Genomic DNA, 55,570 nt, shown 5'->3' with positions numbered 1-55,570 from the left:
GACGGTGGTGACGGTGACCCGGGCGTGGCCCTCGGCGGACCCGGGGGCGACCTGCCAGGTGGTGACCATGCTGGAGTTGCGGTCCGTCTCCACCAGCCGCCGGTCGCCGGGCTCGGTCACGTCCAGCAGGCAGTCGCGCACCCGCTTGCTGGTGGCCTGGAGCTTCCAGTGCACGACGGTGCCGGCGCCCTTGCCACCCTCGCGCACCTCGTACTCGCTGAACTGCTCGGGGAGCAGCTTCTGCCGGGTGGAGTGGTAGTCGGCGAGCGCCTGGAACACCGCGTCCGGGCTGGCGGCGACCTCTCGTTCGCTGACCGACTCGACCTGTGCCATGGCGTCCTCCTGTTGAACCGCTGCTGTTCCGCGATGAGTTGGGGCCGCCAGCCAACCACCCCGATCCACCGCGCCCAAATCGGCTTGACGCCCGGAGGGGAACAGGTGTTCTATTCTGGGTACGAGAGCGAGAGGAGGGCCCATGCGCTGGGACAACTTGAACGGTGAGGCGCCCACCAACGACCAGGCCCTCTTCGACGGCGCGGCCGTCAGCCGGACCTTCGACACCCCCGAGTTCCGGGGGATCACCTTTCACGAGGTGCGGGCACGTTCGATAGTGAACCGCGTGCCGGGCGCCTCCCGGATGCCGTTCGAGTGGACCGTCAACCCCTATCGCGGCTGCTCGCACGCCTGTGTGTACTGCTTCGCGAGGAACACCCACCGCTATCTCGACCTGGACACCGGGGTCGACTTCGACTCGCAGATCGTGGTGAAGGTCAACGCGCCCCAACTGCTGCGCAAGGAGCTGGGATCACCCCGCTGGTGCGGCGACCACATCGCCATGGGCACCAACGTCGACTGCTACCAGCGGGCGGAGGGGCGGTACGCCCTGATGCCCGGCATCCTGACCGCGCTGCGGGACTACGCGAACCCGTTCTCCATCCTCACCAAGGGCACCCTCATCCTCCGCGACCTGGCGCTGCTGCGGTCGGCGGCGGCCATCTGCGAGGTGGGCGTCTCGGTGTCCGTCGGGTTCGTGGACACCGACCTGTGGCGCACCGTGGAGCCGGGCACCCCCGCCCCCGAGCGACGGCTGGACGTGGTGCGCGCGTTGACCGACGAGGGCGTCCCCTGCGGGGTGCTGATGGCGCCGGTGATCCCCTTCCTCGGGGACTCCCCCGCGCAGCTGCGCACCACGGTGCGGGCCATCGCCGCCGCCGGGGCGGTGTCGGTCACGCCCCTCACCCTGCACCTGCGGCCGGGGGCCCGGGAGTGGTTCATGCGCTGGCTGGGGCAGCACCATCCGGGCCTGGTGCGGCACTACGAGGCGCTGTACGCGGAGGGGGCCTACGCCCCGACCTGGTACCAACGGCGGATCACCCGGCAGGTGCACGAGCTGGCCGCGGAGTACGGGATAGGCCCCAGCTCCCCCGGCCACCACCGCCGGGTCCCCACCCGGTGCGCGGAGGAGACCCCCGAGCAGGGCACCCAACTCACCCTGCTGTGAGGGGCGTTCACGCCTCCCGACGCCCCCTGGCTCAGGGGTCCTCGCGTACGGGTGTGTCGTCGTTGCCCCGCCGTAGGGTGCGCAGCCCCGCCTCGGGGCGCCAGGTGCGGATCACCATGTCGGGCACCTCGATGGTCACCCTCACCACCTCGGTGACGTCGGCCTTGAACAGCGCGAAGACCTCCGGGACCTCCTCGCCGGCCTGGCGGGCGTACCAACGGAACTCACTGTCGGTGGCCGGCACCGCCCGGCCCGAGACGCGGACGTCCCCACCGTCCATGTCGGAGCTGGCACCCGGGTTGGCGTGCAGGGCGAAGCGGGGGTCCCGCAGCAGGTCGGCCGCCTTGCGGGAGCCGGGCATCATGCCCAGCCAGAGGTCCCCCTCCCGGAAGTCCACCTCAAGGCCGCTGAGCCGGGGCGCGCCGTCGGCCCGCAGGGTGCCCAGCACATGGTGGTTGAACCGACCGAAACGCTGCTCCACGAGCTGGGCCAGGGTGGGTTCGGCGGCGACGAAGTCCGCCCAGGAGGTGGTCATGACGCCATGCTGACAGCCGCCTCCCCGCGACGGGGGGCGATGCCTCTCTCACGTCATCCCCTTGGCGCTTCCCCGCCACCGGGGTTTTCCCGGCGCGTGGCCTGTGTGGGCCGATGGTTGGGGCGCGCGAGCACGACAGGGCGACGAGCAGTCGGGGCGAGGTGGCACCGAACCGGTCCCGTGCGGCCGGGCGGCTCCTGCCGAGGGCCAGCTCTCCCCCCGAGAGCCGGTTCCGCCCTCCCGAGGCGCCGACGCGGGCGCCCGCTGGGCGGTGACCAGCGGTTCAGGCCGAGTTGGAGGTGGGCGGGGTCAGGCTTCCGGGAGCCGGCCGGGACGAGGAACGCGACTGGATACGGGCCCGGGCCTCCGCCGCCGCGTCCGCCAGCCGCTCCAGTCGGCCGGCCTCCTCCAGCACCGGCAAGGCCTGGCGGTCCCCCAGTTCGGCCAGCCCCTCCACACAGGTCAGCGCGACCCGGTGGTGGGGGTGCGGCCCGGACACCAGTCGCCGCAGCACCCGGACGAGAGTGGGCACCGACTCGGGGGCGCGCAGGGCGACCAGCAGCCTGAGGGGGTGGGTGGCGTAGGCGGTGCGCAGTTCGTTGGTGGCCAGGGCGACGGCGGCCTTGGCGGTGCGTGGGTCCCGCAGCCGTAACAGGGCCTCTGCGGCGGTGGCCCCCCGGGCCGGGTCGCGGTAGTTCAGCAGGAACACCAGCGTCTCGAACGCACGGCGGTCTCCGGCGCTGCCCAGGGCGAAGGCGGCGATCTCGCGCTCCCACAGGGGCAGATGGAGCTGCACCAGGGTCTTGGCCAGCAGGTCCCGGGAGGCCTCGTCGTCCTCCCGCACCCAGTGGAGCAGACGCTGGTACTCGCCCGTGGACGCTCCGGTCCGGGCGATCTCGGCACGTACGCGAGCGGTGAGCGCAATGAACTCCGCGTCCTGGTCCAGTCGGTGCATCGTCCTCCCCTCGCAGTTACCGAAGTCGCTGTGATCCATTCAATCCCACAACCCCTCCACCCGTCACGGCTGGTAGCCGGACAAACACAGGCACGGACCGCGCATCGGCGCACCCTCGGGGCACACACGTTCGCCCCGCCGGAGGGTGTCCGGCCCGCTGTCCACGGGAACCCCGACCGGGCCCGCCCACCCGAAGCGGGCACCGAACTCCGGGCGCCCGGGCCGCCACCCCGGGGCCGGCCGGTTCCGGGCGGAGGGCGAGGTGGAGCGACGTACTCCCAGGGCGCGAGCCAGGTAACGTTCACCACATGAGCGAGTCCGTCAAGACCACCCGCACCAGCGCCGCGTCCGTCCAACGGCTGAAGTTGCGGCGGGAGTTGGCGGCAGCCGCCATGGAACTGTTCGCGACCAAGGGCTACGAGGCGACCACCGTCGACGAGATCGCGGCCCGCGCCGGCGTGGCCCGACGTACGTTCTTCCGCCACTTCCGGTCCAAGGAAGAGGCGATCTTCCCCGACCACGACGACACCCTGGTGCGGGCCAAGGCGGTGCTGGACGCGGCTCCCGCTCACGAACACCCGCTGGACACCGTGTGCCGGGGCATCAAGGAGGTCATGCGGATGTACGCGGCCTCCCCCGCCGGCAGTGTGGAGCGGTACAAGCTCACCCGCGAGGTGCCGGCGCTCCGGGAACGGGAGATCGCCTCGGTGGCCCGCTACGAGCGCCTCTTCACCCGCTACCTGCTGGGCCACTTCGACGAGACCGCCCACCACGACGGGACCAGCGACTTCGACGAGCCCCTGATGGCCGAGGTGGCCGCCTCCGCCGTGGTGACCGCCCACAACCACGTGCTGCGGCGGTGGCTGAGAGCGGGCGCCAAGGGCGATGTGGAGGCCCAGTTGGATCACGCCTTCGCGATCGTACGGCGCACCTTCGGCACCGGCTTCGCGGCCGGCCACCCCTCGGGGCTGGGCGTGGCCCGCCCCGTCGAGTCCACCGACCGTGGCGAGGTCCTGGTCACGGTCGCCCGTACGGACGCCCCGCTGGGGGAGATCATGCGCTCCATCCAGGAGACCCTGAACCGACGCGGGGAGCACGCGGAGCGCTGAGAGGCCGCGCGCGGACCCCGGTCGGGGCTGCCGGACACCGGTGGGCAGGGCGCGTCAGGACGGGGCGAACCGGGCGGTGTACTCGTCGAACGGTTCGATACCGACCTCCGCACGCAGCGCGTCCACACGCTCGGACTCCTGGCAGGGCCAGGGAACCGGCGCCCCGTCCCGGACCCCGGCGATCTGGGTGCCGTAGATCTGCTCCCGACCCTCGTTGACCCGCGTACGGTCCCGCAGGAAGGCCAGCTCGCGGGCCGGGGCCGAGCCCTCTGACACCGCCTGTTCCATCAACCGCACGGCCTGCCGTTGTACGTCGAGTTGCCGGTCGGCGTGCTGGGCGATCAGCCATGCCGCACGGGCCGCCTCCGGGCCGACCAGGTCCCGGGTGGGCCAGCCGTACTCCGCCATGATCTCGCCCAGTCGGTCACCGTGCCGTGCGGTCAGCCTCCGCCACGCCAGCCGCTCGGCGGGGTCGTCGCTGTTCGCCTGGGCGGCGGACCGGTGGTCCGCCCGCGCCATGTCCGTGAGTTCCACGGCCAGCCTGGAGAGGTCGTACGTCACTTCAACTCCCTGGTCACGTCGGTGGGTTGCGCTCGTCAGGGGAACCCTAGAGGGCATACCGGCCATAAGGATCATTCCGCGGAACGGTGACGGGGACCCCCGCGCCCGGCGACAATGGAGGAGTCCCAAGGCGCCGTTCCCGGAAGTGCACTGGAACCGACGGCCCTCAGGTCCCCGACCTCGACCGCGCACCGGGCCCCTCTCCGTACGCGAGCCACCACGCGCCCCACGGGCTGGATCGAGCGGAGGGCCACCCCGACGGAGCGGAGATCATCGGCCGCTATCGTCGCCGTATCGTCAACGAGGCCCCGGTCCACCCGCGTCCATCCGGCAGTTCGCCCCTGGAGGTTCCCCCATGTCCGCGTTCACGGACGGCCCCGCCCGGCTCCGTCCCCGCCGCTCGTGCCTGGCCGTCCCCGGTAGCAACCCCCGCTTCCTGGAGAAGGCCCAGGGGCTCCCGGCGGACCAGGTGTTCCTCGACCTGGAGGACGCCTGCGCGCCGCTGGCGAAGGAGGGCGCCCGGCACAACATCGTGGACGCGCTCAACACCGGGGACTGGTCCGGCAAGACCCGCGTGGTCCGGGTCAACGACTGGACCACGCACTGGACCTACCGCGACGTGATCACCGTGGTGGAGGGCGCCGGGGCCAACCTGGACTGCGTGATGCTGCCCAAGGTGCAGGACGCCGGGCAGATCCACACCCTGGACACCCTGCTCACCCAGATCGAGAAGTCCATGGGCTACGAGGTCGGACGCATCGGTATCGAGGCCCAGATCGAGAACGCCCGTGGCCTGGTCAACGTGGACGCCATCGCCGGCGCCTCACCCCGGATGGAGACCGTCGTCTTCGGTCCCGCCGACTTCATGGCCTCCCTCAACATGAGGTCGCTGGTGGTCGGCGAACAGCCGCCGGGCTACCCGGCCGACGCCTACCACTACATCCTGATGCGGATCCTGATGGCCGCCCGCACCCACGACATCCAGGCCGTCGACGGCCCGTACCTCCAGGTCAGGAACGTGGAGGGGTTCCGCGAGGTGGCCCGACGTGCCGCCGCCCTGGGCTTCGACGGCAAGTGGGTGCTGCACCCGGACCAGGTGGAGGCGTCCAACGAGATCTTCTCGCCCTTCCAGGAGGACTACGACCACGCCGAGTTGATCCTCGACGCCTACGCCTACTTCACCTCCGAGCAGGGCGGAGGCAAGGGTTCGGCCATGCTGGGTGACGAGATGATCGACGAGGCCAGCCGGAAGATGGCCCTGGTCATCGCGGGCAAGGGGCGGGCCGCCGGGATGCGGCGCACCAGCGCGTTCGAGCCACCGCAGACCTGAGGGCCGGCCGTTGCCGGGGCGGGTGCTCCCCACCCCGGCACGTACACCTGGTGACAACGGGCCCACGACTCGACCCCACGGGGACGGCGCGGCCCGGGGCCGACCGGACGCTCAGCCCTTGGTGTCGTTCTTGTCGCCCAGCTTCTCCACGTACTCCTGGGCCTTGTCGACACCGGTCTCGATCTTGTCGCTGTACTTGTGTCCGGTCTTGTCGTCGACGAGGTCTCCGACCTTCTCCAGCCCGTCGGAGATCTTGTCACCGTGGGTCTCGGCGAGGTCCTCGGCCTTGTCCTTGAGGTTCTTCAGGCTGTCGAACACGGGGCTTCTTCTCCTTCACTGAACCACCTGGTGGAGAGCATGATCCCACGACAGAAGCGGCGACCGGGACAACCCGGCACCGGTGGAGGTGGGGCACCAGACGGTGTGCCACCGGGCATGGGCACCCCGACGGTGGGTACCACCCGTCCCGTACGGCGGACGCCGTGCGAGGCCGAAAAGTGAGAGGCGTCGGAAGTGATTCGAAGGTTGCAGGCGATCGCGCTGGACTGTGCCGATCCCGTACTCCTCGCCCGGTTCTACGCGGACCTGCTCGGAGGCCACGTGGTGCCGGACCCCGAGGACCCCGACTGGGTCGAGGTGCACGGGTTCGAGGGGACCCCGCTGGCCTGCCAACGGGTGGACGGCTACCGGCCTCCCGAGTGGCCCGGCCAGGAGAACCCCCAGCAGCTGCACCTCGACTTCGACGTGGACGACCTCGAAGGAGAGGAACGGCGGGCCCTGGACCTCGGCGCGACCCTGCTGGAGCGGACGGACCAGGTCCACGCGGAGGCCAACTGGCGCGTCTACGCGGACCCGGCCGGTCACCCGTTCTGCCTCTGCCTGCACTGAGCCCGCCTGAGGGGCCCGTTCCGGGGTGCTCTGGCGGGCACCCCGGCCGGCAGCCGTACGACCAGTCCTGGGGCGTTACAGGCGCCGAACCGCCCCCGCCGGGGCGGAAGTTGGGTGCCCCACCCCGCCCGACGCCCTCCTGCGCACCTCCCCGAGGTGAGGGAACGGCCCCTGGCGGACGGAAGATTCGATGGGCGGGTGAGCTGGCGAAACAGCCGGCCCGTGGCGTGAGGCGCGGTTTCCCGTCCCGCACGGTTCCTCCATCTCCGCCGTGGGAACGGTACGGTTTCCTCAGGAGCACGGGTACGCGCCTCACCACCAGGGGGTCGGCGACCGCTGTTCGGTGCGAAACACCGCCGAGATCCGGCGAAGGTCGGTCGCCGACTGTGGGAACAGTGCCACTCCCAGGCATGATGGACGGGACTCGGGAAGGTTTCCCGGTGTGCGGGATCACACCCCGCCCCCGACGTCGACTGGGATTTCGGCCATTGACTCGCGCTCTGGCTTGCCCAGTTGCCCCCAGTAACCGATAGCATCCCCGGAAGCCGCGATCCCCGCCCCTGGCGCGGCAATCCTCCGCGACGAAGGTCCTACATGCCCGACAGTTCACCGTCCGAACCCAGCGACTCACCCTTCGCGAGCTGCCGAATCGCGCGCGGGGCCTCCCCGTGGCTCTGGCCGACCGTGGCGACCGCCGCCGTCAGCCTGGTCAGAGCGCGCCGTTCGCGCCGTGCCGCCGCCGTCGCGGTTCCCAGCGTCGCCCTGGCGGCGGGGATGCTCTGGTTCTTCCGTGACCCGGAGCGGGAGATCACCCCGGGGCGGTTGATCTCGCCCGCTGACGGCGTGGTGCAGAGCATCATGCCGTGGCGGGACGGACGGACGCGGGTCGCGATCTTCATGAGTCCGCTCAACGTTCATGTGAACCGGGCGCCCACAGCGGGAACAGTAACTTCCGTGGAGCATGTGCCGGGTGGCTTCGTACCGGCGTTCAACAAGGAGAGCGAGCACAACGAGCGGGTGGTGTGGCACTTCGACACCGAGCTCGGCGACCTGGAGATGGTGCAGATCGCCGGGACCGTGGCCCGCCGTATCGTTCCCTACGTGACGGAGCAGACGAAGGTGGAGCAGGGCGAGCGCATCGGCCTGATCCGCTTCGGCTCTCGGGTCGACCTCTACCTCCCGCCTGGCGTGGAGCCCGCAGTAGAGGTCGGCCAGTCCACTACCGCGGGGGTGACTCGCCTTGACCGTGATTGACCGTGATACGCAGACCGCCTGGGTGCCCGAGGCCGAGGAGGCCGAGGACGACATGCCGCTGTCCACGCGGCTGTCCATCGCGGACACCCTGACCCTGGGCAACGCGACCTGTGGGTTCATGGCGGTCTACTTCACCACCACCGGGGTCCTGATCCCCCACCTCACCGGCAGTGAGGACGGCGGGATGGCCCGCCACAGCGCGGCCACCGCCGTGATGCTGATGCTGCTGGCCTCGATCTTCGACCTGTTCGACGGACTGGTCGCCCGGAAGTTGCGCAGCTCGGCCATGGGCGCCGAGTTGGACAACCTCTCCGACCTGATCAGCTTCGGGCTGGCCCCGGCGTACTTCGTGGTCACCTGGGGCATGGTCGCCAACGACGCGCACCAGAGGGTCTCGGTGGTCGCCGCCGTGGTGGTGCTGTTGGCGGTGGTGCTGCGGCTTGCCCGGTTCTCCTGCGTCACCCTGAGGGACGGCATCTTCCAGGGGATGCCCTCGCCCTTCGGCGCCCTGACGGTGATCTCCATCGTGCTGCTGGAACTGCCGTTCCTGCCGACCCTGTTGGCGATCGTGGGTGTCGCCTGGCTGATGGTGAGCCGGGTGGAGTACCCCAAGCCGCGCGGCCGGTTGGCCATCGCCATGCTGGCCTGGATCGTCGCCAGCATGGGCCTGTTGGCCTCCTGGGCGTTCGCGGCGCCCGGCGGCGAACTGCTGCTGCAGACCGGCTGTGCGCTCCAGGTCGTACTGGGCGCGGTGATCCCGCTGTTCGCCACCGCCCGTCGCGTCAACACCTTCCGTGACCACCGTCGTGAGGTACGCGCCGCACAGCGCTGAGACAGGCGTCGCGAGCGCGAGCCACGAGAAGGTTCACGACTGAGGGCCCCGCCTCCTGGCGGGGCCCTCAGTCGTCTGCCGTGCCGCCCTCGAAGGGCGGACGCTCACAGCTGTTCGCGGGCCAGCTTCTCGGCCGCCTGCTCCAGCAGCGCCCCGGCCTTGCTGACGCAGCGCTCGGGGTCGGACTCGAAGTCGGTGAGCGGATACACCTGGGTGATGCCCGCGCGCTTCAACGCCCCCTTGCCCAGCTTGAGTCGGCCGCAGACGGCCACCACCGGCTTCTCGCTCCGCCGGGCCGCCGCGGCCACCCCGGCCGGCGCCTTGCCGCGCAGCGTCTGCTCGTCCAGGGAGCCCTCCCCGGTGACGACCAGGTCGGCCCGGGCCAGCGCCTCCTCGAAGCCCAGCACCTCCAGCAGCACCTCGATGCCGGGGCGGAAGGTGGCGCCCAGTCCCATGAGGGCGCCGTATCCCGCGCCGCCGGCGGCGCCCGCCCCAGGGGCCCTGGCGTTCTCGGCGGCCCGCTCCCCCTCGCTGGCGCCGAGCACCTCCACCAGGTGGGTCAGCGAGGCGTCGAGCACCGCGACGTCCTCCGCAGCCGCGCCCTTCTGGGGGCCGTAGACCGCCGGTGCGCCCTGCTCGCCCAGCAGCGGGTTGTCCACGTCTCCGGCGAGGACGATCTCCACGTCCTTGAGTCGGGGGTCGAGCCCGGACAGGTCGGCGGTGGCGGTCTCCCGCAGGGGCGCGCCCCCGTGGGGTACCGGGTCGCCGTCCTCGTCGAGGAAGTGGGCGCCCAACGCCTGGAGCATTCCGACGCCGCCGTCGACGGTGGCACTGCCTCCGACACCCAGGACGATGGTGGAGGCTCCGGCGTCCAGGGCCGCGACCAGCAGTTCGCCGGTGCCGTGGGTGGTGGCGGTCAGGGGGGCGTACACCCCCTCGGGCAGGTGTCTCAGCCCGGACGCCTCGGCCATCTCGACGATGGCGGTCTTCTCGCGCAGGGCGAAGGCCGCGGCGACCGGAGCGCCCAGCGGGCCGGTCACGGTCAGCTCGTGGCGGGTGAAGCCGGCGGCCACGGCGGCGGCGACGGTGCCGTCCCCTCCGTCGGCCACTGGCAGGGTCTCCACCCGCGCCTCCGGGTGGACTCGCCGGATACCGGCGGCCACGTGTTCGGCGACCTCAACCGCCGTCAGTGATCCCTTGAACTTGTCGGCGGCCACCAGCACATGACCTGTGTGCGCCATGGAGTTTCCCTTGCAGTCGGTCGGGCCCTCACGCCGCCCAGACCCTATCGGCCGTGACCCGTGGTGACCACCGGTTGTGGTGGGACCAGATACCCCGAGGAAGACGGCTCAATCTGTCAATTGACGTTGACGGCCTTCCCGCGTCAACCTAGGTTTACGTCATGGCAGAGGCACAGGACGCCCTTCAGGCCGCCGAGGCCGCCGCCGACCGGGACCCACGGGTGGGGCTGCGCGCGGTCGCCGCACTGCGACGGCTGGTCGAGAGACTGGAAGCCCTCCAGGTGGACAACGCCCGCGCGGCCGGCTGGTCCTGGGAGGAGATCGGTACCGCCCTCGGGGTCAGCAGGCAGGCCGTACACAAGAAGCACGCACAGAGGTAGCCGCCCATGTTCGAACGCTTCACCGCACCGGCCCGGACGGTGGTCACCGCCGCCCAGGAGGAGGCGCGCGCCCTGGGACACCCGACCATCGGCACCGAGCACCTGCTGCTGGCCGTACTGCGCGAACCCGGTCAGCCGGGAGCCGCCGCCCTGGTGCGGCTGGGCGTGACCGCGAAGGCCTGTGAGGAGGCCGTACGCGGGCTGGCCCTGGGCCCGGGGGAACAACTGGGCCCACAGGACGCCGAGGCGCTCAGTGCCCTGGGCATCGACCTGGAGGAGGTCCGCCGGCGCACCGACGCCGCCTTCGGGCCCGGCGCCCTGGACGCACCCCCGCCCCGGCCGAGACGGCGCCGGTTCCTACGGGGCCACCTGCCCTTCGCGCCCCGCGCCAAGCAGGCGCTGGAGCGCACCCTGCGCGAGGCCGTCCGGCTGGGCGACCGTCAACTGGGCGTGCCGCACCTGGTGTTGGCGTTGCTGGGGTGCGAGGACCGCACCACCCGGGACCTGCTCGCCCGGCTGGGGCTGGACCCGGCTCGCGCGCGGGAGGCCGTGCTGGCCGAGGGTCGCCGGGCGGCCTGAGCGCTCACCCCTCGGCGCGCAGCCTCCGCCAGACCGCACGTGCCGCGTTGTGGCCGGACATCCCGTGGACGCCGGGGCCGGGCGGGCTGGCCGAGGAGCAGAGGTAGACGGCCGGGTGGGCGGTGGCGTACGGCACCCGGGCCAACTTGGGTCGGATCAGCAACTGGAGTCCGGTCACCGCGCCGGAGGCGATGTCGCCGTCCACGTAGTTGGGGTTGTAGGCGGCCAGCTGGGGTGGGCCGGACACCGCGCGGGCCAGCACCAGGTCGCGGAACCCCGGTGCGAACCGCTCCAGTTGGGCCTCCACCACCCTGGTGGCGTCGCCCTCCCACCCACCAGGCACGTGCCCGTACGCCCAGAACACCTGCTTGCCCTCCGGGGCGCGGGCAGGGTCGACCACCCCGGGCTGGGTGGTGATCAGGAAGGGCACGGTCGGTGCCTGGCCGCGCACGGCCCGGGTCACCGCGTCGTTGATCACCCGGTAGGTGGGGCCCAGGTGGACCGTGGTGGCCCGCCGCGCCTCGGGGGCGGTCCAGGGCACCGGACCGTCCAGGGCGTAGTCGATCTTGAAGACGCTGGTGCCGGCGCGGAAACCGTCGTAAGCCCGGCCCAGGCCGGCGATCCGGGCCAGCGCCCACGGCGAGGTGTCGAAGACGTACGCCCGCGCCGGGGGCAGCTCGTCCAGCCGGCGCACCTCCACCCCGGTGTGCACCACCCCGCCCAGTTCGCGGAGGTAACCGGCCAGGGCGTCCGAGATGGCCTGGGAGCCGCCCTGGGCCACCGGCCACCCCTCGGCGTGCGCCATCAGCGCGAACATCAGCGCCACTCCCCCGGTGGCGACCCCGCCCAACGGGGCGCCCACGTGGGCGGCCAGTCCGGCGAACACCCCCCGGGCCCGCTCGTCCCGGAACCGGCGGGCGATCCAGCTGGCCGGCTGCCCCCCGGTGAGGCCGAAGCGCGCGAGACGGAGCGGCGCCTTGGGCAGCCGTCCGTCCAGGGCGAGGCCCAGGCTGAGGAAGTCCTCGCACAGCGCCTCCCAGCCGGCGCCGAGGAACGGTTCGACCAGCCGACGGTAGGCGCCGGCGTCGCGTGGGCCCAGGGACATCGCGGACTGGCCGACGGAACGGGTGAGCACCGCGGCGGTACCGTCCGAGAAGGGATGCGCCAGCGCGTTGGGGGCGTGCAGCCACTCCAGCCCGTGCCGCTCCAGGGGCATCCGCCGGAAGGCGGGCGAGTTCGCGCCCATGGGGTGCGCGGCCGAGCAGGGGTCGTGGTGGAAACCGGGCAGGGTCATCTCACGGGTGCGCGCCCCGCCCCCGACGGTGTCGGCGGCCTCGAACAGCTCCACCGAGAACCCCCGGCGCGCCAGCTCCACGGCGGCGGTGAGCCCGTTGGGCCCCGCCCCCACCACGATCACGTCCCGCAAGGCCGGCACTCCCGCTCCCCTCACCGTCGAAGGTCAGTCAGCTACGACGCTCACCGCTGGCCACCCAGCAGGTCGAGAATACGCCGCACCACGGTCGCGTCCCGTCCCGCGGTGAACGGCAGGGCGTTGCCCCCGGTGACCCGGAAGGGGGTGCCGTCCAGGGTGGCGTGGGCGCCCCCGGCCTCGGCGACCAGCAGCAGCCCGGCCGCGTGGTCCCAGGCGTGTTCCCAGGAGAAGGCCACCCCTTCCAGGTCGCCCCGGGCGATGTTCAGGTACTCCAGTCCGGCCGAACCGCAGGGGCGGGGGTCGACCCCGTCGGCCCGCAGCCCCAGCAGGGCCCGCTTCTGGGCGTCGGTGGTGAAGTCCGGGTGCGAGAGGGCCACCCGCCAGGGGCGCTCCCCCTCGGGCGAACCGGCCACCAGCGGCTCGCCGTTCAGCAGCGCGCCGCCCCGTAGCCGGGCGGTCGCCATGGCGTCGGCGGTCGGCTGGTAGGTCCAGGAGGCCAGCAGTTCCCCGCGCTGGGCCAGGGCGACCAGGGTGCAGAAGCCCTCCTCGCCGCGTACGAACTGCCGGGTGCCGTCGACCGGGTCCACGATCCACACCGGCCGCTCGCCCTGGAGGGCGCGGTAGGAGTCGGGGTCGGCGTGCACCGCCTCCTCCCCCACCACCACGGATCCGGGGAGCAGTCTGCTCAGGGAGGCGGTCAGCGCCTTCTCGGCCAGCCGGTCGGCGACGGTGACCAGGTCGTGGTCCCCGCTCTTGCTCTCGACCTCGTGCTCCGCGAGCTGCCGCCAGCGGGGCATCACCTCGGTGGCCGTGGCCTGGCGTATCTCGGCCTCGACGGCTACCGCCAGCTCATCGTCGATCATGCGCCCATCCAAGCACGCCCGCCGACGGCTCCGGTGGCCAGGGCATGGCCGCTCGGTTGCCGCTGGCCGGCCGGAGGTCGTACGCGGGGAGCAGCCGGGCGGTGGGGCGAGGCACGCGGCACTCCGCACCGGACCGCCCGGGGTTGTGCCGCTCGGATCGCCGCGAGGCCCGCGTGTGGTGTCACCACGCGCCGCGCGGTCGCTGTGGGGCGCCGTGGTCGCTGGAGGCCGCTGTCGCCGATGCGCCGCATCGACTCCTCCTCCGGTGCGCTGTGACTCACCGCTCACCGCTCACGGCTCACGGCACCGGAACGAACGCATCGATTTCCCACGCCCCCGACGACCCGCCCTAGCCTGGGGGCATGACGGACGCGAGGGAGCGGGCCGGGCGACCGCCGCTGGTGGCGCTGCTCAGTGGTGCGGGCATCTCGACCGACTCCGGGATCCCCGACTACCGGGGGCCGCAGGGGATGTGGCGGCGGGACCCGGAGGCGGAGAAGCTGGTCACCTACGAGTACTACATGGCGGATCCCGAGATCCGCCGCCGTTCCTGGCTGATGCGCCGGGACAGCCCCACCTGGCGCGCGGAGCCCAACGCCGCACACCGTGCGGTGGTGGAGCTGGAGCGGTCCGGGGTGCCGGTGCGGGTGATCACCCAGAACGTCGACGGGCTGCACCAGCGAGCCGGCCTGGACGAGCGCAAGGTGCTGGAACTGCACGGCACTTCCCGTCGGGTGGAGTGCACCGACTGCCGGGCGAGCGGGGACATGGCCGAGGCGTTGGCCCGGGTGGAGGCCGGTGAGGCCGACCCGCCCTGCCGCGAGTGTGGTGGCGTCCTGAAGTCCGCGACGGTGATGTTCGGCCAGTCCCTGGACCGGCGGGTGCTGGGCACGGCCATGGAGATCGCCCAGGCCTGCGAGGTGTTCGTCGCGGTGGGCACCAGTCTCCAGGTGCAGCCGGCGGCCTCCCTGGCCGGGATCGCCGCCGAGTCGGGGGCGCGTCTGGTGATCGTCAACGCCGAGCCCACGCCGTACGACGAGTTGGCCGAGTCGGTGATCCGGGAACCCATCGGGCGGGCGCTGCCCGCGCTGCTGGCCGAGTTGGCACGGGACCGGGCGGGCTGAGGCCGTAGCTCGGGCTCCCGTACCCGCCGCCGGGTACGCAAGGCCGCCCCCGGGTCGGGCCGGGGAGGTGGCGTGACGTCCGAGGGCCCCCGGAGGGTCGGGAGTGTCCCGGCTCCGGGGGCCGTCGGTACCCGGTCAGGCCGGGGAACCGCTCGGTCAGCAGCGCTTGGAGCTGGCCGCCTCCGGGGTGACCGGGTCACCGAGCTGCCGCAGGCCCCCCACGCCGGCGGTGCAGTGGCTGGCGGTGTTGGTGGCGCCGCTCCAGAACTCCTGCTGCCGGGTGCTCTTCCAGGACTTGCTGCCGTAGAAGGCGTCCTTGGTGTAGCTGTAGACCGAGGTCCTGAGGTCGTAGTGCGCGCCGGTGTCGTGGTACGACTTCCAGACCCACACGTAACTCCAGTTCTGCTTGCACTCCGGCGAGTAGAACTGTTTCACCGAGGCGACCTGCTGGCCGGAGCGGTAGATGTATCCGGTGTCACCGATCTGGTAAGCGTCCGAACAAACGCCCGCGGCCTGCGCCCGAACGCTGTTCGGATTCCCCTTGGCGGAAGGGGCGGTTGATCTGCTCTGCTTTTCTCCGGGGTTGGGGTTGGGCCCACTACCGGCAACCGCCGCACCCGCCGGAAGAAGCGCGAAAGCGCAGGCCATACCGATGACAGCACGCTTGGCATAACGCATGACCGACTATCTCCTCTCACATGACCGGCGATTACCGGGGCCTGATCGGAAAGACCGTCCAAGACCGTTTTCCTCACCGCGAGGAACGTCCGAGTTCGCCGTCACAGAAGAAGACAGGGAAGGAGGGGGGATGGTTGTGCGGAATTCTGGAATTCTCTTTTTCGCGGCCGGAGCGACCTCTTTCCGCAGGTTAAGGGCCATTCGAACACGAAGGCGGGGCGGTACCGGACCCGGTGGGTCCCGCACCGCCCCGCCGGGCCGGATGCCGACCGGCTAGGAGGCCTCGCCCCGGAAGGCCGGGATCACCTCGGAGCCGTAGGCGTCGATCACCTGCTCCCTCGCGTCGTGCATGGCGTACACCGCGAACTGGTCGACCCCCAGGTCACGCAACTCCCGCAGCCGGCGCAGCTGTTCGGCCGGCGGGCCCAGCAGGCAGAAGCGGTCCACCACCTCGTCCGGCACGAACTCGGTGTCCGGGTTGCCGGCCCGGCCGTGGTGGGCGTAGTCGTAGCCCTGACGCTGCTTGATGTAGGCGGTGAGCGCCTCGGGGACCATGTCGGAGTGCTCCCCGTACCGGCTCACCAGGTCGGCGACGTGGTTGCCGACCATCCCGCCGAACCACCGGCACTGTTCGCGGGCGTGGTCCAGGTCCTCACTCACGTAGGCGGGCGCGGCCACGCAGATGGTCACCTCGGACGGGTCGCGTCCGGCCTCCTCGGCCGAGGCGCGTACCGCCTTGACCATCCACTCGGTGAGGTAGGGGTCGGCGAGCTGGAGGATGAAGCCGTCGGCCTTGGCGCCGGCCATGGCCAGCGCCTTGGGCCCGTACGCGGCCATCCACACCGGCAGCCTGCCGTCGCGTACCCAGGGCAGCCGCAGGGTGGTGCCGTCCACCTCCGCCTCGCGTCCCTCGGCCAGCTCCCGGATGGTGTGGATGGCCTGCTCCAGCCGGCCCAGGGTGTTGGGCTTGCGGCCTGCGACCCGCATCGCCGAGTCACCCCGGCCGATGCCGCAGACGGTGCGGTTGCCGTACATCTCGTTGAGGGTGGCGAAGGTGGAGGCGGTCACCTCCCAGGTGCGGGTACCGGGGTTGGTGACCATCGGTCCGACGACCAGCCGCTCGGTGTTGGCCAGGATGCGGCTGTGGATGACGTAGGGCTCCTGCCAGAGCACCGCGGAGTCGAAGGTCCAGCCGTAGTCGAAGCCCTGGGCCTCGGCACGGCGCATCAGCTCCACGGTGGTGGCGCCCGGCGGGTCGGTCTGGAGGACGAGTCCGAAATCCATGTGTGTGCTCCTCAGTCCAGCAACTGACAGGTACCGCGCGGGACGTACTGGCCGTGCCCGGCCCGCCCCACGTACTGCCGCCCGTCCAGGACGAGTTCGCCCCGGGAGAGCACGGTGTCCACCCGGCCGGTGATCCGCTTGCCCTCGTACGCCGAGTAGTCGACGTTCATGTGGTGGGTGTCCACCGACAGGGTCTGCTCGGCCTTGGGGTCGTAGAGCACCACGTCCGCGTCCGCGCCGGGGGCCAGGGTGCCCTTCTTGGGGTAGAGGCCGAACATCCGGGCCGGGGTGGCACAGGCGATCTCGATCCAGCGGCGGCGGGTGATGTGCCCCTCCACCACGGCCTGGTGGAGCAGGTCCATCCGGTGCTCCACGCCCGGCATTCCGTTGGGGATCTTGGAGAAGTCGCCGCGTCCCAGTTCCTTCTGGCCGTTGAAGCAGAACGGGCAGTGGTCGGTGGAGACCACCTGGAGGTCGTTGGTACGCAGCCCCCGCCAGAGGCTCTCCTGGTGCTCCTTGGGCCGCAGCGGGGTGCTGCACACGTACTTGGCGCCCTCGAAGTCCGGCTCGGCGAGGTTGTCGGTGGACAGGAAGAGGTACTGCGGGCAGGTCTCCCCGAACACCGGCAGCCCCTTGTCACGGGCGCCGGCGAGTTCGGCGACCGCCTCCTCGGCGGAGACGTGCACCACGTACAACGGGGCACCGGCCACCCGGGCCAGCTGGATGGCGCGGTGCGTGGCCTCCGCCTCCAGCAGGGTGCGGCGGACCTCGCCGTGGTAGCGCGGGTCGCTGCGCCCCGCCTCCAGGGCCTGTTCGACCAGTACGTCGATGGCGATGCCGTTCTCCGCGTGCATCATCACCAGGCCGCCGTTGCCGGCCGACCGCTGCATGGCGCGCAGGATGCGGCCGTCGTCGCTGTAGAAGACGCCGGGGTAGGCCATGAACAGCTTGAAGGAGCTGACCCCCTCCTCCACCAGCAGGTCCATCTCCTTGAGGGTGCCGTCGTTGACGTCGGAGAGGATCATGTGGAAGCCGTAGTCGATGGCGCACCGGGCGTCGGCCTTGGCGTGCCAGGCGTCCAGGCCCTCGCGCAGCGCGTGGCCCCGGCTCTGCACCGCGAAGTCCACGATGGTGGTGGTCCCGCCCCAGGCGGCGGCGCGGGTGCCGGTCTCGAAGTCGTCGGAGGAGAAGGTCCCCCCGAAGGGGAAGTCCATGTGCGTGTGGGCGTCGACTCCGCCCGGCAGTACGTACTTGTCGGTGGCGTCCAGTTCCCGTTCGGCGCTCCAGCCGGCGGCGACGTCGCTGCCGTGGGCCGCCAGGGCGACGATCTTGCCCTGTTCGATCAGCAGGTCGGCGTGCATCTCGTCGCTGGCCGTGATCACCAGGCCACCTCGGATCACGGTACGGCCGGGGCTGCGTGGTTGTGCGGGAGGCGTACTCATGGGGTGCTCTCTCCTAGCGCGAACTGTGCGGTGTGCGGAGCGTGTTCGAGGGTGTCGGCCGGCTCCCCCGCCCGGGCGAAGGCCACCGGCCCCGGCGCTCCCCGAGCCGCCGGCCCCTCGTCGTTCGGGCGCCCGCCCGGTGAGCTGACGGAACGGGGCGGCCACGGTGGGCGGGAGGGCGCCGAAGGACGGGCGCCCCACCCGTGGGTGGGGCTGCGGGCGACGTCGGGGGTCGGGCCCGTGGGACGTCACCGTGCGACGGCGGTCCCCCGGCCCGGGGCGGCGGCCCCGGGCGAGCGGGCGGTCAGGGCTTGACCAGGCCCTGGTAGGCGTCGGGGCGGCGGTCCCGGTAGAAGGCCCACTGCTGGCGGACCTCGTCGACCAGGCCGAAGTCCAGGTCGCGGACGAGGAGTTCCTCCTCCTTGTCGCTGGCGACGTCGCCGACGAACTGCCCCCGGGGGTCGACGAAGTAGCTGGAGCCGTAGAAGTCGTTGTCGCCGTACTCCTCGCTGCCGACCCGGTTGATGGCGGCGATGAAGTACTCGTTGGCGACGGCGGCGGCCGGCTGCTCCAGCTTCCACAGGTGGGAGGACAGGCCCCGGGAGGTGGCCGAGGGGTTGTAGACCAGTTGGGCGCCGGCCAGGCCCAACTCCCGCCAGCCCTCGGGGAAGTGGCGGTCGTAGCAGATGTAGACGCCCACCTTGCCGACGGCGGTGTCGAAGACCGGCCAGCCGAGGTTGCCGGGCTTGAAGTAGAACTTCTCCCAGAAGCCCTTGAGTTGGGGGATGTGGTGCTTGCGGTAGGTGCCCAGCAGGGTGCCGTCGGCGTCGATCACGGCGGCGGTGTTGTAGTAGAACCCGGACTGCTCCACCTCGAACACCGGGGAGACGATCACCATCCCGGTCTCCCGGGCGAGCTGGCACATCCGCTGGGTGGTGGGGCCGTCGGGCACGGGTTCGGCCCAGCGGAAGTGTTCGGAGTCCTGCACCTGGCAGAAGTACGGGGCGTTGAACACCTCCTGGAAGCCGATCACCTGGGCGCCCTGTCGGGCGGCCTCCCGGGCGTGGGCCTCGTGCTTGGCGATCATCGACTCGGTGTCCCCGGTCCATGTGGCCTGTACCAGGGCGGCACGCACTACCTCGGGCATAAGACAGCTCCTTCAACGCGCGTAGAGTGAGCTAGAGACGGTAGAACCGACCACCCGGCGTCGCAAGACGTCGGACCCGGTCAAAGTCAGCCGTCACCGGAGGGAAATCCCCCGCGAACACGGCCAAAACACTACCGGTGAGCCACCCCCCGCGCACGGTGTCGGGGGATGACTCACCGGTCTTTTCCGCTCTGCTCAGCTCACCTCAGCGCACCGAGGGGAACCGGGGGTCACCTGCCTCGGGGCGGGTCCCCCTGCGGCCTGACGACCAGGGCGGAGCCGCCACCCCGTCGCTCGGTCTCGGCCGCCGCCAACCACTTGCCGTTCCTCAGTCGCTGGACACCGGTCGCGGCACCGATCTCCTCGACCTCGGTGAACTTGTGGCCCAGCTTCTCCAGCTTCTTCTTCAGTCCGGCCGGCGCCGAGGGCTCCAGCTCGGTCTCCTCCGCGTTGCGCTGGCTCGCCCGGGGGGCGGCGATGGCCTTCTCCAGCGGCATCCCACGGTCCACGTGGTTCACCAGGGTCTGCAGCACCGTGGTGATGATGGTCGCGCCACCGGGCGAACCGAGGGCCAGCTTGGGCTGACCGTGCTCCAGCACGATGGTCGGCGACATCGAGGAGCGCGGACGCTTGCCGGGGCCGGGGAGGTTGGGGTCGGGCACGTCCGGGTCGGCCGGCTCGAAGGAGAAGTCGGTCAGCTCGTTGTTCAGCAGGAACCCGCGCCCGGGGACGGTGATGCCGCTGCCACCGGTCTGCTCGATGGTGAGGGTGTACGACACCACGTTGCCCCAGCGGTCCGAGGTGGTCAGGTGCGTGGTGCTCTGCCCCTCGTAGGTGGTCTTGACGCCCTTGCCGGAGCTGTCGCAGGACTTCGATCCACGAGAGTCGCGGGGGTCGCCCGGGGCCACCGGGCTGGTCAGCACCTTGTCGTGCTTGATCAGGCAGCCACGGGAGTCGGCGAACCGCTGGGACAGCAGGCCCTTGGTGGGCACGTCCTCCTGGGTGGGGTCGCCCACCCAGCGTCCACGGTCGGCGAACGAGATACGGCTGGCCTCGATGTACTTGTGCCAGAACTCCTTCTCGGTGAGCTTCCCGACCTGGTAGTTCTCCAGGATGTTCAGGGCCTCACCCACGGTGGTGCCACCGGAGGAGGAGGGCGCCATGCTGAACACGTCCAGGCCCCGGTAGTTCACCCGGCTCGGCTTCTGCTCCCTGACCTGGTACGACTTCAGGTCGCCCAGGGTCAGGTCACCGGGCCGCACGGTGCGCTTGGCGTCCGGGTCCACCGGAGGCTTGCGCACGGTGTTCACCACGTCCTTGGCCAACCGGCCCTTGGAGAAGACCTTGGCGCCGTGCCGGCCCAACTCCCCGTAGGTCTTGGCGAGGTCGGGGTTGCGCAGCTTGCTGCCGACCTTGGGCAGCTTGCCGTCGGGCAGGAACAGGTCGGCGGTGGCCGGGAAGTCCTTGAACCGCTCCTCGTTGTCGGCGGTCTGCTGACGGAAGGTCTTGTCCACCACGAACCCGTCGCGGGCCAGCCGCTTGGCCGGGGCCAGGGTCTGTCGCAGGGACTTCTTGCCCCACTTGTCGACGGCCCGGTCCCAGGTGGCGGCGGTGCCCGGGGTGCCCACGCTGAGGCCGCTGGTGACCGCGTCCTCGAACGGGATGGCCTTGCCGTTCTCCTGGAACAGGTCCTTGCCGGCGCTGCGGGGAGCGGTCTCCCGGCCGTCCAGGGTGCGGACCTTCTTGCTCTTGGCGTCGTAGAAGACGAAGTAGCCGCCGCCACCCACGCCCGCCGAGTAGGGCTCGGTCACGCCGAGCGCGGCGGCGGTGGCCACGGCCGCGTCCACGGCGTTGCCGCCCTGCTTGAGCACCTTGATACCGGCCGCCGAGGCGTCGGGGTCGACGCTGGAGACAGCGCCGCCCTTACCGACCGCCACCGGCGACTTCTTGGGCGGGGAACTCTCGCCCGAGGGTTGTCCGTTGGAAATGGTGGCGGTGAGCCCCACGGCTGCCGCAACCACGGTGATCAGGGCCAGGGATCTGGCCGGGCGACGACGCATCGCAACCTCCGAAGTCAACAGTGCGCGCAGGTTAGCGGTGTCAAGAGGGCGTACGCCACCTTCGAGACCCCCCAGTTCCGCCTCATCCGCCTTCGACGGCCGGCTGGCCCCAGCGCCCCCAAGGGTCCACGAAGTTTTCAAACTGACCGGAGGCGACCGGGCTCCCGGCCGGTACGCTGCCGCCCTATGACCGAAAACCAGTGGGGGATCGTATGGGTGGCGGCCATAGCCGTCGCCCTGGTCGCGTTGGGGTGGCTGGCTCGAACCTGGTGGTCCAACCGCCGACTTGACCGCAAGCAACGCTTCTTCGGGCTGCCCGACAACGCCGAGTGCCTGATGGTCGTCAGCCGCGACCAGTCGACGGCGCACAGCACCGAGTGGGCCGTCTCCCGGGTGGACACGGTGGCCCTGTTGGAGCTGTCCGCGCTGGTGAGGAGTTGCGGCGCGCACACCGAGCTGGTGACCGACGACGCCGCCCAGCAGGGGTTCGGCGACCGTACGGAGATCTGTGTGGGCGGGCCGCTGTCCCACCGACGGATCGCCGCCCACCTGCGCTCACTGCTGCCCGGGGTGAGCTACCGGGGCGAGTTGGGCGCCGGTGGGGAACACGACGCCTTCGTGGTGGGCGAGGAGACCTACCAGTTGGAGAACGGGCTCAACGAGTACGTGCTGCTGGCCCGGCTGACCGCCGGCCGCGAGGAGGGCGCCCGCCCGGTGTTCCTCGCCTGCGGTCAGCGGCCGATCACCCACCAGGCCGCCGCCCGCTACTTGTCGCGGCACCATGTGCGGCTGGCCCGCAAGTACGGGGCGCACGGCACCTTCGTCCTGATGCTGAAGGTGGTCAACTCCCAGGCCTACGGGGCGGACCTGGTGGAGCTGGTGGGCGACGTGACCAAGGCCGCCTGCACCCCGCTCGCGGCGCTGGAGCGCAGGTAGCCGGTCCGGGTTCAGCCCTCGGAGGTCTCGGCGTAGACCTGGGACAGCTCCGGGGAGCCGGTGTCCGCCCAGTTCACACCGGCGGCCACCACGTCGACCCTCCGGCCGGAGGCCAGCCGCACCACCGGGTGCCCCTCCGGCAGCAGTTCCCATCCGGCCCCGGGGACGGTACGGACCAGCACGGTGCCCAGGTACAGGCCCGCGTCGTTGCCCAACCAGTCGAGCAGCTCCGGGTCGTCCCGCCAGCTGGGCAGCAACTGGTCGAGCGCGCTCAGCGACTCCGGGTCGTCGGCCAGCACCACCCCGGCCTCCTCCGCCCGGGCGCGCAGCAGCTCGCACTCCGCGTACAGCTCGGCCGCCCGCTCGGGGTGAAGCGCCTCCCCCGGGTGGACGTCGCCCTCTCCCTGGACGTGCCGCTTGCGCCAGATGTCCCGGATGGAGATGTTCATCCTCCCAGGGTGACATCGACCCGTTGGTTCCTGCCACAGGCGGGTCACGCCCGGTCGTTCGCGATCAGCCGGTAGCGTCGCCGTCGCCCGGGCCCGAGGGCGGGACGGCGATCTTCCGGGGTTCAACGAAAGTTGGCGCGCGGGTCGTTGTCCGCCTCCCGGTCCGCCCCTACGTTCGTCGCGCCTCCTCGGTCGAGGGGGTCCGAACGGGAGGGAAAACGGGAGGCTCACGCGTGTTTCTGCGCTTGCTCGGAAAAGCCGCCGGCGTCACGGCGGCCGGCACCGCACTGGCGGTCGCCCTGGGGGTCACCCCGGCGCTGGCCGCCCCACCGGCACCACGGCACCAACCGCAGCCGCTGGAGCGGCTGTTCGACAACCGCGCCGTCAGCCACGACGACCACCGCACCCACGCCGACTTCGACCAGGCCGGCAACTCGCTGTCCGCCGGGGACCTCCGGGCCGCCGGCTGGCACCCCGGGGCCCGCGTCGACCTGGACGCGGCCAGCCTCACCTGGCCCCGCTCCCGACCCGGTACCCCGGACAACGTACGCGCCGACGGACAACGGGTCCGCCTGAGCGGGCGGGGCGACGCGGTGAACCTGCTGGCGGCGGCCACCAGTCCGGGGCGGGCCGGCGGCCAGGTCACGGCCAGCGGCCGGGTCCACTACCGCGACGGCGGCAGCAGCCCGTACCGGGTGACCGTGGGCGACTGGCGGGGAGGGCCGCTGTCCACCAAGGCGGTGGCCCTGCCGCACGTCAACACCGCGAACGGGCGGCTGACCGAGAAGGCCAGGCTCTACCCGGTGACCGTGCCGGTGCTCCCCGGACGCGAGGTGGAGTCGCTGGAACTGCCCGCCGACCCCGGACCCGACAGCGACCTGCACGTGTTCGCCGCCGCCCTGCGGGACGGCAACGAGGGCTGGACGGGGACCTGGTCGTCAAGTACCGCCGGCTACACCGGAGTCGGGCTCTGGCGGGACCAGACCCTGCGGATGGTGGTGCACAGCTCGGTGGGCGGTTCGCGCAGCCGGATCCGCCTGGAGAACACCTTCGCCTCCGGTCCGGTACGGATCGGGGCGGCCTCCCTCGCCGTCCAGGCCCACGGTGCCGAGTCCTCGGGCAGACCGGTACCGCTGAGGTTCCGGGGACAGCGGGGCGCGGTCATCCCCGCCGGGGCCCAACTGGTCAGCGACCCGGTCGGGTTCACGGTGCCTGAGGACAGCAACCTGCTGGTGAGCGTGCACCTTCCCGGCCCGGTCTACGCGGCACCCGTGCACAGCGCCACCCAGCAGAGCAGCTTCCTGTCCGAGGGCGGCAGCGGTGACCGTACCGGCGACCGGCAGGGCGGCTCCTTCACCCGGACCCTGCGGATGTGGCCGTTCCTGACCGGGGTGGACGTACGGGGAGGGCCCGGGTCGGTGGTGGCCCTGGGCGACTCCATCACCGACGGGGTGGGCTCCACCGAGGACCAGAACCGGCGCTGGCCCAACGTGCTGGCCCGCCGTCTGCTCCAGCAGCGGGAGGTGCCGCGCTACGGGGTGCTCAACCACGGCATCTCGGCGAACCGGGTGGTGACCGACCGCTACCCCGGTGACGGGATCAGCCTGGACACCGGAGGGGTCAGCGCCGGGCACCGGCTGGACCGTGACGTGCTGGGGCAGGCCGGGGTGCGGACGGTGGTGCTGTTCGAGGGGATCAACGACGTCCGCGCGGGCACCTCCGCCCCGGAGGTGGTCGCGGGGATGCGGGAGGTCGCCCGACGGGCCCGCGCCCACGGGTTGCGGGTGCTGGGCGCCACCATCGCCCCCTGCGAGGGGTACAAGGACTGCACCCCCGAGGTGGAGGAACGACGGCAGGGGGTGAACGCCTTCCTCCGGGACCACGGAGGCGTCTTCGACGCCGTCTGGGACTTCGACGCCGTACTGCGCGACCCCGATCGACCCCAGCGGATGCTGCCCGGCTACGACAGCGGGGACCACCTGCACCCCTCGGACGACGGGTTGCGCGCCCTGGGCGACTCGGTCGACCTGGCCAGTCTGGTGCCCCGGAGGTGAGCCGGCCCCTGGTGTCCCGGGACGGGCCCGGGACACCAGGGCACGGTTCAGTGGTCGAGGTCGACGACCACCGGGGCGTGGTCGGAGGCGCCCTTGCCCTTGCGTTCCTCGCGGTCGACGTAGGCGTCCTTCACCGCCGAGTGGAAGGTGTCGTTGCCCAGCACCAGGTCGATGCGCATCCCCCGGTTCTTGGGAAAGCCCAGCTGGCGGTAGTCCCAGTAGGTGAAGGGGTGGTCGTACTTCAGGGGGCGGGGCACCACGTCGTGCAGTCCGGTGCCCAGCAGGTCCTCGACGGCCGCCCGCTCCGGCTCCGACACATGGGTGGCCCCGTCGAACGCGGCGATGTCCCAGACGTCCTCGTCCCAGGGCGCGACGTTGAAGTCACCCAGCACCGCGAAGGGCGGGTCCGCCGCGGCCTCCTCCCGGGAGGCCTCGGCCAGGGCGGCCAGCCAGCTCAACTTGTAGGCGTAGTGCGGGTGTTCGCGCTCGCGCCCGTTGGGGACGTAGACCGAGCGCACCCGCACCCCGCCGCAGGTGGCGGCCACCGCGCGGGGTTCGTCCACCCCCTCGTAGAGCGGGCCGTCCGGGAGGCCACGGACCACGTCCTCCAGGCCGACCCGGGAGACCACGCCCACGCCGTTCCACCGGCCGGTGCCGTGGACCGCCGACTCGTACCCCAGCTCCCGCAGCGCCTCGGCCGGGAAGGACTCGGTGGAGCACTTCAGCTCCTGGAGGCACAGGACGTCGGTGCCGGACGACTCCAGCCAGGCCAGCAGCCTGGGCAGGCGGGCGGTGATCGAGTTGACGTTCCAGGTCGCGATGCGCATGTCGGGCAATCTATCTCCTGTCGCCGACAACCGACGCCTCGCGGTCGAGGTCCCGCCGGCCCCGGCCCGTCAGCGCCCGCCCCTACAGCGCGGTGCTCTGCCCCGGCGACAGGTGGCGGTGCTCGGTGCGCACCCCGGGGCCGGTGGGTCCCAGCATCCGCTGGTAGACGCCCAGGCCGAGGTCGGACAGCAGCCCGTCGTGCACGTCGATGGCCTGGGCGGGGGCGACCTCGCGGACGTAGTCCACCACCTCGGACAGCTTGCTCCAGGGGGCGTGCACCGGCAGCAGCAGGGTGTCCACCGGCCGACCCGGCACGGTCAGGGCGTCGCCGGGGTGGAAGACCGAACCGTTCACCAGGTAGCCGACGTTGGTGATCCGGGGGATGTCGGGGTGGATGACCTCGTGCAGCTGACCGTGTACGGAGACCTCGAACCCGGCCGCGGTGAAGGTGTCGCCCTCGCCGACGGTGTGCACCCGCCCGGGGAAGGCCGCCGACAGCTGCGCGGCGACGCTGGCCAGCGTCCAGACCTGGGCGGCCGGGTTGGCCTCCAGGGCGGTCCGCAGCCGTCTCTCGTCGAAGTGGTCGGGGTGCTCGTGGGTCACCAGCACCGCGTCGGCGCCCAGCGCGGCGTCCGGCTCGCTGAACCCGCCGGGGTCGACGACCAGGGTGCGGCCGTCCTCGCGCAGCGCCACACAGGCGTGGCCCTTCTTGATCAGTTCCATACCGGCCATTGTGCTACCGGTTCTCGGCCGGTGGCGCGGCGTGCGCGGCGGCCCGCTCGTCCTGCGGGGTGGTCTCCTCCTGGATCACCCGACGGGCCACCGCGAAGGCGGACTGCGCGGCGGGCACCCCGCAGTAGACGGCGACCTGGGTGAGCACCTCGCGGATCTCCTCGGGGGTGAGCCCGCTGCGCAGACCGGCCCGTACGTGCAGGGCCAGCTGTTCCCACTGGCTCTGGGCGGTGAGCGCGGTGAGGGCGATGACCGAACGGGTACGCCGGTCGATCCCCTCGCCGGCCCAGACCTCGCCCCAGGCGTAGCGGGTCACCCACTCCTCGAAGGGCGCGGTGAGGGCGTCGGAGGTGTCCAGTACCCGGTCCACATGGGCGTCGCCCAGCACCTCACGCCGGGTCTTGACGCCCTGGTCGTAGGCGTCCGAGCGGCCGTCGGGGATCTGGGGGCCGGTGCCGGCCTCCAACTGGGCGGCGTTGGAGGGGGGTTGGTGGGGCGGGGTGGGCACGATCACCGGGGCCGGGGGCGGCGGTCCGGCCGAGGACTCCTGCCAGGTGGCGGTGAAGTGCCGGATCAGCAGTTCGGTGACCGCGCCGGGCTGCTCCACGGGGACCAGGTGCGCGGCACCGGGTACCAGGGCGAGCCGGGCGTCCCGGATACCGGCGACCAGGGCGCGGGCGTTGGCCGGTGGGGTCTTCTCGTCCTCGGCGCCGGCCACCACCAGTGTGGGGATGCCTATGTTGCCCAGTTCGGCCCGCAGGTCGAAGGCGGCCAGCGCCTCGCAGGCGGCGATGTAGCAGCCGGGGTCGGTGGTACGCACCATCTGCACCGCCCAGTCCATGATGGCCGGCTGCGCCTGGGCGAAGGCCTGGCTGAACCAGCGCTCCGGGGTGGTGCGGGCGATGGGGTCGAGCCCGTTGGTGCGGACGACCACTCCGCGCTGCCGCCAGCTGTCGGGGGTGCCGAAGCGCGGGGAGGAGGAGATCAGCGCGAGCGAGGACACCCGCTGCGGCGCCTGGAGCGCCAACTGCGCCCCGACCGCGCCGCCCAGGGCGCAGCCGGCGTAGCCGAACCGGTCGGCGCCCTCCTCGTCCAGGGTGGCCAGCAGCCGGGTGGCGAGTTCGGCGGCCGAGGAGGCGGGGTACGCCGGTGATCCGCCGTGTCCGGGGAGGTCGAAGCGCAACACCCGCCAGTGTCGGGTGAGTTCGGGGATCTGCCGATCCCACATGTGCCAGGTGGCTCCGAGTGCCGAGCCGAGAACGAGCAGGGGCGCGTCCTCGGGGCCGTCGATCCGGTGCTGGAGGGTCTTCGTCTCGCTCACGGGCGTCACGCTACCGATCCCGGACGGTGACCGTGGGTCGGGGGGTCGACGCCCGGCCGTGGTTGTGAGGGGCCAGTGAAGGAACCGGGGCCTCGCGGCCGGTCGGCCGGGAGGGGCGTTCCCCCGTGGACGGGGTACGCGGCGGGGGTGGTCGGGCCTCGGGGGCGCCCGCTCCGGCCGTCAGCCCCTCGCGTCTCACCGTGCGCGACTGTCAGGGGGCCGCCCGTCGCTTTCCGTGACCGTACGGGCGGGTCGGGGGATGTCGTACGGGCGCGGCCCCTCCCCCGGCTCCCGGTGGAGGGGCCGTCGCTCTCCGTGGGGCCGGCCGATCAGTCGAAGGCGGCCGTGGAGACCACGAACACCCGGGGGCGCTGGGGGTCGGCGCGGTCCACCGCGATCACCAGGTCAGGGCGCTGACCTGGGTTCTTCACCCGCACCCCGGAGAAGTCCCGGCCCGGGCGGTCCAGGTTCCACCCGACGCGCTGGGCCCGCGCAGCGGAGATCGGCACCTGGTCCTCCTTCAGCGCGGAGACGCTCGTTCCCACGCCGTGGAGGAACCTGTGGAGATTCCGGGGAGAGGTGCGGAACTGTACGAACAGGGAGCTGCGCTTCCAGGCGTTCTCCTCATAGAACGCCACGTAGGTGGACAAGGGCGGAACGGGCACCTCGTACACCCTCCGCTGCACCTGGCTGGGCCACTGCCAGGTCAGGCCGGTGGCGGCGGCGACCCGCTGCTTGTCCTCGCCGCTCTCCCGGCTGACGAACCCGGAGCGCACCAGGTAGCCGGCCGGGCCGGCGATCAGCAGCACCACGATCAGCAGGGTGAGCAACCGGTGCTTGGGCCGCCTCGGCGGTCCCGGCACCAGAGAGGAGGAGCCGCTCACTGGCCCACCGCCCGACGCAGGTTGTCCGCCGCCCGCTCGTACATCTCGTACCGCTCCAGCCGGCGCCGGTTCGCCCGACGGAACCTGCGGGCGACCAGCCGCGCCAGGTCGGCGGCGCCCACCATGCCGGCCTCCGGGCCGAGTTGGGCCTTGGCGATACGTGCCTCCGGCCGGTAGCCGCGTCCGGTCAGGTGCCGGCGGAAGGCGTCCCGCGCCGGGGCGATCAGCAACTCGTCGGCCGCGCTGACCCCGCCGCCGATCACGAAGCAGGAGGGGTCCAGGGCGGCGGCCAGGTTGGCGATGCCCACCCCCAGCCAGCGGCCGATGTCCTCCAGCAGTTCCACGCACATCGCGTCGCCCTGCCGGGCGAGTTCGGTGATCAGGGGGCCGGTGATCTCACCGATGTCCCCGCCCACCCGGTCGATGATCCCGTAGGCCACCGGGGACTCGGCGGCGGCCAGTTCGCGGGCCTCGCGCACCAGGGCGTTGCCCGAGCTGTACTGCTCCCAGCAGCCACGGTTCCCGCAGGGGCAACGGTGACCACCGGGCACCACCTGCATGTGGCCGAACTCGCCGGCCACCCCGTACTTGCCGCGCTTGACCCGGCCGTTCTCCAGGATCGCCCCGCCGATGCCGGTGCCCAGGGTGACCATCACCAGATGGTCCTCGCCCCGGCCGGCACCGAACCGCCACTCACCCCAGGCGGCGGTGTTGGCGTCGTTGTCCACCATCACCGGCACCGCCAGCCGCGCGGTGAGCGCGTCCTTCAACGGCTCGTCCCGCCAGGCCAGATGGGGGGCGAACAGCACCCGGGACCGGTCGGCGTCCACCCAGCCGGCGGCGCCGATGCCCACCGCGTGCACGTCGTGGCGGTCGGACAAGTCCAGCACCAGTTCGGTGATGGTGTCCTCGACCACCTTGGGGCTCTTGGACTTGTCGGGGGTCTCGGCCCGCACCTTCTCCAGGATGCGGCCGTCGGCGTCCACCACCCCAGCCATCACCTTGGTGCCGCCGATGTCGATGCCCACGGTCGGCACCCGGGGCGCCGACTGCGGGGAACGCCGCTCCCGGGTGCCGACCGTACGCAGCACCGTGGGGCGGGGTGTGAGGCGCGCGCCCTCCCGGCCGGCGCTCATCGACCGGCCACCTCCCCGGCGGACGGGCTCGCCGGCGCCCCCTGAGGCGCTCTGCGGAGGGTGGAGGGGTGCTGGTGGCCGGTGAGTGCGCGCAACAGTCGTCTCATCCCCGGGTCTCTCGGGAGGCCGTGGGCCTCGCGGTCGTCGGTGGTCCTTCGGGTGTGGGGCGCGGTCCCCGCGTGGCCGATTGTGCCCTACCGCACGTGCCACCCGCAGTCCGTGGCCCGACCGCCCGGCCGGGCCACGCGGCCCCGGGGATACGACGCGGGCGGACCCACCGGGGGTTGCGCGTGACCCGGCCGGAACCGGCCTCAGTTCCGACGGCCTCCGAGGTGTTCGGGGACCGGGGCCCGCTCCAGTTCGTGGCTCAGCTGCTCCAGTTCGCTGCCGCCCGCCATCTGTCGGGTCAGCTCGTCCAGACCGATCTCGGTCCTGGGGTGGCTGCCGGCCATGGTGCCGCGCTTGAGCAGGACGAAGTGGTCGCCGACCAGGTAGGCGTGGTGCGGGTTGTGGGTGATCAGCACGACCGCCAGCCCGGCGTCCCGGGCCGCGGCCACGTACCTCAGGACCACCCCGGACTGCTTGACGCCCAGGGCGGCGGTGGGCTCGTCCAGGACCAGCACCCGGGCGCCGAAGTAGACGGCGCGGGCGATGGCCACGCACTGGCGTTCGCCGCCGGACAGGGTGCCGATGGGCTGGTCGACGTCCCGCAGTTCGATGCCCATGCGGGACAGTTCGGTGCGGGTGGTGGCGCGCATCGCCTCCACGTCCAGCCGACGGAACGGCCCCCTGCCGACCACGGGTTCGGAGCCGAGGAAGAAGTTCCGCCACACCGGCATCAGCGGCACCACGGCCAGTTCCTGGTAGACGGTGGCGATACCACGGTCCAGGGCGTCCCGGGGAGAGGCCAGGCGTACCGGCTCGCCCTCGATGCGGTACTCGCCGGAGTCGTGCTGGTGCAGCCCGGCGATGATCTTGATGAGGGTGGACTTGCCGGCCCCGTTGTCGCCCAGTACGCAGCTGATCCGGCCGGCCTCGGCGGTCAGCGAGACCTCGGTGAGCGCCTGGATGTTGCCGTACGCCTTGCTGACCCCCTCCAGGTCCACCAGGGGAGCGCCGGAACCCTTCGTCTCGGGGTCTCCGGCCTTCCCGGAGGGCCGGGAGGGCGGGGCCGCCGCCGTCTCCTGGGTGCCTTCGGTGCCGCTGGCGCCTTCGGTGGGCTCGGGGCCACCGGTGGAATCGGACCGTTCGGTCATCGTCGTGCCTCCGCCCGCTTGCGGATCCATGCGTTGAGCAGGGTGGCGAGCAGCAGCATCGCCCCCAGGAAGAACTTGAACCAGTCCGGGTTCCACTGGGCGTACACGATGCCCTTGCTGGTCATGCCGAAGATGAACGCCCCCACGGCGGCGCCCACCGCCGAGCCGTAGCCACCGGTGAGCAGGCAGCCACCGATCACCGCCGCCGCGATGTAGATCAGCTCGTTGCCCACTCCCTCGCCGGACTGCACCACGTCGTACTTGAACAGCAGGTGCTGGCCCAGCAGCCAGGCCGAGAAGGCCACGCCCAGGTAGAGGCCGATCTTGGTGTAGCCCACCGGGACACCCACCGCGCGGGCGGTGGGGGCGTTGCCGCCGACCGCGAAGATCCAGTTGCCCGGCCGGGTGCGCAGCAGGATCCAGGTGGCCACCGCGACCAGCAGCAGCCACCACAGCACGGTGATCTCCACCTCCACGCTGCCCAGGGTCACCGAGGAGGAGAAGAGTCGGCGGGCGGACTCGAAGCCGTCCATGTCGCTGATGCTCTTGGTGGAGACGGTGCCGCTGATCAGCTTGGTCATGCCCAGGTTCAGCCCGGTGAGCATCAGGAAGGTGCCCAGGGTGATGATGAAGCTGGGTAGTTGGGTGCGCACCAGCAGGGAGCCGTTGAACAGTCCGATGGCGAGGGTGACGACCAGCGAGGTCACCACGCCCACCCAGACGTTGGCGGTCATCTGGTAGCTGACCATGGAGGAGACCAGGGCGGAGGAGGTGACCATCACCCCGGTCGACAGGTCGAACTCCCCACCGATCATCAGCAGGGCGACCGGGACCGCCATGATGCCGATGGTGGAGGAGGCGTACAGCACGGTCGACAGGCTGCTGGCGCGCAGGAAGCTGTCGGCGGCCACGGAGAAGAACACGAACACCGCGACCGCGCCGACCACCACGCCCATCTCGGGACGGGTGGCCAGCCTGGCCCAGGAGGACCTGACCGTGGGCGACCGCTTGGCCACCGCCGGGTCCGCGCTCATCGGGTTCCCCGCTTGGTGTACTTCTCCAGGGCGCTGGCGTCGCCCTGGCGCAGGATCTGCGGGCCGGTGAGCACCGGTTCGCCGCCGCCGAGCATGTTGGCGTTGTAGCGGTGCAGCCACAGCAGGTCGACGGCCTGGTAGCCCTGGAGGTACGGCTGCTGGTCGACGGCGAAGCCGAGCTTCTTGCCCTTGAGGTCCTTGGCCACCTGGGCGTTGAGGTCGAAGGTGTTGACCTCGGCCTTGCTGCCGGCCGCGTCGACGGCCTTGGCGGCGGTGGGCGCGAAGGGGGCGCCCAGGGTCACCACGGTGTCGATGGACTTGGTGGACTGGAGCTTGGACTCCAGGGAGGACTGGACGTCGGGCATGTTGGTGCCGTCCGCGTACAACTTGTCGACCTTGCCGTCGAAGGTCTTCCCGATGCCGTCACAGCGCTGTTCGAGGCCCACGTTGCCCTGTTCGTGCAGCAGGCACAGCGCCTTCTTCTTCCCCCGCTTGTTCAGTTCCTCGCCGACCGCCTCGCCGGCCACCGTCTCGTCCTGCCCGATGTGCGCCAGGGCCTTGAACTTGGGGGACTCGGCCTGGCCGGAGTTGATGGTGATCACCGGGATACCGGCCTTGACCGCCTTGGCCACCACGTTCTTCATGGCGGCCGGCTTCGCCAGGGAGACGATCAGCCCGTCGACCTTCTTGTCGATGGCGGCCTGCACCAGTTCGGCCTGCTTGCCGGCCTGCTTGTCGTGCGAGTACAGGAACTCGATGTTGTCCTTGGACGAGGCCTCCTTGGCCCCGCTCTGCACGATGTCCCAGAAGGTGTCGCCGTCCCCGGAGTGGGTCACCATGGCGAACTTCCACCGGGGGGTGGAGACGTTGGCCTTCCCCTGGGAACGGTTCTCCTCGCCCTCCGCCTTCTTGCCGCCGCTGCTGCTGCAACCGGCGAGGGAGGCCACCAGTCCCAGGGCGAGTACGGCGGGTACCAGTCCGCGCGCCCCCCTGGACCGACGGCGACCGGACGTCCGCCCGGCCCCGTCCCGTGTGCTGGGGGTGTTCCCACTGCTCGTACCGGACCTGTTCACCCTCGGCTCCCTGCCTCTCGCTACGGCTCGAACACTCCGCCGGACCGCGCGACGACCGCCGGTCCGCAGGCACAGTACCGGTGGCGCTCAGGCCCTGGTCCAGGGGTCCGCCCCCGTCCGGCGCCCGGGTCCGGCCGCCGGGGTCCACCCCACCCGGTCGACGGTCAATCCTCCGACCGCTACCGGCACGGACGGCGGGACACGGCGGGCCCATTGTCTCCCCGGCCCCACCGGGGCACCAGGGGTTGTGCCACCCGAGGGCTCCCCGCCGCCCTCCGGTGGAGGGATGACGGGTTGGAGGGAGGTGTCAGGGGGAGGCGCTGGCCGGTCCGTACGGGGCGCGTACGAGGTCCGGGGCACCGTACGGGGCGCGGTCGCCGCGCAGGGGGAGCGCCCGACCGGCCGATGTCGTCCCGCATCACGGCCCTCCCTGGATAGGTGGCTCGGGCTGTCGGCGGGTGACCGACAGCCGTCCCCACGCCGCGGTTGGCTGGGGGCGTGGTGCGCCGGATACCGCGCCGGCGGGAGGCCCGAGCGGCCGGAGGACGAGCTGCCCGACTCCGGCCACGCGGAACCCACCGGCCGAGCCGTGATTGACACCGGGACCGGCCTTGGCCAGCGTGGTGCCATGCGCATCGGACTCATCGGCACCGGCCGGATCGGCGCCTTCCACGCCCGTACCCTCCGCGACCACCCTCAGGTGGACTCCCTGGTGGTCTGTGACCAGGACCAGGCACGGGCGAAGGAGGTGGCTGACTCCCTGGACGTCCAACTGGCGGGCGACGTCCAGGAGTTGTGGGACTCCTCAGCGGACGCGGTGGTGATCGCCTCGGCCACCTCCTCGCACGCCGAGCTGATCACCGCGGCCTCCGACCGGGGACTGCCGACCTTCTGCGAGAAGCCCATCGCACTGGACCTGTCAGGCACCGAGCGGGCGTTGCGGCACGTCCAGGAGGCGGGGGTGCCCTTGCAGATCGGGTTCATGCGCCGCTTCGACGCCGGCTACGTGGCGGCCCGCAACGCGGTACGGGCCGGCTGGCTGGGCCGGCTGCACACCCTGCGGGCGGTCACCTCCGACCCCGCCCCTCCCCCGGCCGACTACCTTCCCCACTCCGGCGGCCTCTACCGGGACTGCCTGGTGCACGACTTCGACGCCATCCGCTGGGTGACCGGCCGGGAGGTGCGGCAGGTGTTCGCCCTGGGCTCGGACGCCGGACCGCCGATGTTCCGCGAGGCGGGGGACGTGGACACCGCCGCCTGTCTGCTCACCCTGGACGACGGTGTGCTGTGCACCGCCACCGCCACCCGGATCAACGGCGCCGGCTACGACGTACGGCTCGAACTGGCCGGTGAGGAGGACCAGTTGGCGGTGGGGCTGGGCCCGCGCACCCCGCTCACCTCGTTGGAGCCGGAGGCGACCGCCTCGGTGGAACCGGCCTGGCCCGGGTTCCTGGAGCGCTTCGCCCCGGCGTACCGGGAGGAGTTGGCCGCCTTCGTACGACTGGCGCGCGGCGAGGGTGAGAACCCCTGTGACGGTCGGGAGGCCCTGGCCGCGCTGAGGGTGGCCGAGGCCTGCGAGCGGTCCCGCGAGGAGGGCGTACCGATCCCCCTGGCCTGATCCGACCTCAGCCGCCCGTCCACCGCAGCGACATCACAACGCGATAAGCGCACGTGACCCCGCCCCCCGTGTCGTGGGGCGGGATGGAAGCGTCAGCCTCGCGCAGTCCATGCCGAGCCCCCCGGGGGCCCTCGGTGAACCGAAAGGCTCTACGCCATCGGCCCGCACACATTAGGGTGCCTCCAGCCGACGTCAACGCCCATGACACCAGGGCGAGTTCGGCTCACCGTCACCCCTGTGCGTCCAAGCCCGGATGTCCAGGACCCGACTCGTCAACCCGCCGGGGCGGCACTGGTCTGAGCGACCGCCCCGGGCTTCCAGGAAGGAGTGCCACGGCTTGGACGGTTCACGCCCGGCCAGCGCGCCCCCATCAGCGTTCCGTGACAGCGAGATGGCCGCGCACGTCCACAGTTTTCGGGAGTCGGGGTACGCGCTCGTTCCCGGTGCCCTCGACGCGTCGACCGTCAGTCGTTGGCGCGCGGCGGTGGACCGCACCGCGGCCGTGGTGCGGTCCAACCCCGAGGATCACAGCGCTCGTTACACTCACCGCACCGCGCAGGAGGCCGACACCTGGGGTGTCAGTCACATCTTCGATCCGTCCCTCTACGATCCGGTCTACGCGGAGGTCTTCGAGCACCCCGGGGTGATGAGCTTCGTTCACTCGGTACTCGGTGAGGAACTGCGGTTCTGGACCGCCCACGCGCTGTGGGAACCGAAGGCCGTGGACTACGAACTGAACTGGCACAAGGACAACATGGAGAACGACCGGTACGCACCAGACGGTCGCAGCACCCATGTGCAGTTCAACATCTGCCTGCTGGACGACGACTGCTTCCGGCTGGTGCCCGGTTCCCACCGCCGCCCTCTCACCGAGGCCGAGCGGGACCAGGTCGACGCCATGGGGACCGGACCGCTGCCCGGAGAAGTCAGCGTCAGCTGCCGGGCCGGCGACGTGCTCTTCATGAACCACCACGCCCTGCACCGGGGCTCGGCCTCCGCTGGAGTGCCGCGTCGGACCCTGCACATGAACGTCCAGGCCGCGGACGAGCCGACGGGTGGTCACACCTCGTGGAGGTTCATGCGTGAGGAGGGCTACCTGGACCGGATGCCTCCCTCCGTGCGTACTCTCATGGAGGCCACCATCGCCTGGGACGACGCACATCCCCTCCCCCTGGCGGAGACCATGCGCCGCCGCCGGGCCAGCCGTCAGATCAAGGGGCACGAGGCCAGAGTTTCGGAGGGTGTACGCCGATGACGACTCCCCAGCGCATGCGGCAGGAAGCCATCCGCATGACCGCGCACGCGGAGACCGGGCACATTCCGTCCAACCTGTCGGCAATCGAGATCATCTACACCCTGTTCCTCAAGGTGATGAGGCTGGATCCCGCCCGCCCGGACTGGCCTGACCGTGACCGCTTCATCCCAAGCAAGGGCCACTGCGCGGCGGCCATCTACCTGGCCATGTCCGCGGTCGGGTTCTTCGACCGGAAGCGTCTGGACGACTTCAACGTGGATGGCGGTGAGGTACCGGCGATCCTCGCCCGGTACGGTCTTCCGGGTTTGGAGGCCGACGCGGGGCCACTGGGTCGGGGACCGTCCATCGGGATCGGGGTGGCACTGGCGGCCAAGAACGACGGCCGGGACACCCGCACCTACGTACTCGTCGGAGACGGCGAGTGCCAGGAAGGCCAGATCTGGGAGGCGGCGATGCTGGCCCCCAGCCTGAAGTTGGACAACCTCGTGGTGGTCGTAGACGACAACCGACTCCAGGGGTCCTACCAGACCGGCAGTGTGGTCACCAGCGACCTCGGGGAACGCTTCGAGTCCTTCGGCTGGCAGTGTCACCGCGTTGACGGGCATTCGGTATCCGATCTGGAGATGGCCCTACAGGCACCACAGGACCGGCCCAAGGTGGTCATCGCGAACACGGTCAAGGGCAAGGGGGTCACCATGATGGAGAACGAGCCGGGTTGGCACTACCGCCGGCTGACGTTCAGTGAGCTGGTAGTGAGTCTGCGGGGGCTGCGATGACCACGGTCGGCGAGTTGGTTGGCGAACGTCTGCTGTGCGAGACACGCGAGGTGGGTGACACCTACCTGATCGTCGCCGACGGAACGCTCAAGGGCACGGAGCCCTTCATCGAGGCGTACCCGGACCGCTTTCTGAACGTCGGAATCGCGGAACAGAACGCGGTCTCCATCGCCTCGGGGCTTGCCTACAGCGGCAAGCAGGTCTACCTCTGGAACTGCAGCACCTTTCTGCTGTACCGGCCCTTCGACCAGATCCGGGCCGACGCCGCCTTCGCTCGGACGCGGATGCGGCTCATTGGCACCAGTGCCGGACTCACCCGTAGTGCCTCCGGCATCGCGCACATCGCGATCGAGGACCTGGCTCTGACCCGCGCGCTACCCAACATGACCGTGGTCTGTCCGGGCGACCTGGCCGAATCACGTCAACTCCTGGCCCAGTGCCACGAGATCGACGGACCGGTCTACGTACGTTTCCCACTGGAGAACCACGATCTGCCCGAGATCCATCCGCCCGACACCCGGATCACGCTCGGCGAGGCCCTCCCCGTGACCGAAGGCGACGACGCCGCACTGATCGCCACCGGCAACATGCTTCCCGTGGCGCGGGACTGGGTCGAGGAGTTCGCGGCGGCGGGGCTGGGCGTGCGCCTGGTGAGTATGCCGACCATCAAACCGTTCGACAGCGATGCGGTGGCACGACTGGTCGCCGAAGGACTGCCGATCATCACCCTGGAGGACCACTCCGTGATCGGCGGCCTCGGCAGCGCCGTCGCCGAGGCCATCGCAGAGACCGGTCGGGGCGTCCCCTTCCGCCGGGTCGGGGTGCCGGACCGGTATCCGTATGTCGTCGGCACACCCGAGTACCTGAACGGACACTTCGGCATTCCCGGGGTGCCTGAGCTGACCAAGTGGCTCACGGAGAACCACGCGTCCCCACGACAGGAGCTTCTGTCCCGGTGAACCACCCCTTCCTCCTCCCGGTCGTCCCACAAGCGAGGTGTCGAGCGACGGTGGCCCTTCCCCCACCGCGCGCCGTGGTACCGGCCATCACCCCCTCCCCCACACCGTGACCATCCGTTACGCCGCGCTCGACCTGGACGGCACCCTGATCGACGCGAAGGACCAGCCCTACGAGGGTGTGGTGGAGGGCCTCCGGGCGTTGCGGAGCCAAGGCGTGGAACCGTTGCTCGTCACCGGGCGTAGTGCGAGGTCGTTCCGTAATCTGCGCCATCTCGACGACCTCCTTGGCGAGTTGGACGACGAGGTACTGCTCAGCGAGGGGAACGTCCGGCTGGCCCGAGACCGCGACCTGCTCTCGTTTCCACGAACCTGCCCAGTGGAGTTGACGAAGGCGCTGGACTCCGACCTCGTCTCCGACCTGGTCATCGAGATCGGAGGCGAGTTCCACGCTTCGACGCCACGCTCCGCCATGCAGTTCGCGATGGCCTACCAGGTACCCCGGCGACAGATCCGATCCGGGATCCCGGAGCCGGTCGACGGGTTGGGGCCCACCTCGGTGACGGTGTTCCGCAGCGACGTGCCGTTGTCGACCCTGGTGGCCCACCTGGACTGCGAGGTCGCCGCCATCGGGCCCTTCGACGCTCGGGTGGTGCGGCCTAGCGGAACCAGTAAGGCCACAGCACTAGCCCGACACCTGCAACGGCGTTTCGCGGAGCCGGACCTGGGCCGGACCCTGGCGATCGGCGACGGGGCCACCGACGCCTCCATGCTGTCCGACTGCGCGACAGGCATCGCGACCCAGAACGCCGACCCCGTGGCGGTGGAGGCGGCCGACCGGCAGCTGCGGGGCCAACTGGCCTCCTTCCTGCACTCTTTCCGTTCCGAAGGACAGGTATGACCGTGACCACGACGCCGGCGTCGCAAGAGATCGAGTTGGTCCTCCTGCTGTCGCTGCCCGAGCCGCGTCCCGACGAGGTGGACGCCATGCTCAAGCTTCTCAACACCCCGCTGGACTGGAACCAGGTCCTCGGGATGCTGACGGTCCATCGGGTCGTCGGAATGGCCTGGCACAACGTCCTGCGCTACGCCATCGAACAGCGCCAGACGCTCCTTTGCTCCTACTTCCTGAAGTCGCTCAAGGTGACGGCCGCCGGCCAGCGCGCCATGGCGCGGGAACAGATCGCACGGACGATCGAGGTGCAACGCGATCTGGAGCGTGCGGGTGTACGCAGCGCAATCCTCAAGGGTGGTGCGGTGGCCGCGATGGCCTACTCCGACCCGGGGATGCGGGCCTTCCACGACAACGACCTGTTGGTGGACCGGAAACTACTGCCGGACGCTACGGGAGTCCTGAGCGACGCCGGCTACCTCCAGGGAAGTTGGGACTACCACAACCACTCGGTGCGTCCGGCCCCGCGCCGGCAGGTGCTGCACCTGGCAATGCACTCACACCAGACGTACACCTACATGAAGCCCACCCCGGAGGCCACGACCCTGGAATGTCACCGGTTGGACGTGCACTTCTCGATCGACCTGATGACCGGCAACCGCAGTGACGAGGCGGTATCCGCGCTGCTGGACGACCGTACCGACCTGGACGGTCTGAGCGTCGTGTCCGTGACGGACATGCTGATCTTCTCCTGCCTCCACTTCGCCAGGGAGGCGGGACACCGTGGGGAAGTGCTGGCGCTGAAGGACCTGGTCCTCTACAAGCTGGTGGACGTGGTGGCCCTCCTGGGCCTCCAGACCTCGGCGGACCTACCGGAACGGGCCGAGCGGCTCGGCTTCGCCCGGGAGGTCTACTTCACCCTCCACCACTGCGACGCCGTCTACCCCGGTCGCGTCCCCCAGGAGCTACTGGACCGACTCCGTCCGCACGACCTCGACTACCTCGACGAGGTCAGCGACGGACGTGAGGTGGTACACCGTTGGCGAACGCCCATGCCCCAAAGGATGTTCGACATCCACCGGCTCCGAGAGCTGGAGCGGGACCCGACCATCACGGCGCTGGGCGAGTAGCCAGGGGCTCCGCCCCCCAGGGGGCGGCACTCACGGGACGCGGTGAAACCCCGGGTAGCTGGTGTGCCCGAGGCTCCGCCGCCTCGGGCACACCAGCTACCCACGGACGGTCATTCGACCGGGTCCTTCACCAACAGGGAGTCAATGACCGACCAGAGGCCGTCGGGTGTGGCGAAGGTACTCTCGGTCAGCAGGTGGTCGGGGATGGTGACCAGGAACGCCTCCTCCAGGTCCAACAACAGGCTGACGGTAGCCAGCGAGTCCAGACCATGATCAGCGAGCGCGAGGTCAGCGGTGATCGGTTGGTCAGGGGGTAGCAGGGGGACGTGGGCACGCAGTGTCTCCTCGAAGAGAGCCGTCCAGGGCTGCTCGGTCATGCGAGTACCTTTCTTCTCCGTTCCAGGACATCCGCTGAGAGGAGTCCGGTCGGCGGACGGGACTGTCTGCCGGACCTGACGAGTGGTGGAAAGCACTCACGGAAAGCGACCCGCTCCGTCGAGTAGCGTCAACGCGCCGATGGCGCCGAGCAGGCGATCGTTGGAGTAGTTCAGACTGGCCGACCGCAGGTCCCGGAAGTGCCGTTCCAGGGGAACCGGGGAGTTCCGCAAGTACCCCGTCATGGCCCCGCCCAGCTGGACCAGCCGGTCCACCGCCGAGAACGTCAACTCCGAGCAGGCGACCTTCAGGGTGTCGAGGCGGATCTGGAACGAGCGATCGTCCAGCGGGGTGCCCTGCCGCCTGCGGTCCACCACCTCATCCCGCAGACGGAGCAGGTAGGTGCCCGACAACTCCACGTCCACGCGGGCGCGCGCCAGCCGGTGCCGCACCATTTCGCTGTCCACGGATATGCCGCCAGGCCGCTGCCTGGACCGGAGGAGGGAGACCACACCGTCGAGCGCCGCACGTGCGGCGCCGAGCCAACAGGAGGACCAGGCCAGATGTCCTGCGGGGATCATGCTGTCCACGGCCACTCGCCGGAATCCTCCCGGCTCCCCCACCAGTTGGTAGCCGGCGGCCATCCCGGAGAGCTCCATACCGACGCTGCGGGTGGCGCGCATTCCCATGGCGTCCCAGTCTCGTACGACCTCGGCCTCGGTCTGTTCCCGGTGCAGGTGGACCAGACTCACCTGGTTCGCCGGACAGTCCGGTCCGGCACGCATCGTGACCAGGAATCCGTCCGCGTGCTCTCCGCCCGTCACCACCGGAGCGGAGCGGCGCACCACCAGTTCCTCCTCCTCGGTGAGAAGTGCCGAGGAGGCGCTCAACAGATGGCCGCCCTTGGACGGTTCCGTGGTGACCGACGCCAGGTAGTAGCCCTCCTTGGCGACTCTCGGTAGAAGCTCCGTACGGAGGCGCTCACCGGCGTGCCGGACCAGGACGTCCACCTGCTGGCAGTGCATGGCCCAGATCAGAGCCGTCGACAGGCAGCCGCCGGCGAGCACCACCGACACGTCCACCAGGTCGCCCAGGCCTCCCCCCATCCCGCCGTACTCCGTCGGCACCAGCAGGCCGAAGAGGCCCACGTCCCGGAGTGCCTCGATACTCTCCCGTGGAAACGCACCCGAGGCGTCCGCCTCTGTCGCGTGCTGGGCGAGGGTCGGCACGAGGTCGGTCGCAAGCGCCAGGGCGTCTCTCACATGAGCTCCGATCCGAAGGGGGCAGGTGTGACGGGAACATGGGACAGCTGAAGTCGGGTCTTGGAGATGGTCTCCTCCCCCCGCAGAACGACCTCGACCGGTGCAGGGCGTCCGAGGAAGGCCACCAGGCTGGCGGTGAGTCCGTAGGCGCCCACGTTGGGGAAGACCACCGTGTCCCCGACGTCCAGGGGCGGGACCGGGACGCTCCGGCCGAGGACGTCCGCCGGAGAACACAGAGGTCCGGCCAGGGTCGCCGAGGAAGTGGGCTGGTCACCCGGTTCGGGGGTGGCGGAGGCTCGCGCCAACCGTCCCAGGCCACTCATGCCACCGAGATGATGGACACCAGTGTCGAGGACCACGAAGGTCTGTTCCCCACTGCGTTTCACGTCTCGTACGGTCGCCGCCAACCGGCCGCTGTCGCTGACCAGATAGCGCCCGGACTCGAACTCCAGGCGGATCTCCCCCGTACGCCACTCCGGCAACTCGGCATCCAACGTGGCGCACAGTTCCTCGCGCAGCCGGGGGTAGGGGGGACGTGACCCGGGTTGCGCGTAAGGGGCGGCGAATCCACCGCCCAGGTCCAGCACCTGAAGCGGCAGACCAGCCTGGTCCCGCAGTCGTCTTGCCAGGGAGACACTCGCCGCGAAGGCGCTGATGAGGCTGTCCTCGTCGCGTGCGTTGCTGATGGGGAAGAGGTGCAGGCCGACCAGGCGCGCACCGGGAACACCGGTGAAACGTCCGGGTTCCGCCAGGACCTGTGCCTCGTCCACACCGAACTGGGTAGCCGCGCCGGTCATCCGCATACCCGAGGTCCCCGCGTGGGATCCGTTCACCCGCAGCAGGACGGACACCTCCGTGTTCCCCTCCAGGGCGGCGTCACCGAGTCGACGCATATCCTCGGCGGATTCGGCGGAGAAGCGTCGTACGCCTCGGGTGAGCGCGTACGCGACCTCCTGGTCAGTCTTCCCCGGACCGGTGTAGAGGCAGTCGGCGCCGGCGAATCCGGCTTCCAGCGCGACGTCCAACTCGCCGAGGGAGCTGACCTCCGCCCGGCAACCCGCCTCGCGCAGGGCTCGCACGACGGACGGGTTCGGGTTGGCCTTGAGGGAGTAGTGGAGCGTGGAGTTCACCGGCAGCAGGGCGCACAGGTCAGCGTGGGCCCGCTCCACGGCGTCCAGCTGGTAGACGTAGAGCGGACTTCCGTACCACTTCAGGAGTTCGGTGACGTCAGGCACGGCCAGTTTCCTCCCTCTCCGCCTCCACCAGGGCCCGGAGGGACGCCCGGTCTGTCTTGCCGGTGGTACCGACGGGGAGCTCGGGAAGAAGTCGACAGATCGCCGGCACCTTCGCGGCTTCCAGTCGGTCACGAAGCCTCAGCAACACCTCGACCGCCTCCAGGGAACTGACGGCGAACAGTACGGCACCCTCGTCTCCCCGGGGCGGGACAACGGCGGCGTCTCGCACCTGGTCGATCTGTAGTGTCGCCGCCTCGATCTCGGCGACGCTGGTGCGTACTCCGCGCTGCTTGAACAGGTCGTCACGACGGCCGTGGAAGAACAGGTCACCGTTCTCGCCCAGGCTCCCGAAGTCCCCGGTGTACAGGGCGCGTTCGCCGGTGTGTGAATCCCACCGGTAGGTCCGTGCCGTGAGTTCCGGGGCCCGCCAGTAGCCACTCATCAGATGGGGCCCGGACACGACGATCTGTCCCTCCGTGCCCGTGGGCACCGATCGCCCCGTCGGGTCCACCACCCGGACCCTGGTGCCCGGTAGGGGAACTCCAACCGACCCTGGTCGTATCAGGTCGGCGTCGGGCTCGGCGATGGTCACACGTTTGCACTCGGTGATGCCGTACATGAGGCGCACCACGGCATCGGGGAAGGTGCGGCGGAGGTCACGCAGTTGTGCCTGGGTCAGTTCTTGGCCCGTGTTGGTGATCAGTCGAACCGTGGACACCGCGCCCCGGCGCCCCAACCGGGCGAGCAGTGTGGCCAGCGGGGGGACGACGGGAACAACGGTGACCTCATGTTGGCGGATGGTGGCGAGCAGACCGCTGTCGGATCCTCCCGGCCCCCGCAGCACCACCGTCGCTCCCACCAGCGCGGCCATGAGGCTCTGGTACAGGCCGTAGTCGAAGGAGAGGGGAAGCCGGCACAGAATGACGTCGTCCCGACGGTACTCAAGACGCCCGGCGATGGCCTCGGCCGCGAACAGCACCTGACGGTGGGGGCACACGACAGCCTTCGGCCGCGTCGTGCTGCCCGAGGTGTAGAGGAACAGCGCCGGGGCGTCGGGGTCAGCGGGCTCGGGCTCGGTGGCAGCGGGTACCGAGCCACGGGGTGGCTCGGTCCAGACCGCACTCGGCTCGGCGTCCTGGGTGATCTGTTCCCACTGGGCGGGGCGCAGGTCGGGGCTCAGAGGTACGGCAACGGCACCGACCCGGGAACAGGCGTGGAGTGCGGCCAGCACCCAGCACTCGGCGCGGGCCCTGATGAGCACCCGGTCCCCCACCCCGACTCCGGCGGCGGTGAGTGCTCCCGCGTACCGTCGGCTGGCGAGGTCCAGATCGGCGTAGGTCCACGCGTCCTCGACGTCGTACACCGCGACCTTCTCCGGCCAGCGTGAGGCGGCCTCGAACAGGATCGTGTGGAGGAGGCGGGCCTCCCCGTCACCAGTCATCCGTTCGCCTCCGCACGAAGTCGTGGGGCCGACCACGACCGACTCGGGACCCGGGACGTCATCCGGTCACGCTTCAAGATGGCTGGTGTCGGCGAGTCGCACGACCTGACGGTTGTGGAAGAAGTCGTCCTCGCGGAGTTCGGTGATGCTCCCGGACGGGGCCCGGAAGTTGACGTAGCCGAGCGACTCGATAGGAAGCTTGCTCCACGCGGCCACAACGAAGGTCAGGGCGAAACCGTGGGTGACGACGATCTGACGCCGGCAGGGACGGCTCAGGATCTCCTCCACGGCCGGGTAGATCCGCTGGGCGAACACCGTCTTGGTCTCGGCACCCGGGACCCCCTCGTGGTGCCCCATCCGGTCCCCGACGGCCGGCGGCGGAACGAACCGCTTGTCCAACCACTCCTGGGGCCTGCCTTCGGCCTCCCCGTAGGACTTCTCCCTCAGGCGTTCGTCCAACTCGGGTTCCACCCCGAACAGTTGCCCCACCGCCTCGGCCGTCTGTCGGGTACGCAGCAGATCGGAGGTGAACAGTTCCACCTCCTCGTCCTCCGGGATCACCGACCTCAGCGCCTTCGCGATGGAGTCCGCGGCCTGAAGGCCAACCGGGGTGAGAGCCGAGTCGTGCCATCCGCCCACCACCTTCTCGACGTGGTGGGTCGCCTCGGGATGGGTGACGACGTGGATGCTGCGCAAGGCCATGCCTTTCTCGTGGGTGGGAAAAGTACTCAAGTCGGGTTCTCGTTAGGGGAAGGACAATTCCAGGATCATCAGGCCCCACAACAGGCGGGCGTGATCCGCGCCCCGGGTGTGTTCGGTGACGACCCGTCGTACGGCGGGTTCGCTCAGGAAACCGGAGGAGCACAGCCGTGGTCTGTCCAGTACGTCAACTACGAAGTCCCACAGGACGGTTCCCGGTCTCAGCCAGGCGCCTACCGGGAAGGTGAACGGCTGCTTGTCACGGCCCCGGACGGCCTCGGGGATCCACTTCGCTCCCACGTCCCAGAGGACCCGCTTGCGGTGGGAACCGACTACCTTCAGCTCGTCCGGCAGGGCACGTGCGAACCGGGTGACAGCTGGCTGGCAGTAGGGCACTCGGCACTCGATGCCGTGGGCCATGGACAAGTGGTCGAGCTTGCGCAGGTTGAGAGCGGGGAGCTTGTGCGTCCGGTCGAAGTCCAGGATCCGCTCCAGGCGCGAGGGCGCCGGACGGTCGAGCAACTCCAGGGCACGACGGCGACTGTCCCCGTGGGTGTCGAGCCACTCCCGATACGCAGGTGTGTAGAGGTCTCGGTACTGGTGTTCTGGGACCAGCGAGAGCCTGTCGAGGTAGCGGCGCGGCCAGTGCTGCTCGTCCCCGGCGAGTGCGGTGCTGTAGCGCCGGTAACCGCCGAACTGCTCGTCCGCGCCGTCTCCGGTGAAACAGACACGGAATCCGTTGCGGGCCATCTCCCGGAACAGGACGAACGCGCTCACGGAGTGTGGGGTGGCGTTCGGCGTGCCCAGAGCCGCGACCATGGCGGGGACCAGCTCCGGTAACTCGGCCTGCCGGAGTTCGATGACCTCCAGCGGGACCCCGGCGTGCGTCGCCGCCTCCCGGGCGAAGGAGAGTTCATCGGACGGGTGATCGCCCTCGTGCGTCACGTGGAACCCGGTGACGTCGGTGCGCCGTCGGCTCAGCAGGGTGGCAAGGGCACTGGAGTCCAGCCCACCGGACAACTGCACCGCTATGGGCGCCTCCTGGAGCGACATCCGCGCCACCTCGTGGGTGAGCAGCCCTCCCAGGCCGTCACTGGTCAGACCGTACTCCTCAGCCTCCTCGCCAGACCGCGGGGCGCCGAGGGAGGAAGACCGCTCACGACGAACCGTCCGTCCATCGTGAGTCAGCCGCTCACCGGGCAACAGGGTGGACACCCCGGTGTGCCAGGACATTCCGTCGGGCAGACACTGCCAGTTCATGTAGGCATCGACAGCCGAAGGCTCCACCTCGTTCGGCTTGCCCAACAGAGCGCGCAGACCGGGAAGTTCGGAGGAGAAGGCCACTCCGTCCGCGTCAGCGGTGTAGTAGACGTTCTTGACGCCCAGAGGGTCGCACCAGAGCTTCAGCCGGGGTTCGACGCGCAGATCCACGACGGCGATGCTGAACATGCCCTCCAGGCGATCGACGAACGCGTCTCCGTGGAGTGTGTAGTAGGGCAGGATCACCGAGCCATCCGAGTCGCCGTCCAGGCGTACTCCGTGCGTGGCGAGTTCCTCACGGACAGCCCGGAAGTTGTAGATCTCGCCGTTGAACACGGCGAACAGGGAACCGTCCGCGTTGGTGAACGGCTGGCAGCCGTGGGACGGGTCCTGGATGGCAAGGCGGTTGCATCCCAGCCCCCAGCCCTCTCCCCCGACGTGACGTTGCCTGTCCGGTCCTCCGGCCAACTGGATGTCCCGGGCGGCGTCCAGTGCGGCCGCGTCGAGGCCCCTCCCGAGATAGCCGTAGATACGGCACATGTCTCTCCCCCCACCAATCCGTGCGACCTGACGTCCGCTCAGGCCGAGGCGTTGTCCTCGCCCTTGGGTGCCGCCCGGTCTGCTGCCCATTCCCTGAGGGGCAGTCGGTGGGTGACCGACTGCCGTCCTGTCATGGCGGCCAGCAGTTCGCGCAGGGAGGGTACGTCCTCCTCCGCCTCACGGGCACGGAAGCAGTACTCGTTGGCGATCTCCGCGTTCCAGTCCATGGTCTGGTGCAGTTCTCCCGCCAGGAGGGCGAGGAACTCACGACGGTTGACGAAGGCCGCCGCGTCGTCGCGTGCTCGGCGGATTTCCGCGAACGCCCCATCGATGACGTCCAGCCACTCCAGGACGGTGTCCGGCATATCCTCGGGACCGGAGGGACCGTAGGTGACCAGTCGGTCGAAGCGCCCGGTCAACTCCGCCAACGGCTCGGGAAGCCGGCTCAGGAAACGGCTGAGGTACTTGGGGTTGCGGTTGGTGTTGCCGTATACGTGAGTCAGGCCGCGAAAGGTGTCGATGCCCAACTTGCGAGCCGCCGACAGTGCCGCCTGGTGATCTCCCTGCGCCCACATTCCGACCAGGTCGCGGAAGTCGGGATAACTGCCCACGCAGGTGCGGTAGGCGGTGTACGCGACCTCCTCGGGGCGCAGAGCTTCGGTGATCTTCCCGAAATCCGGGGCATTGGTCAGCGGTACGCCGTAGGTGAGACGGGACAGGAGCCGGAAGTCCACGGATGAGGCGGCGAACGAGGAACTCTTCCGGGCGCGTGCCCTGAGTTGCCGGTACAGCCGCGAGTGGTTCGCGATCATGTCGACGACCTCGTCGGCCGTCCAGTACTCGACGTCCACGCCCAGCAGGCTGTCCGGCAGGTAGTCGAAGCTCGCCCGCACCCGGTCACCGCTGGTGTAGTAACGCATGTGGCGCTCGCGGGGAAAGGTGTCGCGGTGGAACCTGTCGTCCCGGGAGCGGGCGATGACGGAGAAGTCAAAGTCCGAGGAGGGGGTGCCCGATCCGTCCACCAGGGAGCCGGAGAGCATCAGGACGTCGCTGTCCACGAGATGGATCTGCGCGAGTACGGCCGCCTCGTCGAAGTCGTCCATACCGGCGACGGTGGAGACATGCCTGTGGAAGGTAAGCACGGTTACCTCGGGGCCCCTCTCTGGCCGCTGTTCTGTCTGACGCTGTGGCGCGGGCCGTACGTCGTCGCTGATGACGGGCTGTCAGCCACCCGTGGAGTCGGACCTTTGGTGATCCACGCCGGCCCGTATACTCGCACGCGCCCCGCTTCCCGTGCACCAGTTCGCCCACGGGAAAAACGATCGCCCTTCCAGCCCGGGCGACGTGGGGAGAGCGAGGGGGTATGAGGCAATGCGCGCGCACAGGCTGCTCGTCACCGGGGCAAGTGGAACAGGGACGACGACACTGGCCCGTGCCCTGGCCTCCCTCTGGGCGGTTCCCCACGCGGACGTCGACGACTACCTCTGGCAGCCGACCTCCCCGCCCTACACACACAAGCGCCCGAAGGAGGAACGCGTCGCCCTGATGCACGAGTTGTTCGTGCCCCGGGACGCCTGGGTGCTGTCCGGTTCGCTACGCGGATGGGGCGACAGCGTAGTGGAGCGACTGGAGGGGGTGGTGTTCCTCTCCCTCACCCCGGAGGTCCGCATGGGACGCCTGATGAGCCGTGAGGTTCTCAGATACGGCGACACCATCGAGAAGGGCGGACGCAACGAGGCCGCTCACCTCGACTTCCTGGACTGGGCACGGGGCTACGACGACACCCACCAGGGTCGCCGCCGGCTGGCGGACGAACGGTGGCTGGCCGAACTCCTGTGTCCCGTGCTCCGGTTGGACAGTGCCCGGCCGGTGGCGGAACTGGTCGACACCGTCACTGAGTGGCTCGACGAGGTGTGACCGTGCGCCACCACCACTCATGAGCGAGGCCGGGTCGGTTGTCCGGTACGCCCTGTCAGCTCTCGCGGCCGGTCATGCCGAGCCCCTTGACGGCAGGGGCACCAACTCCTGCTACCGCGTGACTCACCTCGGGCGGCCACTGTCGGTGAAGGTGCACTGCGCGGACCGCTCGTCACCCCTCGAACTGCGACGTCTCCGTCGCGTGGACGCCGCCCTGTACGGCCGGGACTGGTACCCGCCCCTACTCGACGTGGGGTTCTCCACCGAGCATCAGCCGCGACTGGTGGTGGTCCGTCCGTTCGTGCGCGGTGCGCCGTCGACTGACGCCCGGCAACACATAGGCCAATTGCTCCAGGTCATGAGTGATCTGAAGGCCTGCGGAACGGCAGTGGAAGCGGTGGACGGGCTCGTTGGGGACTACGCCTCACCGTGGCTGTCCTCCGACCAGCGGGAGGCGCGCGACATACGTCCCTTCCTGACCGGACGACGACGTGTGTTGGCGCGGGCACTTGAGAACCACCTCGACGAACTCCTGCTCGCCGTCTCACGGTTGGGCCACTCCGCCTCCCCCATCATCTACCACGGTGACCTGCACGGCCGGAACCTGATCTCCCACGGGCAACAGCCACTGACCGTCATCGACTGGGACGAGGCGGGTTTCACCCACCGACCCGCCGACGCGGCCAAGGCGTTGTGGCTGACTTGCCGTCAGGGCCGAGGTGATTTCGTCCTGCACCCCGAAACGGTGCGGACCTTCCTGCGCACGGCCCACGCCTCCCTGGGCATCCCGTACGCCAACGTCCTCGATCTGGCGGCGCTGGGGGCGCTCTGGTTCCTGCCCCGGCGCTCTCATCTCGCGCTGCTGGACCTGCGGGGGCCGGACCTGGTCCCCTGGTATCTCGACTGGATCTCCCGGTTCTGGTCGAGGTACCGGGAGAACCGGGAGTCGCTCACCGCGATCGCGGACGCTCTCCGGGCGGAGGGAACACCCGCAAGACCAGCACGCTGAGGACCACCACGCGTCAGGACCGCACCGCCTGGGGAAGTTCGTCCGCCAGCTTGGCCAGGTCCCGCGCGTCGCCCATCGAGCAGCGCAGTACGGGTAGCTCGGCGATGTGCCCCAGAAACTCGTCGACGGTCGGCGGCGCGAGCCGTCGCGGAACGGGAACCTTCAACCAGTCCTCTCCGTAGAGGTTGTCGTCGACAGAGAAGCAGTTCCTCCCCACCACATCGGCGACGTGTTCCGGTGAGGCCGGTTCCAGGTGGTACTCCCCCTCAGGGTCGATACGGGGCAGGAGTACGCCCGCGAGCGGAGCGTTCGGTACCACTCGGACGCCGAGGTACCGGGTCACCTCCCGACAGCTGAGCTTCAACTTGTCCTCGCCACAGAACTGGTCCCAGTCCGACCCCTCGGGAGGAAGGCCAGCACGGGGTTTCCAGGTGGCGAAGTCGGTCACCCCCATCACGTCCAAGGAACCCTTGTTGACGGCCAAGGGGAGCGGGCAGGCCGTCACCTCGTAGCGGGACTCCACCCGCTCCAGATGAATGCGGTCGTTGCCGATCCAACCCGCTTGGGGCAGCAACCGGGACAGGGCGACGGCGGTCGTGGACTTGCCAGCCCCCGAGTCGCCGATCACCAGGTATGCCGAGCCGTCCATGACGAAGCCCGAGGAGTGCAGTATCAGCGAGCCCTCGGCCGTCGCCAGCCGGGTCGCCACATCGCGCAGGACACGGGTGAGCCACCGTTCGCCCAGACCCGTACGAGGTCGCATGAGCGTGGCGCGGCCCTCGCTGCGCACCAGAGCCGCGAGCTCGTCGGATTTGACGTCCTTCAGGGTGAAGACGCTATGGGAGGCACCGTCGAAACGGGGCAGTCGGTGGCCCCGGGTGAGTTCGTACTCGCCCGGGGTCTCCCGACTGGCCACCCGTCGAAGGAGTTCACGGATGTCGGCCGGGTCGCAGTCCAGATCGACGACCGTCAGATCTGGCTCGCGGTCGGGCGTCGTCTCGAAGGTGCCCAGCATCCCCGGGGGGTAGAAGGTCTCCGAGACCAGGTCGTTGGCCGCCGCCGAGGCGGTGACGACCTTCACCAGGTGCCCACGGACTTCGAAGTACCGTCGCATCGCGTCGTCCGGTTCGCCGGCCACGAGGTGGCTGAACGTCATCAGTGCTCCACGGAAGGGTTCGGTCGTTCAGGAGAAGGGGCATTGTCGGGCGGTCCCCCGGCGGAACACCGTCCAGCTGGTGAATCCAATCTCCTCAAGGACGGTGACCACTTCCGGGTACTGGTCGCAGACGCGTTCCGGCACGTGCGCGTCGGAGGCGAACGTGATCGGGACACCGAAGTGGTGCGCGCGCTCCAGGAGGTCGAACTCGGGGTACCAGCCCCCGCACTGCTTGGTGTTCCCCGAGGTATTGATCTCCATCACGGCTCCCGAGTCCCTGATGGCCAGCAGCATCTCGTCCGCCGCCGCCGGAGCGGGGACGTCGGCCAGGGAGGGGAAGTTGCCCTTGAGCGCGTCGATGTGGCCGATCACGTGGAAGAGCCCGGACCGGGCGCACTCGGCCACCGTGCGGAAGTAGCGGTCTTTGACGGCGGGCACCTGATCCTGAGGGAGGGACTCCCAACGCGTCACGTCGAAGATGTCCCGGCCCTCGAACATGTGGACCGACCCGATGACGTAGTCCAGGGGGTACTTGCCGAGTTCCCTCGTGTAGGCGTCCATCTCGCCACGGAAGAAGTCCGCCTCGGTGGAGACCAGGATCTCGATGCTGTTCTGGAACTCTTCCTTCAACGCCAGGGCTTCGGCGATGTACGAGGGGAACTCCGACTTCGGCATCGCCACCGGGGGCAGGGCGTGGTCCTCGTCGGCGGCGAACATCGGTGTGTGATCAGAGAGGCCTAGGACCGTCACGCCCTTGTCGAGTGCCTCTGTGACGTAGTCCCGCAGTGTTCCAGTGGCGTGGCCACAACGGTAGTGGTGGGTGTGCAGATCGATCATGTCAGACCGCCAGGTATCCGCCGTCGACCGGGAGGTCGGCTCCGGTGATGAAACTCGCCTCCGTGGACAACAGGAAGACGATGGGTGCCGCGACCTCGGCCGGGTCCGCGAACCTTCCGAGAAGGAACTTGCCTCCGTTCTCCGGGTCAGCTTCGGCGGTGGCCCGGTCGAGACCGAGGACCTCCCGGTGGAAGCGCTCGTTGTTGGCGTTCCACACGGTGCCGGGACTGACGGAGTTGACCCGTACGCCCCGGGGCGCCAACTCCTGAGCGGTACAGCGGGTGAAGCCGAGAACGGCCGCCTTGCTGGTGTTGTACGTCAGATACCCCTGCTGCGCGATGTGCGCGGAGATCGACGCCATGTTCACGATCGCGGCGTTGGCGTCCCGCTCGGGCAGCCCGGCCACGAACTCCCGGATCACCAGGGAGAGTCCCACGATCGTCGGGTCGAGCACCGCGTGCCAGTCGCCGGGGGTGGCCTCAAGACCCTTGAAGACGAAACCGGCGGCAAGGTTCGCCAACAGTGTCGGTCGCGGCCAGTCGACGGGCAGATCAGTGAACGCCGCCTTCACGGCAGCGGCATCGCTCACGTCACCGACCACCAGGTGCGCCGCGTATCCCCGCCGCCTCCACTCCTCGACCACGGATTCACCGTGCTCCGCGCTGCGGTCGTAGACGACGACACGGCAGCCCTCCGCACACAGCCTCTCGGCAACCGCGGCGCCAATGCCCTGAGCGCCCCCGGTCACCACTGCGGTGCGTCCGGCGAGTCCGCGCGAAAGGTCGGTCATATCTGGAAGCTCCTTCTCTCGGATGTCCACTGCCCCACACGGTCAAGGACTTCGTCGCGACGGAGGTTCTCGGTCGCACCGTGCGGTGACACCTGCTCCCCTGAGGATTCGCGGAGGTTTTGATCCGTGGCCAGAGCGGTGACGGTCGACGCCGGAACCCCGCGTCCCTCCAGCGACCGACCGAGCGCGGTGGCCTCCATGCCCGCTCCGTCGGCCGCGCTGAAGTAGCGCCAGACCTGGAACATCGCCTCCAGGTGGCCGGCTGACAGGTGCACCCCGTTGCTGCCTTCGGAGAGCCTGATCCCCTCGCGTTCCGCCGCCAGGTGCACGGCGCCTCGCAGCGAACCAGGCTCCGCCGCCGTGGGGTCGAGCGTGCCGAGTAGCCCGGAGCGCAAGTCGGCGATCTCGCGGGAACTGTGGCACTCGATCAGGGCTACCAGGGCCGACGGCGCACCGTAGCCAGCGGCCAGGGCCGGCAGGAACCCGTTGAGAACGGTCACAAGGCACCCGTTCACCTCGACTGGCGCAGCGTACGAGCCCGATCCGAGTCGGTGTACTCCCCGTTCACGAAAGCGCTCGTCCAGGGTCGTCGGGGTCAGGTGGGCGTCGTGGGCCAACGCCTCGAAGGCACCGAGCACCTCAGTGGCTCCGGTCTCGCCCTGGAGTGTCGCGAGTTCGCCGTGAGCGGCGGTGGTCAGCGCCTGAGTGCCGTCAGCGGCCACCCGGTGCAGTCGCGGGTAGTGCAGCAACAGGCCACCCCGCTGGGCGAAGTCCCGTGCGGGGACGAGAACGCAGCGTCGCGCGGTCGCCTCTCCCTCGGCCAGCACCCGCAACACCTCGGTGAGTACGGCTTGGGCGGCGGTACCGGTCATGACCTCGGGTTTGACCATCGTGACGAAGTGGCTGCCGCCGTCCGGTACGGCATCCGAGGGGGGTCCGGTGTCCTGGCGCCGCTCCGTACGGGCCACCTCGGAGAGGAGAGCGCGGACGTGTTCCCCAGTCACCACAGGGTGATGCCCTTCTCGATCAACTCGACCGTAAGGTCGTCGGTGCTGGCGACGGCGGCTTCCACCAGGGCGCCGACCTCCGACTCGGTTCCGTGCGCGGTGGTCACGACCACCTCGTCAGGACGCTCCAACGGAGCCTCCTTGGAGGTGAAGACGTGCACCTGGGCCGGACCGCCGAACTTCTCGTGCACCTGTCGCGCCAGGCGCATGGCCATCACGTTGTAGATCTTCCCGGTGTGGTCCAACGGGTTCTTGCCGGCCGGCGCCTCGATACTCATCGGGCGCATGGGGGTGATGAGTCCGTTGACCCGGTTTCCCCTGCCGACCACCCCGACGTCGCCGGTGTCGGCCACGGAGCCCAGTGCGGTGAGATAGGGGCGCCCGTTACGGTCGGTCGCGTTCATCAACATGCTGAAGCGCCCGATCCCCCGGGCGTCGACGAACTCCTCCAGTTCGGTCTGGATGGTCCGCTTGCGCGCCCAGTACTCGTCCATCGAGCCGATGTGGGCGGCCAGGAACGGCATATTGACAATGAGGCTGAAGGTGTCGTCCCGGCGGCTGCCGAAGACCTTGACGTCCCAACCAGTGTCCTGGTGGCGCTGTTTGAAGTCCGAGCCGTTGACCAGGTTCTCCAGGCCCTGTACGACGCCTTCCAGCCGTGACAGCGGGGCGTAGCCGTGCAACAGGTTGGTGTCGTTCGAGACCAGGCCCTCGCAGCGGAGCGGTACCAGGTCCCGAGCGGAGGCCGGCTGGTACCGGGAGACCCCACGGCCGGATCCCTGATGATCCACCACACCCAACTCGACGACCAGGTGGCGGTCGGCCTGGAACCCCGTGGTGACCTGTTCCAGCACGTCGGCGGCGGCGCGGAACATAATCTCTCGAACCGGGATCTCCACGTCGCCGACCCGGAAGGCGGCCTTGCCGAAGACCTTCACCCGGTACGGCGAGGTGAGTTCGCCCCGTCCGTAGTCGATGTCCGCGCCACCGCCGTACAGGGTGACCTTGTCGAACCAGTGGTGGGCCACACCGCCGAACTCCCGGAGGCAGTGTTGGGAGTAGTAGCGGGACACGCGCTCCGCGATGGCGTCGCACATAGTGTCTGGATGGCCGACCCCCTTCCTCTCCACGAGTTCGTAGGGCAGGTCCTCGACGGAGCGTGACTCCCGTTGTATCGCCAGCATTGAGCCTCTCTTGTGAGTGGGGGGCTGCGGACGCCTCAGGAGGCGAACTTGGGAAGGGCGGTCTGCGCCCGGTACTCGGGCTGAACGTCGTCGGGAGCGGCCCTGGCGGCACGTACGACGGAGGCGAAGGGCCCCGCCGCGTTCGGGGTGCCCTCAGCCGTGAGTCGGGGGGCGATCTCCGCCTCGACACCACGCTTCGACAGCCTCGTGGTGCTCGCGGAACGCCCATGGGTGTCCTCGGCACACTCGGGGACGGTGGTCGCCATGGCCGTGCCGCCGAGGTCCGTGTGCCGGTGGCCGCTGGCTTTCTCACACATGGGATCAGGTGGCTGAGCCGTTGACTCGGCCTGGCCGGGGCGAGCCGACCAGCTGGAACCCCGCGCCGGATCCCCGACACCAGCGAGTGCGACGCGTATCGGTTCCATGGGCGGGCTGTTCCTCTTTGGTGTCCGGGACGACTTGATCTGAGCGGTGCCGGAGCAGCCTATGATCACAGAGGGGGGCACGGAAAGTGGGCCCGGCAGGAGGGGCTGCCCGCGAGGGACCCCTGGTCTTCGGGTACATGGACGCTCAACACCTCGAAGCGGAACCGTCGTTGATATCCCGTCAACGGATCGGCCGCTCAGCCGGACTGAGCCGGCCGGTTCGATTCAGGGCCTCGGCAGTCGCTGGTTCAGATATTCCGCGAGACATTCCGCCTGCCGCCGTACGTCACGGAAGTCGTACCGGAAGCGGAAGGTCGGCAGGGCGGTCAGCGCCTCGCGCGTGCGGTCGGTGCCGCCGGGTGCAGGTTCATGACGGAAGATGTTCAGGTGCTTGTTCGGCAGCGACAGAACGTGCCGGTCGAACAGGTCACCTCGCTCGGACGCCCTCACCGGCTCCAGCACACCCTCCCCCGGGGCGTCGGTGAGGCCGAGGTGGACGATCGCGCGCACGTCGGCCGACCGTCCGACCCGGGTGTCGAGCACGTCGGCGTACTCCCACGGGTACAGCAGGGCCGTCCCATGGGGCTCCACTCCCGATTCACGCAGTCGCACCAGGGTCCGGTTCGCGGGATGCGACAGCGTGGCTCGCACGGCCTCCGCGCGGTCGGTACCAAGAAGCAGGTCCAGGGTGTCGAGCCGCACCGAGATCGAACGCGGCCAGCCCATACCCGTGACACCCGCCCCGTCAGCGTCGGCCGTCAAGCTCACGTCGTCGTTGCACACCATGAGCCCTGACCCGTTGAGCACACTGGCCATGATGAGTGAGGTCTTGCCCGAGCGGCTCCCCCCGACCAGTGCCACTCCGGCTCCGTTCAGTTCCACTATGCCCGCGTGCAGGAACACGTCCC

55 protein-coding genes (2 of these 55 cut by a window edge) are annotated in these 55,570 nt (G+C 70.2%); 19 read left to right on the top strand and 36 right to left on the bottom strand.

Features of this window, described 5'->3' with window-relative positions:
- Window positions 1-333: the 5' portion of an SRPBCC family protein gene (locus ABZT14_RS21375; protein ID WP_356305119.1), read on the bottom strand. It extends 114 nt beyond the left edge of the window; the window shows 333 of its 447 coding nt (coding positions 1-333); its start codon is at window positions 331-333; the stop codon falls past the left edge of the window.
- Between the two features lie 142 nt (window positions 334-475).
- Here ABZT14_RS21375 and ABZT14_RS21370 point away from each other — a divergent pair, with 142 nt between their 5' ends.
- Window positions 476-1,501, top strand: coding sequence for an Rv2578c family radical SAM protein (locus ABZT14_RS21370; protein ID WP_356305117.1), 1,026 nt, complete (start codon window positions 476-478; stop codon window positions 1,499-1,501).
- Between the two features lie 31 nt (window positions 1,502-1,532).
- Here the strand turns inward: ABZT14_RS21370 and ABZT14_RS21365 are convergent, their stop codons facing one another.
- Together ABZT14_RS21365 and ABZT14_RS21360 are read right to left on the bottom strand one after the other, a co-directional pair.
- Complete coding sequence (locus ABZT14_RS21365) at window positions 1,533-2,036, bottom strand: pyridoxamine 5'-phosphate oxidase family protein (RefSeq protein WP_356305115.1); 504 nt, start codon at window positions 2,034-2,036, stop codon at window positions 1,533-1,535.
- Window positions 2,037-2,319: 283 nt separating this feature from the next.
- A complete protein-coding gene (locus tag ABZT14_RS21360; RefSeq protein ID WP_356305113.1) occupies window positions 2,320-3,030 on the bottom strand; it encodes a HEAT repeat domain-containing protein in 711 nt (236 codons plus the stop codon).
- 269 nt (window positions 3,031-3,299) lie between these two features.
- Between ABZT14_RS21360 and ABZT14_RS21355 the strand changes: the two genes are divergently transcribed.
- Window positions 3,300-4,100, top strand: coding sequence for a TetR family transcriptional regulator (locus tag ABZT14_RS21355; RefSeq protein WP_356305111.1), 801 nt, complete (start codon window positions 3,300-3,302; stop codon window positions 4,098-4,100).
- Window positions 4,101-4,154: 54 nt separating this feature from the next.
- On the opposite strand, the gene ABZT14_RS21350 is transcribed toward ABZT14_RS21355, so the two are convergent.
- Window positions 4,155-4,661 (bottom strand): DUF6624 domain-containing protein, encoded by a 507-nt coding sequence (locus ABZT14_RS21350; protein WP_356305109.1) that lies wholly within the window; start codon window positions 4,659-4,661, stop codon window positions 4,155-4,157.
- Window positions 4,662-5,016: 355 nt separating this feature from the next.
- On the opposite strand from ABZT14_RS21350, the gene ABZT14_RS21345 reads away from it, so the two are divergent.
- A complete protein-coding gene (locus ABZT14_RS21345) occupies window positions 5,017-5,991 on the top strand; it encodes a CoA ester lyase (protein WP_356305107.1) in 975 nt (324 codons plus the stop codon).
- A 111-nt stretch (window positions 5,992-6,102) separates the two neighbouring features.
- On the opposite strand, the gene ABZT14_RS21340 is transcribed toward ABZT14_RS21345, so the two are convergent.
- Window positions 6,103-6,309 (bottom strand): antitoxin, encoded by a 207-nt coding sequence (locus tag ABZT14_RS21340; protein WP_356305105.1) that lies wholly within the window; start codon window positions 6,307-6,309, stop codon window positions 6,103-6,105.
- Between the two features lie 195 nt (window positions 6,310-6,504).
- Between ABZT14_RS21340 and ABZT14_RS21335 the strand changes: the two genes are divergently transcribed.
- From ABZT14_RS21335 to pssA, 3 genes are all read left to right on the top strand, one after another.
- A complete protein-coding gene (locus tag ABZT14_RS21335) occupies window positions 6,505-6,879 on the top strand; it encodes a VOC family protein (RefSeq protein ID WP_356305103.1) in 375 nt (124 codons plus the stop codon).
- A gap of 594 nt (window positions 6,880-7,473) precedes the next feature.
- Window positions 7,474-8,133: a phosphatidylserine decarboxylase gene (locus ABZT14_RS21330; RefSeq protein WP_356305101.1), complete on the top strand. Its 660-nt coding sequence runs from the start codon at window positions 7,474-7,476 to the stop codon at window positions 8,131-8,133.
- On the top strand, window positions 8,120-8,965 hold the full coding sequence (pssA, locus tag ABZT14_RS21325; RefSeq protein WP_356305099.1) for a CDP-diacylglycerol--serine O-phosphatidyltransferase: 846 nt from the start codon (window positions 8,120-8,122) through the stop codon (window positions 8,963-8,965). The genes ABZT14_RS21330 and pssA overlap by 14 nt, the downstream gene beginning before the upstream one ends.
- A gap of 104 nt (window positions 8,966-9,069) precedes the next feature.
- Here pssA and ABZT14_RS21320 read toward each other — a convergent pair whose 3' ends face one another.
- Window positions 9,070-10,188, bottom strand: coding sequence for a glycerate kinase (locus ABZT14_RS21320; protein ID WP_356305180.1), 1,119 nt, complete (start codon window positions 10,186-10,188; stop codon window positions 9,070-9,072).
- Window positions 10,189-10,367: 179 nt separating this feature from the next.
- Between ABZT14_RS21320 and ABZT14_RS21315 the strand changes: the two genes are divergently transcribed.
- Window positions 10,368-10,586, top strand: a complete 219-nt coding sequence (locus tag ABZT14_RS21315) for a hypothetical protein (protein WP_356305097.1) — start codon at window positions 10,368-10,370, stop codon at window positions 10,584-10,586.
- Window positions 10,587-10,592: 6 nt separating this feature from the next.
- Window positions 10,593-11,165: a Clp protease N-terminal domain-containing protein gene (locus tag ABZT14_RS21310; protein WP_356305095.1), complete on the top strand. Its 573-nt coding sequence runs from the start codon at window positions 10,593-10,595 to the stop codon at window positions 11,163-11,165.
- A 4-nt stretch (window positions 11,166-11,169) separates the two neighbouring features.
- Here the strand turns inward: ABZT14_RS21310 and ABZT14_RS21305 are convergent, their stop codons facing one another.
- Both ABZT14_RS21305 and ABZT14_RS21300 read right to left on the bottom strand, forming a co-directional pair.
- Window positions 11,170-12,600, bottom strand: a complete 1,431-nt coding sequence (locus ABZT14_RS21305; protein ID WP_356305093.1) for an NAD(P)/FAD-dependent oxidoreductase — start codon at window positions 12,598-12,600, stop codon at window positions 11,170-11,172.
- Between the two features lie 41 nt (window positions 12,601-12,641).
- On the bottom strand, window positions 12,642-13,460 hold the full coding sequence (locus tag ABZT14_RS21300) for an inositol monophosphatase family protein (protein ID WP_356305091.1): 819 nt from the start codon (window positions 13,458-13,460) through the stop codon (window positions 12,642-12,644).
- Window positions 13,461-13,822: 362 nt separating this feature from the next.
- Here ABZT14_RS21300 and ABZT14_RS21295 point away from each other — a divergent pair, with 362 nt between their 5' ends.
- Window positions 13,823-14,584 (top strand): Sir2 family NAD-dependent protein deacetylase, encoded by a 762-nt coding sequence (locus ABZT14_RS21295; protein ID WP_356305089.1) that lies wholly within the window; start codon window positions 13,823-13,825, stop codon window positions 14,582-14,584.
- Between the two features lie 156 nt (window positions 14,585-14,740).
- Here ABZT14_RS21295 and ABZT14_RS21290 read toward each other — a convergent pair whose 3' ends face one another.
- The 5 genes from ABZT14_RS21290 to ggt form a co-directional block, all read right to left on the bottom strand.
- Entirely contained in the window at window positions 14,741-15,019 is a 279-nt protein-coding gene (locus ABZT14_RS21290) for a hypothetical protein (RefSeq protein ID WP_356305087.1), read from the bottom strand.
- 516 nt (window positions 15,020-15,535) lie between these two features.
- Window positions 15,536-16,546 carry a TIGR03842 family LLM class F420-dependent oxidoreductase gene (locus tag ABZT14_RS21285; RefSeq protein ID WP_356305085.1) on the bottom strand — a complete coding sequence of 337 codons (1,011 nt, stop codon included), beginning with the start codon at window positions 16,544-16,546 and terminating at the stop codon, window positions 15,536-15,538.
- Between the two features lie 11 nt (window positions 16,547-16,557).
- A complete protein-coding gene (gene hydA / locus ABZT14_RS21280) occupies window positions 16,558-17,988 on the bottom strand; it encodes a dihydropyrimidinase (protein WP_356305083.1) in 1,431 nt (476 codons plus the stop codon).
- 304 nt (window positions 17,989-18,292) lie between these two features.
- Entirely contained in the window at window positions 18,293-19,135 is an 843-nt protein-coding gene (locus ABZT14_RS21275; protein WP_356305081.1) for a nitrilase-related carbon-nitrogen hydrolase, read from the bottom strand.
- Between the two features lie 230 nt (window positions 19,136-19,365).
- Complete coding sequence (gene ggt, locus ABZT14_RS21270; protein WP_356305079.1) at window positions 19,366-21,195, bottom strand: gamma-glutamyltransferase; 1,830 nt, start codon at window positions 21,193-21,195, stop codon at window positions 19,366-19,368.
- A gap of 186 nt (window positions 21,196-21,381) precedes the next feature.
- Here ggt and ABZT14_RS21265 point away from each other — a divergent pair, with 186 nt between their 5' ends.
- A complete protein-coding gene (locus tag ABZT14_RS21265; protein WP_356305078.1) occupies window positions 21,382-22,131 on the top strand; it encodes a hypothetical protein in 750 nt (249 codons plus the stop codon).
- An 11-nt stretch (window positions 22,132-22,142) separates the two neighbouring features.
- Here the strand turns inward: ABZT14_RS21265 and ABZT14_RS21260 are convergent, their stop codons facing one another.
- Window positions 22,143-22,580, bottom strand: coding sequence for a DUF6278 family protein (locus ABZT14_RS21260; protein ID WP_356305076.1), 438 nt, complete (start codon window positions 22,578-22,580; stop codon window positions 22,143-22,145).
- A 233-nt stretch (window positions 22,581-22,813) separates the two neighbouring features.
- On the opposite strand from ABZT14_RS21260, the gene ABZT14_RS21255 reads away from it, so the two are divergent.
- Window positions 22,814-24,634 (top strand): SGNH/GDSL hydrolase family protein, encoded by a 1,821-nt coding sequence (locus ABZT14_RS21255; protein WP_356305074.1) that lies wholly within the window; start codon window positions 22,814-22,816, stop codon window positions 24,632-24,634.
- A 47-nt stretch (window positions 24,635-24,681) separates the two neighbouring features.
- On the opposite strand, the gene ABZT14_RS21250 is transcribed toward ABZT14_RS21255, so the two are convergent.
- The 8 genes from ABZT14_RS21250 to ABZT14_RS21215 form a co-directional block, all read right to left on the bottom strand.
- Complete coding sequence (locus ABZT14_RS21250; RefSeq protein WP_356305072.1) at window positions 24,682-25,461, bottom strand: exodeoxyribonuclease III; 780 nt, start codon at window positions 25,459-25,461, stop codon at window positions 24,682-24,684.
- Between the two features lie 82 nt (window positions 25,462-25,543).
- Window positions 25,544-26,185 carry an MBL fold metallo-hydrolase gene (locus tag ABZT14_RS21245; protein ID WP_356305069.1) on the bottom strand — a complete coding sequence of 214 codons (642 nt, stop codon included), beginning with the start codon at window positions 26,183-26,185 and terminating at the stop codon, window positions 25,544-25,546.
- Window positions 26,186-26,198: 13 nt separating this feature from the next.
- Window positions 26,199-27,515, bottom strand: coding sequence for an alpha/beta fold hydrolase (locus tag ABZT14_RS21240; RefSeq protein ID WP_356305068.1), 1,317 nt, complete (start codon window positions 27,513-27,515; stop codon window positions 26,199-26,201).
- Window positions 27,516-27,844: 329 nt separating this feature from the next.
- Window positions 27,845-28,399, bottom strand: coding sequence for a hypothetical protein (locus ABZT14_RS21235; protein WP_356305066.1), 555 nt, complete (start codon window positions 28,397-28,399; stop codon window positions 27,845-27,847).
- Window positions 28,396-29,535, bottom strand: a complete 1,140-nt coding sequence (locus tag ABZT14_RS21230) for an ROK family glucokinase (RefSeq protein ID WP_356305064.1) — start codon at window positions 29,533-29,535, stop codon at window positions 28,396-28,398. Before ABZT14_RS21230 ends, ABZT14_RS21235 begins: the two co-directional genes overlap by 4 nt.
- 311 nt (window positions 29,536-29,846) lie before the next feature.
- Window positions 29,847-30,791 (bottom strand): ATP-binding cassette domain-containing protein, encoded by a 945-nt coding sequence (locus ABZT14_RS21225; RefSeq protein ID WP_356305062.1) that lies wholly within the window; start codon window positions 30,789-30,791, stop codon window positions 29,847-29,849.
- Window positions 30,788-31,825, bottom strand: coding sequence for an ABC transporter permease (locus ABZT14_RS21220; protein WP_356305060.1), 1,038 nt, complete (start codon window positions 31,823-31,825; stop codon window positions 30,788-30,790). Before ABZT14_RS21220 ends, ABZT14_RS21225 begins: the two co-directional genes overlap by 4 nt.
- Window positions 31,822-32,802, bottom strand: a complete 981-nt coding sequence (locus ABZT14_RS21215) for a sugar ABC transporter substrate-binding protein (RefSeq protein WP_356305178.1) — start codon at window positions 32,800-32,802, stop codon at window positions 31,822-31,824. The genes ABZT14_RS21220 and ABZT14_RS21215 overlap by 4 nt, the downstream gene beginning before the upstream one ends.
- A 724-nt stretch (window positions 32,803-33,526) precedes the next feature.
- On the opposite strand from ABZT14_RS21215, the gene ABZT14_RS21210 reads away from it, so the two are divergent.
- From ABZT14_RS21210 to ABZT14_RS21185, 6 genes are all read left to right on the top strand, one after another.
- Window positions 33,527-34,516: a Gfo/Idh/MocA family oxidoreductase gene (locus ABZT14_RS21210; protein ID WP_356305058.1), complete on the top strand. Its 990-nt coding sequence runs from the start codon at window positions 33,527-33,529 to the stop codon at window positions 34,514-34,516.
- Between the two features lie 337 nt (window positions 34,517-34,853).
- On the top strand, window positions 34,854-35,771 hold the full coding sequence (locus ABZT14_RS21205; RefSeq protein WP_356305056.1) for a phytanoyl-CoA dioxygenase family protein: 918 nt from the start codon (window positions 34,854-34,856) through the stop codon (window positions 35,769-35,771).
- Window positions 35,768-36,547 carry a transketolase gene (locus ABZT14_RS21200; protein WP_356305054.1) on the top strand — a complete coding sequence of 260 codons (780 nt, stop codon included), beginning with the start codon at window positions 35,768-35,770 and terminating at the stop codon, window positions 36,545-36,547. The genes ABZT14_RS21205 and ABZT14_RS21200 overlap by 4 nt, the downstream gene beginning before the upstream one ends.
- Complete coding sequence (locus ABZT14_RS21195; protein WP_356305052.1) at window positions 36,544-37,506, top strand: transketolase C-terminal domain-containing protein; 963 nt, start codon at window positions 36,544-36,546, stop codon at window positions 37,504-37,506. The genes ABZT14_RS21200 and ABZT14_RS21195 overlap by 4 nt, the downstream gene beginning before the upstream one ends.
- 106 nt (window positions 37,507-37,612) lie before the next feature.
- On the top strand, window positions 37,613-38,404 hold the full coding sequence (locus ABZT14_RS21190; RefSeq protein WP_356305050.1) for an HAD hydrolase family protein: 792 nt from the start codon (window positions 37,613-37,615) through the stop codon (window positions 38,402-38,404).
- Window positions 38,401-39,525, top strand: coding sequence for a nucleotidyltransferase family protein (locus ABZT14_RS21185; RefSeq protein WP_356305048.1), 1,125 nt, complete (start codon window positions 38,401-38,403; stop codon window positions 39,523-39,525). The genes ABZT14_RS21190 and ABZT14_RS21185 overlap by 4 nt, the downstream gene beginning before the upstream one ends.
- Before the next feature lie 110 nt (window positions 39,526-39,635).
- Here the strand turns inward: ABZT14_RS21185 and ABZT14_RS21180 are convergent, their stop codons facing one another.
- The 7 genes from ABZT14_RS21180 to ABZT14_RS21150 form a co-directional block, all read right to left on the bottom strand.
- Window positions 39,636-39,902, bottom strand: coding sequence for a phosphopantetheine-binding protein (locus ABZT14_RS21180; RefSeq protein ID WP_356305046.1), 267 nt, complete (start codon window positions 39,900-39,902; stop codon window positions 39,636-39,638).
- A 96-nt stretch (window positions 39,903-39,998) separates the two neighbouring features.
- Window positions 39,999-41,162, bottom strand: a complete 1,164-nt coding sequence (locus ABZT14_RS21175; RefSeq protein ID WP_356305044.1) for an acyl-CoA dehydrogenase family protein — start codon at window positions 41,160-41,162, stop codon at window positions 39,999-40,001.
- Window positions 41,159-42,397: a type III PLP-dependent enzyme gene (locus ABZT14_RS21170; protein ID WP_356305042.1), complete on the bottom strand. Its 1,239-nt coding sequence runs from the start codon at window positions 42,395-42,397 to the stop codon at window positions 41,159-41,161. The genes ABZT14_RS21175 and ABZT14_RS21170 overlap by 4 nt, the downstream gene beginning before the upstream one ends.
- Window positions 42,390-43,838: a class I adenylate-forming enzyme family protein gene (locus ABZT14_RS21165; RefSeq protein ID WP_356305040.1), complete on the bottom strand. Its 1,449-nt coding sequence runs from the start codon at window positions 43,836-43,838 to the stop codon at window positions 42,390-42,392. Before ABZT14_RS21165 ends, ABZT14_RS21170 begins: the two co-directional genes overlap by 8 nt.
- 66 nt (window positions 43,839-43,904) lie before the next feature.
- Window positions 43,905-44,540 (bottom strand): histidine phosphatase family protein, encoded by a 636-nt coding sequence (locus ABZT14_RS21160; RefSeq protein ID WP_356305038.1) that lies wholly within the window; start codon window positions 44,538-44,540, stop codon window positions 43,905-43,907.
- 42 nt (window positions 44,541-44,582) lie between these two features.
- Complete coding sequence (gene asnB, locus ABZT14_RS21155; protein ID WP_356305036.1) at window positions 44,583-46,337, bottom strand: asparagine synthase (glutamine-hydrolyzing); 1,755 nt, start codon at window positions 46,335-46,337, stop codon at window positions 44,583-44,585.
- Window positions 46,338-46,375: 38 nt separating this feature from the next.
- Window positions 46,376-47,440, bottom strand: a complete 1,065-nt coding sequence (locus ABZT14_RS21150) for a hypothetical protein (protein ID WP_356305034.1) — start codon at window positions 47,438-47,440, stop codon at window positions 46,376-46,378.
- Window positions 47,441-47,708: 268 nt separating this feature from the next.
- Between ABZT14_RS21150 and ABZT14_RS21145 the strand changes: the two genes are divergently transcribed.
- Window positions 47,709-48,254, top strand: coding sequence for an AAA family ATPase (locus tag ABZT14_RS21145; protein ID WP_356305032.1), 546 nt, complete (start codon window positions 47,709-47,711; stop codon window positions 48,252-48,254).
- A gap of 19 nt (window positions 48,255-48,273) precedes the next feature.
- A complete protein-coding gene (locus ABZT14_RS21140) occupies window positions 48,274-49,263 on the top strand; it encodes an aminoglycoside phosphotransferase family protein (protein ID WP_356305030.1) in 990 nt (329 codons plus the stop codon).
- 13 nt (window positions 49,264-49,276) lie between these two features.
- On the opposite strand, the gene ABZT14_RS21135 is transcribed toward ABZT14_RS21140, so the two are convergent.
- The 7 genes from ABZT14_RS21135 to ABZT14_RS21105 all read right to left on the bottom strand — a co-directional run.
- Window positions 49,277-50,419: a hypothetical protein gene (locus ABZT14_RS21135; RefSeq protein ID WP_356305028.1), complete on the bottom strand. Its 1,143-nt coding sequence runs from the start codon at window positions 50,417-50,419 to the stop codon at window positions 49,277-49,279.
- Between the two features lie 27 nt (window positions 50,420-50,446).
- Window positions 50,447-51,256, bottom strand: coding sequence for a histidinol-phosphatase (locus ABZT14_RS21130; RefSeq protein WP_356305026.1), 810 nt, complete (start codon window positions 51,254-51,256; stop codon window positions 50,447-50,449).
- 1 nt (window position 51,257) lies between these two features.
- On the bottom strand, window positions 51,258-52,046 hold the full coding sequence (locus ABZT14_RS21125; protein WP_356305024.1) for an SDR family oxidoreductase: 789 nt from the start codon (window positions 52,044-52,046) through the stop codon (window positions 51,258-51,260).
- The gene (locus ABZT14_RS21120) at window positions 52,043-53,050 is read right to left on the bottom strand and encodes a hypothetical protein (RefSeq protein ID WP_356305022.1); all 1,008 of its coding nucleotides are present in this window, start codon (window positions 53,048-53,050) and stop codon (window positions 52,043-52,045) included. Before ABZT14_RS21120 ends, ABZT14_RS21125 begins: the two co-directional genes overlap by 4 nt.
- The gene (locus tag ABZT14_RS21115; RefSeq protein WP_356305020.1) at window positions 53,047-54,237 is read right to left on the bottom strand and encodes a methionine adenosyltransferase; all 1,191 of its coding nucleotides are present in this window, start codon (window positions 54,235-54,237) and stop codon (window positions 53,047-53,049) included. The genes ABZT14_RS21120 and ABZT14_RS21115 overlap by 4 nt, the downstream gene beginning before the upstream one ends.
- Window positions 54,238-54,272: 35 nt before the next feature.
- Window positions 54,273-54,554, bottom strand: coding sequence for a hypothetical protein (locus ABZT14_RS21110; protein ID WP_356305018.1), 282 nt, complete (start codon window positions 54,552-54,554; stop codon window positions 54,273-54,275).
- Between the two features lie 333 nt (window positions 54,555-54,887).
- Window positions 54,888-55,570, bottom strand: the 3' portion of a protein-coding gene (locus ABZT14_RS21105; RefSeq protein WP_356305016.1) for a hypothetical protein. 298 nt of this gene lie beyond the right edge of the window; the window shows 683 of its 981 coding nt (coding positions 299-981); the start codon falls outside the window, past its right edge — the gene reads right to left on this strand; its stop codon occupies window positions 54,888-54,890.

The sequence above is a fragment of the Streptomyces sp. NPDC005438 genome (assembly GCF_040606315.1).
In the GTDB taxonomy this organism is placed as follows: domain Bacteria; phylum Actinomycetota; class Actinomycetes; order Streptomycetales; family Streptomycetaceae; genus Streptomyces.
The sequence above is the reverse complement of the archived record's forward strand: the minus strand, read 5'-3'. Positions and strand labels throughout refer to the sequence as shown.

Excerpts from the sequence above, each read along its gene's own strand:
- ABZT14_RS21265 (WP_356305078.1), top strand. The coding sequence starts at position 21,382 with ATGACCGAAAACCAGTGGGGGATCGTATGGGTGGCGGCCATAGCCGTC.
- ABZT14_RS21115 (WP_356305020.1), bottom strand. The coding sequence starts at position 54,237 with ATGCTGGCGATACAACGGGAGTCACGCTCCGTCGAGGACCTGCCCTAC.
- ABZT14_RS21310 (WP_356305095.1), top strand. The coding sequence starts at position 10,593 with ATGTTCGAACGCTTCACCGCACCGGCCCGGACGGTGGTCACCGCCGCC.
- ABZT14_RS21360 (WP_356305113.1), bottom strand. The coding sequence starts at position 3,030 with ATGGATCACAGCGACTTCGGTAACTGCGAGGGGAGGACGATGCACCGA.
- ABZT14_RS21110 (WP_356305018.1), bottom strand. The coding sequence starts at position 54,554 with ATGTGTGAGAAAGCCAGCGGCCACCGGCACACGGACCTCGGCGGCACG.
- ABZT14_RS21125 (WP_356305024.1), bottom strand. The coding sequence starts at position 52,046 with ATGACCGACCTTTCGCGCGGACTCGCCGGACGCACCGCAGTGGTGACC.
- ABZT14_RS21315 (WP_356305097.1), top strand. The coding sequence starts at position 10,368 with ATGGCAGAGGCACAGGACGCCCTTCAGGCCGCCGAGGCCGCCGCCGAC.
- ABZT14_RS21285 (WP_356305085.1), bottom strand. The coding sequence starts at position 16,546 with ATGGATTTCGGACTCGTCCTCCAGACCGACCCGCCGGGCGCCACCACC.
- ABZT14_RS21370 (WP_356305117.1), top strand. The coding sequence starts at position 476 with ATGCGCTGGGACAACTTGAACGGTGAGGCGCCCACCAACGACCAGGCC.
- ABZT14_RS21165 (WP_356305040.1), bottom strand. The coding sequence starts at position 43,838 with ATGACTGGTGACGGGGAGGCCCGCCTCCTCCACACGATCCTGTTCGAG.
- ABZT14_RS21330 (WP_356305101.1), top strand. The coding sequence starts at position 7,474 with ATGCCCGACAGTTCACCGTCCGAACCCAGCGACTCACCCTTCGCGAGC.
- ABZT14_RS21140 (WP_356305030.1), top strand. The coding sequence starts at position 48,274 with ATGAGCGAGGCCGGGTCGGTTGTCCGGTACGCCCTGTCAGCTCTCGCG.
- ABZT14_RS21295 (WP_356305089.1), top strand. The coding sequence starts at position 13,823 with ATGACGGACGCGAGGGAGCGGGCCGGGCGACCGCCGCTGGTGGCGCTG.
- ABZT14_RS21355 (WP_356305111.1), top strand. The coding sequence starts at position 3,300 with ATGAGCGAGTCCGTCAAGACCACCCGCACCAGCGCCGCGTCCGTCCAA.
- ABZT14_RS21365 (WP_356305115.1), bottom strand. The coding sequence starts at position 2,036 with ATGACCACCTCCTGGGCGGACTTCGTCGCCGCCGAACCCACCCTGGCC.
- hydA (WP_356305083.1), bottom strand. The coding sequence starts at position 17,988 with ATGAGTACGCCTCCCGCACAACCACGCAGCCCCGGCCGTACCGTGATC.
- ABZT14_RS21220 (WP_356305060.1), bottom strand. The coding sequence starts at position 31,825 with ATGAGCGCGGACCCGGCGGTGGCCAAGCGGTCGCCCACGGTCAGGTCC.
- ggt (WP_356305079.1), bottom strand. The coding sequence starts at position 21,195 with ATGCGTCGTCGCCCGGCCAGATCCCTGGCCCTGATCACCGTGGTTGCG.
- ABZT14_RS21135 (WP_356305028.1), bottom strand. The coding sequence starts at position 50,419 with ATGACGTTCAGCCACCTCGTGGCCGGCGAACCGGACGACGCGATGCGA.
- ABZT14_RS21275 (WP_356305081.1), bottom strand. The coding sequence starts at position 19,135 with ATGCCCGAGGTAGTGCGTGCCGCCCTGGTACAGGCCACATGGACCGGG.
- ABZT14_RS21245 (WP_356305069.1), bottom strand. The coding sequence starts at position 26,185 with ATGGAACTGATCAAGAAGGGCCACGCCTGTGTGGCGCTGCGCGAGGAC.
- ABZT14_RS21180 (WP_356305046.1), bottom strand. The coding sequence starts at position 39,902 with ATGACCGAGCAGCCCTGGACGGCTCTCTTCGAGGAGACACTGCGTGCC.
- ABZT14_RS21150 (WP_356305034.1), bottom strand. The coding sequence starts at position 47,440 with ATGGACGACTTCGACGAGGCGGCCGTACTCGCGCAGATCCATCTCGTG.
- ABZT14_RS21195 (WP_356305052.1), top strand. The coding sequence starts at position 36,544 with ATGACCACGGTCGGCGAGTTGGTTGGCGAACGTCTGCTGTGCGAGACA.
- asnB (WP_356305036.1), bottom strand. The coding sequence starts at position 46,337 with ATGTGCCGTATCTACGGCTATCTCGGGAGGGGCCTCGACGCGGCCGCA.
- ABZT14_RS21230 (WP_356305064.1), bottom strand. The coding sequence starts at position 29,535 with ATGAGCGCCGGCCGGGAGGGCGCGCGCCTCACACCCCGCCCCACGGTG.
- ABZT14_RS21210 (WP_356305058.1), top strand. The coding sequence starts at position 33,527 with ATGCGCATCGGACTCATCGGCACCGGCCGGATCGGCGCCTTCCACGCC.
- ABZT14_RS21145 (WP_356305032.1), top strand. The coding sequence starts at position 47,709 with ATGCGCGCGCACAGGCTGCTCGTCACCGGGGCAAGTGGAACAGGGACG.
- ABZT14_RS21185 (WP_356305048.1), top strand. The coding sequence starts at position 38,401 with ATGACCGTGACCACGACGCCGGCGTCGCAAGAGATCGAGTTGGTCCTC.
- ABZT14_RS21160 (WP_356305038.1), bottom strand. The coding sequence starts at position 44,540 with ATGGCCTTGCGCAGCATCCACGTCGTCACCCATCCCGAGGCGACCCAC.
- ABZT14_RS21260 (WP_356305076.1), bottom strand. The coding sequence starts at position 22,580 with ATGAACATCTCCATCCGGGACATCTGGCGCAAGCGGCACGTCCAGGGA.
- ABZT14_RS21300 (WP_356305091.1), bottom strand. The coding sequence starts at position 13,460 with ATGATCGACGATGAGCTGGCGGTAGCCGTCGAGGCCGAGATACGCCAG.
- ABZT14_RS21345 (WP_356305107.1), top strand. The coding sequence starts at position 5,017 with ATGTCCGCGTTCACGGACGGCCCCGCCCGGCTCCGTCCCCGCCGCTCG.
- ABZT14_RS21200 (WP_356305054.1), top strand. The coding sequence starts at position 35,768 with ATGACGACTCCCCAGCGCATGCGGCAGGAAGCCATCCGCATGACCGCG.
- ABZT14_RS21130 (WP_356305026.1), bottom strand. The coding sequence starts at position 51,256 with ATGATCGATCTGCACACCCACCACTACCGTTGTGGCCACGCCACTGGA.
- ABZT14_RS21225 (WP_356305062.1), bottom strand. The coding sequence starts at position 30,791 with ATGACCGAACGGTCCGATTCCACCGGTGGCCCCGAGCCCACCGAAGGC.
- ABZT14_RS21250 (WP_356305072.1), bottom strand. The coding sequence starts at position 25,461 with ATGCGCATCGCGACCTGGAACGTCAACTCGATCACCGCCCGCCTGCCC.